This is a genomic window from Delftia sp. WSY_12 (assembly GCF_043104645.1).
GTDB classification, from domain to species: Bacteria; Pseudomonadota; Gammaproteobacteria; order Burkholderiales; family Burkholderiaceae_C; genus Comamonas; species Comamonas tsuruhatensis.
In genome coordinates this window covers 109,857-165,547 of record NZ_JBICKW010000034.1, presented here as the reverse complement: position 1 = coordinate 165,547, position 55,691 = coordinate 109,857, and the positions used below count along the sequence as shown (strand labels likewise).

The 55,691-nt window shown below is 67.8% G+C and carries 49 protein-coding genes (2 of these 49 cut by a window edge); 29 read left to right on the top strand and 20 right to left on the bottom strand.

Features of this window, described 5'->3' with window-relative positions:
- Window positions 1–664: the 5' portion of a LysR family transcriptional regulator gene (locus ACF8LI_RS21015; RefSeq protein ID WP_016449783.1), read on the bottom strand. The gene continues 254 nt to the left of window position 1, outside the view; only the first 664 of its 918 coding nucleotides appear in the window; the start codon lies at window positions 662–664; its stop codon lies off the left edge, out of view.
- A 120-nt stretch (window positions 665–784) separates the two neighbouring features.
- On the opposite strand from ACF8LI_RS21015, the gene gcl reads away from it, so the two are divergent.
- The 3 genes from gcl to glxR all read left to right on the top strand — a co-directional run bounded on the left by gcl (window position 785) and on the right by glxR (window position 4,583).
- Entirely contained in the window at window positions 785–2,575 is a 1,791-nt protein-coding gene (gcl, locus tag ACF8LI_RS21010) for a glyoxylate carboligase (RefSeq protein WP_016449782.1), read from the top strand.
- A gap of 240 nt (window positions 2,576–2,815) precedes the next feature.
- Window positions 2,816–3,616: a hydroxypyruvate isomerase gene (gene hyi, locus ACF8LI_RS21005; RefSeq protein WP_047217819.1), complete on the top strand. Its 801-nt coding sequence runs from the start codon at window positions 2,816–2,818 to the stop codon at window positions 3,614–3,616.
- A 52-nt stretch (window positions 3,617–3,668) separates the two neighbouring features.
- Window positions 3,669–4,583: a 2-hydroxy-3-oxopropionate reductase gene (gene glxR, locus ACF8LI_RS21000; protein WP_016449780.1), complete on the top strand. Its 915-nt coding sequence runs from the start codon at window positions 3,669–3,671 to the stop codon at window positions 4,581–4,583.
- Between the two features lie 96 nt (window positions 4,584–4,679).
- On the opposite strand, the gene ggt is transcribed toward glxR, so the two are convergent.
- A complete protein-coding gene (ggt, locus tag ACF8LI_RS20995; protein ID WP_016449779.1) occupies window positions 4,680–6,500 on the bottom strand; it encodes a gamma-glutamyltransferase in 1,821 nt (606 codons plus the stop codon).
- A 337-nt stretch (window positions 6,501–6,837) separates the two neighbouring features.
- Here ggt and uraH point away from each other — a divergent pair, with 337 nt between their 5' ends.
- On the top strand, window positions 6,838–7,188 hold the full coding sequence (uraH, locus tag ACF8LI_RS20990; RefSeq protein ID WP_016449778.1) for a hydroxyisourate hydrolase: 351 nt from the start codon (window positions 6,838–6,840) through the stop codon (window positions 7,186–7,188).
- Window positions 7,189–7,298: 110 nt separating this feature from the next.
- Here the strand turns inward: uraH and ACF8LI_RS20985 are convergent, their stop codons facing one another.
- A complete protein-coding gene (locus tag ACF8LI_RS20985; protein WP_016449777.1) occupies window positions 7,299–7,688 on the bottom strand; it encodes a DoxX family protein in 390 nt (129 codons plus the stop codon).
- A gap of 318 nt (window positions 7,689–8,006) precedes the next feature.
- Here ACF8LI_RS20985 and ACF8LI_RS20980 point away from each other — a divergent pair, with 318 nt between their 5' ends.
- Window positions 8,007–8,591, top strand: coding sequence for a YSC84-related protein (locus tag ACF8LI_RS20980; protein ID WP_392412812.1), 585 nt, complete (start codon window positions 8,007–8,009; stop codon window positions 8,589–8,591).
- Window positions 8,592–8,656: 65 nt separating this feature from the next.
- Here the strand turns inward: ACF8LI_RS20980 and ACF8LI_RS20975 are convergent, their stop codons facing one another.
- Window positions 8,657–8,986, bottom strand: a complete 330-nt coding sequence (locus ACF8LI_RS20975; RefSeq protein WP_047217817.1) for an Arc family DNA-binding protein — start codon at window positions 8,984–8,986, stop codon at window positions 8,657–8,659.
- A 93-nt stretch (window positions 8,987–9,079) separates the two neighbouring features.
- Between ACF8LI_RS20975 and ACF8LI_RS20970 the strand changes: the two genes are divergently transcribed.
- Window positions 9,080–9,469: a hypothetical protein gene (locus tag ACF8LI_RS20970; RefSeq protein ID WP_017404032.1), complete on the top strand. Its 390-nt coding sequence runs from the start codon at window positions 9,080–9,082 to the stop codon at window positions 9,467–9,469.
- Between the two features lie 3 nt (window positions 9,470–9,472).
- Here ACF8LI_RS20970 and ACF8LI_RS20965 read toward each other — a convergent pair whose 3' ends face one another.
- Entirely contained in the window at window positions 9,473–9,961 is a 489-nt protein-coding gene (locus ACF8LI_RS20965) for a hypothetical protein (RefSeq protein WP_392412810.1), read from the bottom strand.
- Between the two features lie 130 nt (window positions 9,962–10,091).
- Between ACF8LI_RS20965 and xdhC the strand changes: the two genes are divergently transcribed.
- On the top strand, window positions 10,092–10,967 hold the full coding sequence (gene xdhC / locus ACF8LI_RS20960; RefSeq protein ID WP_392412808.1) for a xanthine dehydrogenase accessory protein XdhC: 876 nt from the start codon (window positions 10,092–10,094) through the stop codon (window positions 10,965–10,967).
- Window positions 10,968–11,153: 186 nt separating this feature from the next.
- A complete protein-coding gene (locus ACF8LI_RS20955) occupies window positions 11,154–12,482 on the top strand; it encodes a urate hydroxylase PuuD (protein ID WP_047217816.1) in 1,329 nt (442 codons plus the stop codon).
- 70 nt (window positions 12,483–12,552) lie between these two features.
- Here ACF8LI_RS20955 and ACF8LI_RS20950 read toward each other — a convergent pair whose 3' ends face one another.
- Window positions 12,553–14,436, bottom strand: a complete 1,884-nt coding sequence (locus tag ACF8LI_RS20950) for a phosphodiesterase (protein ID WP_250438794.1) — start codon at window positions 14,434–14,436, stop codon at window positions 12,553–12,555.
- Window positions 14,437–14,576: 140 nt separating this feature from the next.
- On the opposite strand from ACF8LI_RS20950, the gene ACF8LI_RS20945 reads away from it, so the two are divergent.
- Complete coding sequence (locus ACF8LI_RS20945; RefSeq protein WP_016449769.1) at window positions 14,577–15,212, top strand: Crp/Fnr family transcriptional regulator; 636 nt, start codon at window positions 14,577–14,579, stop codon at window positions 15,210–15,212.
- Between the two features lie 120 nt (window positions 15,213–15,332).
- The gene (locus ACF8LI_RS20940) at window positions 15,333–17,594 is read left to right on the top strand and encodes a diguanylate cyclase domain-containing protein (protein ID WP_392412806.1); all 2,262 of its coding nucleotides are present in this window, start codon (window positions 15,333–15,335) and stop codon (window positions 17,592–17,594) included.
- Between the two features lie 16 nt (window positions 17,595–17,610).
- On the opposite strand, the gene ACF8LI_RS20935 is transcribed toward ACF8LI_RS20940, so the two are convergent.
- Window positions 17,611–18,303: a Crp/Fnr family transcriptional regulator gene (locus tag ACF8LI_RS20935; RefSeq protein WP_017404028.1), complete on the bottom strand. Its 693-nt coding sequence runs from the start codon at window positions 18,301–18,303 to the stop codon at window positions 17,611–17,613.
- Between the two features lie 114 nt (window positions 18,304–18,417).
- Window positions 18,418–20,742, bottom strand: coding sequence for a DUF6351 family protein (locus ACF8LI_RS20930; RefSeq protein ID WP_026062032.1), 2,325 nt, complete (start codon window positions 20,740–20,742; stop codon window positions 18,418–18,420).
- A gap of 276 nt (window positions 20,743–21,018) precedes the next feature.
- On the opposite strand from ACF8LI_RS20930, the gene ACF8LI_RS20925 reads away from it, so the two are divergent.
- From ACF8LI_RS20925 to ACF8LI_RS20890, 8 genes are all read left to right on the top strand, one after another.
- Window positions 21,019–21,951, top strand: a complete 933-nt coding sequence (locus ACF8LI_RS20925; protein WP_016449767.1) for a LysR family transcriptional regulator — start codon at window positions 21,019–21,021, stop codon at window positions 21,949–21,951.
- A gap of 120 nt (window positions 21,952–22,071) precedes the next feature.
- The gene (locus ACF8LI_RS20920; RefSeq protein WP_392412803.1) at window positions 22,072–23,661 is read left to right on the top strand and encodes an ABC transporter ATP-binding protein; all 1,590 of its coding nucleotides are present in this window, start codon (window positions 22,072–22,074) and stop codon (window positions 23,659–23,661) included.
- On the top strand, window positions 23,648–24,754 hold the full coding sequence (locus ACF8LI_RS20915; protein WP_016449765.1) for an ABC transporter permease: 1,107 nt from the start codon (window positions 23,648–23,650) through the stop codon (window positions 24,752–24,754). The genes ACF8LI_RS20920 and ACF8LI_RS20915 overlap by 14 nt, the downstream gene beginning before the upstream one ends.
- Window positions 24,754–25,674 carry an ABC transporter permease gene (locus tag ACF8LI_RS20910; protein WP_016449764.1) on the top strand — a complete coding sequence of 307 codons (921 nt, stop codon included), beginning with the start codon at window positions 24,754–24,756 and terminating at the stop codon, window positions 25,672–25,674. The genes ACF8LI_RS20915 and ACF8LI_RS20910 overlap by 1 nt, the downstream gene beginning before the upstream one ends.
- 48 nt (window positions 25,675–25,722) lie before the next feature.
- A complete protein-coding gene (locus ACF8LI_RS20905; RefSeq protein WP_016449763.1) occupies window positions 25,723–26,895 on the top strand; it encodes a BMP family ABC transporter substrate-binding protein in 1,173 nt (390 codons plus the stop codon).
- A 250-nt stretch (window positions 26,896–27,145) separates the two neighbouring features.
- A complete protein-coding gene (locus tag ACF8LI_RS20900; RefSeq protein WP_016449762.1) occupies window positions 27,146–28,303 on the top strand; it encodes a BMP family ABC transporter substrate-binding protein in 1,158 nt (385 codons plus the stop codon).
- A 195-nt stretch (window positions 28,304–28,498) separates the two neighbouring features.
- A complete protein-coding gene (locus tag ACF8LI_RS20895) occupies window positions 28,499–29,497 on the top strand; it encodes a Rieske 2Fe-2S domain-containing protein (protein ID WP_392412800.1) in 999 nt (332 codons plus the stop codon).
- On the top strand, window positions 29,497–30,546 hold the full coding sequence (locus ACF8LI_RS20890) for an adenosine deaminase (RefSeq protein ID WP_392412799.1): 1,050 nt from the start codon (window positions 29,497–29,499) through the stop codon (window positions 30,544–30,546). The genes ACF8LI_RS20895 and ACF8LI_RS20890 overlap by 1 nt, the downstream gene beginning before the upstream one ends.
- 6 nt (window positions 30,547–30,552) lie before the next feature.
- Here ACF8LI_RS20890 and ACF8LI_RS20885 read toward each other — a convergent pair whose 3' ends face one another.
- Entirely contained in the window at window positions 30,553–30,993 is a 441-nt protein-coding gene (locus ACF8LI_RS20885; protein WP_392412797.1) for an HIT family protein, read from the bottom strand.
- 461 nt (window positions 30,994–31,454) lie between these two features.
- Between ACF8LI_RS20885 and ACF8LI_RS20880 the strand changes: the two genes are divergently transcribed.
- From ACF8LI_RS20880 to dcd, 3 genes are all read left to right on the top strand, one after another.
- Complete coding sequence (locus tag ACF8LI_RS20880; protein ID WP_392412795.1) at window positions 31,455–32,561, top strand: BMP family ABC transporter substrate-binding protein; 1,107 nt, start codon at window positions 31,455–31,457, stop codon at window positions 32,559–32,561.
- Between the two features lie 112 nt (window positions 32,562–32,673).
- Window positions 32,674–33,966: a guanine deaminase gene (gene guaD, locus ACF8LI_RS20875; protein ID WP_209670832.1), complete on the top strand. Its 1,293-nt coding sequence runs from the start codon at window positions 32,674–32,676 to the stop codon at window positions 33,964–33,966.
- Window positions 33,967–34,034: 68 nt separating this feature from the next.
- Window positions 34,035–34,607: a dCTP deaminase gene (gene dcd, locus ACF8LI_RS20870; protein ID WP_013803686.1), complete on the top strand. Its 573-nt coding sequence runs from the start codon at window positions 34,035–34,037 to the stop codon at window positions 34,605–34,607.
- 221 nt (window positions 34,608–34,828) lie between these two features.
- Here dcd and nadB read toward each other — a convergent pair whose 3' ends face one another.
- The 4 genes from nadB to ACF8LI_RS20850 all read right to left on the bottom strand — a co-directional run bounded on the left by nadB (window position 34,829) and on the right by ACF8LI_RS20850 (window position 40,334).
- The gene (gene nadB / locus ACF8LI_RS20865) at window positions 34,829–36,331 is read right to left on the bottom strand and encodes an L-aspartate oxidase (RefSeq protein WP_392412794.1); all 1,503 of its coding nucleotides are present in this window, start codon (window positions 36,329–36,331) and stop codon (window positions 34,829–34,831) included.
- A gap of 10 nt (window positions 36,332–36,341) precedes the next feature.
- Window positions 36,342–37,475: a quinolinate synthase NadA gene (nadA, locus tag ACF8LI_RS20860; protein ID WP_392412793.1), complete on the bottom strand. Its 1,134-nt coding sequence runs from the start codon at window positions 37,473–37,475 to the stop codon at window positions 36,342–36,344.
- A 144-nt stretch (window positions 37,476–37,619) separates the two neighbouring features.
- Window positions 37,620–39,371, bottom strand: a complete 1,752-nt coding sequence (locus ACF8LI_RS20855; RefSeq protein ID WP_392412791.1) for a diguanylate cyclase — start codon at window positions 39,369–39,371, stop codon at window positions 37,620–37,622.
- Between the two features lie 15 nt (window positions 39,372–39,386).
- Complete coding sequence (locus ACF8LI_RS20850; protein WP_392412789.1) at window positions 39,387–40,334, bottom strand: delta(1)-pyrroline-2-carboxylate reductase family protein; 948 nt, start codon at window positions 40,332–40,334, stop codon at window positions 39,387–39,389.
- Between the two features lie 101 nt (window positions 40,335–40,435).
- On the opposite strand from ACF8LI_RS20850, the gene ACF8LI_RS20845 reads away from it, so the two are divergent.
- From ACF8LI_RS20845 to ACF8LI_RS20835, 3 genes are all read left to right on the top strand, one after another.
- Window positions 40,436–40,792, top strand: a complete 357-nt coding sequence (locus ACF8LI_RS20845; RefSeq protein WP_227472599.1) for a hypothetical protein — start codon at window positions 40,436–40,438, stop codon at window positions 40,790–40,792.
- Window positions 40,793–40,900: 108 nt separating this feature from the next.
- Window positions 40,901–41,782 (top strand): neutral zinc metallopeptidase, encoded by an 882-nt coding sequence (locus ACF8LI_RS20840; RefSeq protein ID WP_016449008.1) that lies wholly within the window; start codon window positions 40,901–40,903, stop codon window positions 41,780–41,782.
- A gap of 185 nt (window positions 41,783–41,967) precedes the next feature.
- Entirely contained in the window at window positions 41,968–43,464 is a 1,497-nt protein-coding gene (locus tag ACF8LI_RS20835; RefSeq protein WP_016452606.1) for a DEAD/DEAH box helicase, read from the top strand.
- 78 nt (window positions 43,465–43,542) lie between these two features.
- Here ACF8LI_RS20835 and ACF8LI_RS20830 read toward each other — a convergent pair whose 3' ends face one another.
- Window positions 43,543–44,388, bottom strand: a complete 846-nt coding sequence (locus ACF8LI_RS20830; RefSeq protein WP_016449006.1) for a symmetrical bis(5'-nucleosyl)-tetraphosphatase — start codon at window positions 44,386–44,388, stop codon at window positions 43,543–43,545.
- A 24-nt stretch (window positions 44,389–44,412) separates the two neighbouring features.
- Here ACF8LI_RS20830 and ACF8LI_RS20825 point away from each other — a divergent pair, with 24 nt between their 5' ends.
- From ACF8LI_RS20825 to ACF8LI_RS20815, 3 genes are all read left to right on the top strand, one after another.
- Window positions 44,413–45,726 carry a hemolysin family protein gene (locus tag ACF8LI_RS20825; RefSeq protein WP_016449005.1) on the top strand — a complete coding sequence of 438 codons (1,314 nt, stop codon included), beginning with the start codon at window positions 44,413–44,415 and terminating at the stop codon, window positions 45,724–45,726.
- Between the two features lie 100 nt (window positions 45,727–45,826).
- Entirely contained in the window at window positions 45,827–46,120 is a 294-nt protein-coding gene (locus tag ACF8LI_RS20820) for an H-NS histone family protein (protein ID WP_016449004.1), read from the top strand.
- 375 nt (window positions 46,121–46,495) lie between these two features.
- Window positions 46,496–47,704 carry an FAD-dependent monooxygenase gene (locus ACF8LI_RS20815; protein WP_016449003.1) on the top strand — a complete coding sequence of 403 codons (1,209 nt, stop codon included), beginning with the start codon at window positions 46,496–46,498 and terminating at the stop codon, window positions 47,702–47,704.
- 18 nt (window positions 47,705–47,722) lie between these two features.
- On the opposite strand, the gene ACF8LI_RS20810 is transcribed toward ACF8LI_RS20815, so the two are convergent.
- Window positions 47,723–49,021: an MFS transporter gene (locus ACF8LI_RS20810; RefSeq protein WP_312840149.1), complete on the bottom strand. Its 1,299-nt coding sequence runs from the start codon at window positions 49,019–49,021 to the stop codon at window positions 47,723–47,725.
- A 91-nt stretch (window positions 49,022–49,112) separates the two neighbouring features.
- A complete protein-coding gene (kynA, locus tag ACF8LI_RS20805; protein WP_034365327.1) occupies window positions 49,113–49,988 on the bottom strand; it encodes a tryptophan 2,3-dioxygenase in 876 nt (291 codons plus the stop codon).
- 163 nt (window positions 49,989–50,151) lie between these two features.
- Here kynA and ada point away from each other — a divergent pair, with 163 nt between their 5' ends.
- Complete coding sequence (ada, locus tag ACF8LI_RS20800; RefSeq protein WP_016449000.1) at window positions 50,152–51,060, top strand: bifunctional DNA-binding transcriptional regulator/O6-methylguanine-DNA methyltransferase Ada; 909 nt, start codon at window positions 50,152–50,154, stop codon at window positions 51,058–51,060.
- Complete coding sequence (locus ACF8LI_RS20795) at window positions 51,057–52,061, top strand: DNA-3-methyladenine glycosylase 2 family protein (protein ID WP_312840150.1); 1,005 nt, start codon at window positions 51,057–51,059, stop codon at window positions 52,059–52,061. Before ada ends, ACF8LI_RS20795 begins: the two co-directional genes overlap by 4 nt.
- Before the next feature lie 17 nt (window positions 52,062–52,078).
- Here ACF8LI_RS20795 and kynU read toward each other — a convergent pair whose 3' ends face one another.
- The 4 genes from kynU to ACF8LI_RS20775 all read right to left on the bottom strand — a co-directional run.
- On the bottom strand, window positions 52,079–53,383 hold the full coding sequence (gene kynU / locus ACF8LI_RS20790) for a kynureninase (RefSeq protein ID WP_016448998.1): 1,305 nt from the start codon (window positions 53,381–53,383) through the stop codon (window positions 52,079–52,081).
- A 52-nt stretch (window positions 53,384–53,435) separates the two neighbouring features.
- Window positions 53,436–54,065 carry an arylformamidase gene (gene kynB, locus ACF8LI_RS20785; protein WP_203399830.1) on the bottom strand — a complete coding sequence of 210 codons (630 nt, stop codon included), beginning with the start codon at window positions 54,063–54,065 and terminating at the stop codon, window positions 53,436–53,438.
- Between the two features lie 4 nt (window positions 54,066–54,069).
- Window positions 54,070–55,467 (bottom strand): amino acid permease, encoded by a 1,398-nt coding sequence (locus tag ACF8LI_RS20780; RefSeq protein ID WP_016448996.1) that lies wholly within the window; start codon window positions 55,465–55,467, stop codon window positions 54,070–54,072.
- A 99-nt stretch (window positions 55,468–55,566) separates the two neighbouring features.
- Window positions 55,567–55,691, bottom strand: the final stretch of a protein-coding gene (locus ACF8LI_RS20775; protein ID WP_252652454.1) for an AraC family transcriptional regulator. The gene runs 661 nt beyond the window's last position; only the last 125 of its 786 coding nucleotides appear in the window; its start codon lies beyond the right edge, outside the window — the gene reads right to left on this strand; the stop codon is at window positions 55,567–55,569.

The following is a 55,691-nucleotide window of genomic DNA, read 5'->3' as shown; positions in this document are numbered from 1 at the left end:
TGGAGCGCAGGCGGCCGGTGACGGGCACGGACACGGGCTCGCCGCTGGCGTTGCGCAGGCGCCAGAGGTCGTTGCCCTGCACGCTGCTGTAGATCAGCGTGGCGTGCTCCTTGAGGTCCGAGGGGCGGCGCGGCGTGCCGCGCTTGCGCAGGTAGGCGGGCGAGGCCACCAGCACCCAGGGGTTCACGCCCAGCGTGCGTGCGCCCAGGCTGGAGTCGGCCAGCTTGCCCAGGCGCAGGGCCACGTCGATGCCGTTGGCCACCAGGTCGGTGTAGCGGTCCTCGAAGCTCAGGTCGATCTGCACCTGGGGGTTGTGCGTCATGAACTCCAGCGCCAGCGGGATCAGCACGCGCCGGCCGAAGGCCACCGAGCTGCCGATGCGCAGCTGGCCCTGCACCTGGGTCTGTCGCACCTGCACCACCTTGTCCGCCTCGGCCACGTCGTTGACGATGGTCTTGCATTTCTCGTAGTACAGCGCGCCCGCTTCGGTGAGGCTCACGCCACGCGTGTTGCGGTTGAGCAGGCGCACCTTCAGGCGCGTCTCCATGGCCGCGACCTGCTTGGTCACCGTGGGCTGGGTGGTGGCGAACTCGTGCGCGACCTTGGTGAAGCTGCCGGTCTCCACCACGCGCACGAACATGTGCATGGCATCGAGTCTGTCCATGGTGCTGTCTCCTTTTTCATTGATAGTTATTCCTGCACGGAATAAATTTTATGGTCTGTGCAGGCGTTCCGCCAACAGGCCCGTCTGCCTAGAGTTGTCTCCAGTTTGAAGGAGACCTCCATGGCGAAAATGAAAGCAATCGAAGCCGCAGTCCGCGTGCTGGAAAAAGAAGGCGTTACCGTCGCATTCGGCGTTCCCGGTGCCGCCATCAACCCGCTGTACGCAGCGCTCAAGGACCATGGCGGCATAGGCCATATCCTGGCGCGCCACGTCGAAGGCGCAAGCCACATGGCCGAGGGCTACACCCGCGCCGTGGCCGGCAACATCGGCGTGTGCATCGGCACCAGCGGCCCGGCCGGCACGGACATGATCACGGGCCTGTACTCGGCCAGCGCGGATTCGATTCCGATCCTGTGCATCACGGGCCAGGCGCCGCGCTCGCGTCTGCACAAGGAAGATTTCCAGGCCGTGGACATTGCCTCCATCGCCAAGACCGTGACCAAGTGGGCCACCACGGTGCTGGAGCCGGCCCAGGTGCCGCGCGCCTTCCAGCAGGCCTTCCACCTGATGCGCTCGGGCCGCCCCGGCCCCGTGCTGATCGACCTGCCCATCGACGTGCAGCTGGCCGAGATCGAGTTCGACATCGATACCTACGAGCCCCTGCCTGTCTACAAGCCGGCCGCCACGCGCAAGCAGGTGGAAAAGGCCATCGCCATGCTCAACGAGTCCGAGCGTCCGCTGCTGGTGTCGGGCGGCGGCGTGATCAACGCCGATGCGTCCGAGCTGCTGGTGGAGTTCGCCGAGCTGCTGGACGTGCCCGTGATCCCCACGCTGATGGGCTGGGGCACCATCCCTGACGACCACCGCCTGATGGCCGGCATGTGTGGCCTGCAGACCAGCCACCGCTACGGCAATGCCACCATGCTGGCCTCCGACTTCGTGCTGGGCATCGGCAACCGCTGGGCCAACCGCCACACGGGCTCGGTCGAGGTCTACACCAAGGGCCGCAAGTTCGTGCACGTGGACATCGAGCCCACGCAGATCGGCCGCGTGTTCGCGCCCGACTACGGCATCGTCTCGGATGCCGGCGCGGCGCTGCAGCTTTTCGTGGAGGTGGCGCGCGAGTGGAAGGCGGCTGGCCGCCTGAAGGACCGCAGCGGCTGGGTGGCCGAATGCCAGGCCCGCAAGAACAATGTGGAGTACCTGCGCAAGACCAATTTCGACAACGTGCCCATGAAGCCGCAGCGTGTCTACCAGTGCATGAACCGCAGCCTGGACAAGGACACCTGCTACGTCTCCACCATCGGCCTGTCGCAGATTGCCGGCGCGCAGTTCCTGCATGTCTACAAGCCGCGCAACTGGATCAACTGCGGCCAGGCCGGCCCGCTGGGCTGGACCGTGCCGGCCGCCCTGGGCGTGCGCGTGGCCGACCCGGCCCGCAAGATCGTGGCGCTGTCGGGCGACTATGACTTCCAGTTCATGATCGAGGAGCTGGCCGTGGGCGCGCAGTTCAAGCTGCCCTACATCCATGTGCTGGTCAACAACAGCTACCTGGGCCTGATCCGCCAGGCGCAGCGCGCCTTCTCCATCGACTACTGCGTGCAGCTGGCCTTCGACAACATCAATGTCGACGACAAGGAAGAGTCCAAGGGCTACGGCGTGGACCACGTCAAGGTGGTCGAGGGCCTGGGCTGCAAGGCCATCCGCGTGCACCGTCCCGAGGACTTCGCGCCCGCCATGCAGCAGGCCGAGGCCTGGATGGCCGAGCACCGCACGCCGGTCGTCGTCGAGGTCATCCTGGAGCGCGTGACCAACATCTCCATGGGCGCCGAGATCGACAACGTGATCGAGTTCGAGGACCTGGCCGCAGCGCCTGCCGACGTGCCCAGCGCCCTGGCCCTGCTGGATTGAAGCAAGGCACCCCCTGAGCGGCTGCGCCGCTTCCCCCTCTCTTCGGAGGGGGACGATGCCATCGCTGCGGGGCGGCCCTTGCCTGGCATTCCTGGCTGGCGCTGCGCCAATGCCTGCATGGCGGGCGGTGCAGGCAATCGGGGGTTCCGATTTCCATTGCCCCTTGGGCATTTTTACCGGCGGGCGCCTTGCGTGCCCTGCCGCTCCCAACCCACCAAACGACTACCGGAGACTTCTGACATGCCCCGTTTTGCTGCCAACCTCAGCATGCTGTTCACCGAGGTGCCCTTCCTCGACCGCTTCGAGCGCGCGGCGCGCGCCGGCTTCGAGGCCGTGGAATTCCTGTTTCCCTACGCCCACACGGTCCAGGAGATCAAGGAGCGCGTCGACGCCCACGGCCTGCAGATCGTGCTGCACAACCTGCCGGCCGGCGACTGGGATGCGGGCGAGCGCGGCATTGCCTGCCACCCCGACCGCGTGGACGAGTTCCGCGCCGGCGTGGCCAAGGCCGTGACCTATGGCCATGCGCTGGGCGTGCCCCAGCTCAACTGCCTGGCCGGCAAGGCGCCTGCCGGTGCCGATGCCGCGCTGCTGCGCCGCACCTTCGTGGACAACCTGCGCTTTGCCGCATCGGCGCTGAGCGCGGCCAATCTGCGCCTGCTGATCGAGCCCATCAACCCCTTCGACATTCCCGGCTTCTACCTGAACCGCACGGACGAGGCCCTGTCCATCCTCGACGAGGTGGGCGCGCCCAACGCCTTCGTGCAGTACGACATCTACCACGCCCAGCGCACCGAGGGCGAGCTGGCGGCCACGCTGCAAAAGCACCTGGCCCGCATCGGCCACGTGCAGCTGGCCGACAACCCGGGCCGCAACGAGCCGGGCACGGGCGAGATCAACTACCCCTTCCTGTTCGCGCACCTGGATCGCATCGGCTACCAGGGCTGGGTGGGCTGCGAGTACAAGCCTGCGCGCGATACCGAATCGGGCCTGGGCTGGCTGGACGCCCACACCAGCGTGCGCGCGGCAGTCGCCGCCTGAGCGCCGCCGGAGTTTTTTCTCAGCTTTTCAAAAACGACAAGGAGTACACAGCATGAATGCATCCTCTCTCAAGCTTGGTTTCGTGGGCCTGGGCATCATGGGCGCGCCCATGGCAGGCCACCTTCTGGCGGCTGGCCACCAGCTCTTCGTGAACACCCTGGGCAAGATCCCGGCGCAGATCGCCGAGAGCAGCGCCACCCAGTGCACCACGGCGCGCGGCGTGGCCGAGCGGGCCGACATCATCTTCCTGATGCTGCCCGACACGCCCGATGTCGAGAAGGTGCTGTTCGGCGAGGACGGCGTGGCCGCCGGCCTCAAGGGCAGCAGCGGCAAGGTGGTGGTGGACATGAGCTCCATCTCGCCCGTGGCCACCAAGGACTTCGCTCGCCGCATCGAGGCCATCGGCGCCCAGTACCTGGATGCGCCGGTCTCCGGCGGCGAGGTGGGCGCCAAGAACGCCACCCTGTCCATCATGGTCGGCGGCCCCGAGGACGTGTTCGCGCGCGTCAAGCCGCTGTTCGAGCGCATGGGCAAGAACATCACCCTGGTGGGCGGCAATGGCGACGGCCAGACCGCCAAGGTGGCCAACCAGATCATCGTGGCGCTGAACATCGAGGCGGTGGCAGAGGCCCTGCTGTTCGCATCGCGCGCCGGCGCCGACCCGGCCCGCGTGCGCGAGGCGCTGCTGGGCGGCTTTGCCTCGTCCAAGATCCTGGAGGTGCATGCCGAGCGCATGATCAAGCGCACGTTCGATCCGGGCTTCCGCATCTCGCTGCACCAGAAGGACCTGAACCTGGCCCTGAGCAGCGCGCGCCAGCTCGGCGTGTCCCTGCCCAACACGGCCCAGGCCCAGGAGCTGTTCAACAGCTGCGTGGCCCACGGCGGCGCGAACTGGGACCACTCGGGCATGGTGCGTGCGCTGGAGATCCAGGCCAACTTCGAGGTCGGCCAGAAGGTCCCGGCCTGATGCCGCGCAACTGACAACGCGATTGGTGGGAGGGCGGCCTTGCGCCGCCCTGTTGTGAAAAGCCGCGCTCGGCAACGGGCGCGGCTTTTTCTTGCTTCAATAGCCCAGTGTCTGCCCGTCGGGGTTGCGCGGGTCGGAGGCGCCGTAGAGCATGCCGTCGCGCAGCTGGATGGTCTGCGTGCGGCCCATGGATGCCTTCACGGCAACGTTGTGGCCGCGCGACTTGAGCAGGGCCACGGTGTCGGGGCTGATGCCCTTTTCCACGCGCAGCTCATCGGGTGTCCACTGGTGGTGAAAGCGCGGCGTGGCGGCGGCCTCGGCCGGGTTCATGCCGAAGTCGATGGTATTGACCACGGTCTGCAGCACGGTGGTGATGATGCGCGCGCCGCCGGGGCTGCCGGTGACCAGCACGGGCTTGCCGTCCTTGAGCACCATGGTGGGCGTCATGGACGACAGCGGGCGTTTGCCTGCGGCCACCGCATTGGCATCGCCGCCGACCAGGCCGTAGGCGTTGGCCACGCCGGGCTTGGCAGAGAAGTCGTCCATCTCGTTGTTGAGCAGGATGCCCGTGCCCTTGGCCACGATGCCGCTGCCGAAGTTGGTGTTCAGCGTATAGGTCACGGCCACGGCGTTGCCCATCCTGTCCACCACGGAGTAGTGCGTGGTCTGGTCGCTCTCATAGGGCTGGGGCTTGCCGGGCTTGATGTCCTTGCCGGCGCGCGCCTGGTAGGGGTCGATGCCGGCGGCCAGCGCCTCGGCGTAGCGCTTGGACGTCAGGCCCTTGAGCGGCACGGTCACGAAGTCCGGGTCGCCCAGGTATTCGGCCCGGTCGGCATAGGCCAGCTTCATGCCTTCGGCCATGTAGTGGATGCTCTGTGCGCTGTTGGCGCCCCACTGGTTCATGGGCCAGCGTTCCATCATGTTGAGGATCTGGATCAGGTGGGCGCCGCCGGAGGACGGGGGCGGCATGGTCACGATCTCGTAGCCGCGATAGGTGCCGCGCACGGGCTCGCGCTCGACCACCTTGTAGTTCTTGAGATCCTGCAGCGACAGGGCGCCCGCATGCGGCGCCATCTCGGCCGCGAGCTTGCGGGCAATGGCGCCTTCGTAGAACACCTTGGAGCCCTGCTGCCCGATCAGGCGCAGCGACTGCGCCAGGTCCTTTTGCACCAGGCGGTCGCCGCGCTTGAGGGGCTCGCCGTTGCGCCAGAAGATGGCCTGGGTGGCGGGCCACTGGCCCATGTTCTTCTTTTCCTGCTCCAGGATCTTGGCCAGGGTCTCGCTGACCGTAAAGCCCTTGTCGGCCAGCTTCACGGATGGCGCAATCACCGTGGACAGCGGCAGAGAGCCCCATTTCTTCAATGCATGCTCCATGCCGGCCACGGTGCCGGGCACGCCCACGGCGTAGTGGGTGTACAGCGACTTGCCGTCAATGACCTTGCCGTCCGCGCCCACGTACATGTCCCGCGTGGCCTTGGAGGGTGCGACCTCGCGGAAGTCCAGCGCAATGTTCTTGCCGCTCTTGGCGTCGTGCACGATCATGAAACCGCCGCCGCCGATGTTGCCGGCATTGGGCAGGGCCACCGCCAGCGCAAAGCCCATGGCCACGGCGGCATCCACCGCATTGCCGCCCGACTTCAGGATCTGCAGGCCGATGCGCGAGGCCAGCTCCTGCTCGCTGGACACCATGCCGTTCCTGGCCACGACGGGATGGAATACATCCATGTCGAAGTCATAGGCTGCACTGGCCGCCTGGGCTGCATTGCTTTGCGTGATGGGCGCTGCCGCCGGTGCAGGTGCTGCGGCCACCGGCGCTGGCGGCGCCGAGGCCGCGGGCGGCTGTGTGCTGCTGCAGGCGGCCAGGCTGGCAATGGCCAGCGCCAGGCTGGTTGCCAGCAAGGGGGAGCGAAATGGCATCGGTATCTCCTTGGCAGATGAAACAGTGGAACCGTTGAAATGAGCGAAAGTCCTTTGCCGCCCGGTATGCGATGGCCGCAGGGCCTGCAGCCGGGGCGGCGGCGGACCACAGTGTAGAAGCATGGCGTTGCAGGCCTGCCCACGGGCCGCTGCCGACGCCGAAAGTGCGGGTATCTGCCTAGGCTCGAGCTGCATGGCCCACTTCAAGGGCGTACAAGAACTGTATACACTTTGCGAATGCACGAGGGGGCCGCGAGTGCTGTCGCGCGCCGCGCTTCGTGCATCGACCAACCAATGACAACCGGGCGGGCCAGCTCCCGCCGCACAGGAGATTTCCATGGGCCTGAGCACCCACGTCCTCGATACCATGAATGGCTGCCCCGCAGCCGGCATGGCTGTCGCGCTGTATTCCACCGATGGCGACCAGGCCACGCTGATCAAGAGCCTGGTGCTCAACCACGACGGCCGCACCGATGCGCCGCTGTTCGACAACAACAGCCTCAGGCCCGGCACCTACCGGCTGACCTTCGACGTGGCGGCCTACTTCAAGGCCCGTGGCGTGCAACTGCCCGAGCCCAACTTCCTCAACAAGGTGAGCCTGGACTTCGGCGTGGCCCATGCCGACCAGCATTACCATGTGCCCCTGCTGGTCAGCCCCTGGAGCTATTCGACGTACCGGGGCTCCTGAGCCCTGGACTGCAGGCGCAGGCTGTCGGGGGATGGCCTGGAGTGAAACCTGAAATGACGAACGGCCCGCATTGCGGGCCGTTGCTTTTGCATCTCCAGCAAGCGTGCGGCCTACTTGCCCTTGGAATGCCCCATGGCCACGACCAGGGCCGAGATGAAGAAGAAGGCCTGCAGCTCCAGCGCCCAGCCTCCCGAGCTGTGCAGCTGCATCACCTGGCCCGTGTGCACCAGCGCGAAGGCCACGATCATGTTGACCGCAATCACCAGCGCCGCGGGCACCACCCACAGGCCCACCAGCAGCAGCAGCGGCGCCACCACCTCACCCAGATACACCGCATAGGCCAGCCAGCCCGGCGCGCCCGCGGACTCCACCATGCGCTCGATGCTGCCTATGCCGTAGCGGATCTTGGCCCAGCCATGAAAAAGCAGCAGGACCGCAAGCGTGACGCGCAACAGCACCATGGCTGCTTGGGGATGGTGAAAGTGGCTCCAGAACTTCATGAACTCCCTCGATGTGGATGGGCCCGGTGGGCCGGGTATTGCTGTGGGTGCATTCTGGCATCAGCGGGCTTTCGGTGTCGGCTGTGGCGGCCCGGAACGGGATTTTCAGACATTTCCTGCGGGCCTGTAGTCCTATGGCGCAACTTGTGACATGTCTCATCACAAGTACCGCAAAGCGGCCTAGCATCGTCCCCAGCCTGTCTCCGAAGCGGTTTGCGAGCACTGGTAGGGGTGCCCGGGACCGGGAGGCAAGGTGATCAATCCAATGAACCGATGGGGTCTCCCCAAAACGTCCAATCAAGAAAGGCAGGTTTTCCCATGCGTCAGTTTTCTTTGCGTACCGTCGTGATGGCCACTGCACTGGCGGCCGGCAGCGTGGCCATGGTCGGCTGCACCACCACCAAGCCGGAAACCCAGTCCGCGCCGCGTGCTGATTCCACCACCGTCAATGCGCGCGCCAACGCTGCGCTGGAGCGGCTGTACCAGACGGCGCCGGGCTCCAAGGAAATGGTGGCCCGCTCCAAGGGCGTGCTGATCTTCCCCTCGGTGATCGGCGGCAGTTTCGTCATCGGTGTGGAGCATGGCCGCGGCGTGCTGCGCATCGGCGGCCAGAACAAGGGCTTCTACAGCACCACGGGCGCCTCGGTGGGCTGGCAGGCAGGCGGCCAGTCCAAGGCTGTGATCTATGTGTTCAACACCCAGGAAGCGCTGGACAAGTTCCTGGCCAGCGACGGCTGGTCCGTGGGCGCGGATGCCACGGTGGCCGCAGGCAAGGTGGGCGCCAATGGCAGCGTGGACACCACGACCGCCCAGGGCCCCGTCACCAGCTACGTGCTGACCAACGCGGGCCTGGAAGCCGGCGTGTCGCTGCAGGGCTCGAAGATCACCAAGGTGGTCGAATGATCCCGGCCCTGAGGGGCCTTTGAACGAAACCGGCCTGCGGGCCGGTTTTCTTTTGTGCGGGCGGATCAGGCGCTGCCGGTTGCGCCGTCTTCACTGGCGGATTGCGGCGCAGCGGGCGCGAGCACGGCCTGCTCTATGCGTTCCAGGCGCTTTTCGATACGCTCCACGGCTTCGGCGCTCATCTTGATGTCGTAGATGCTCACGGGCTCTTCGCATTCCAGCGAAGGGTCCGTCGAGGCCGACAGGCGGCCCAGCAGGGGGGCCTCGAACGTGGTCTGCAGCCGGGCCACGACTTCGGCGTTCATGGAACGGCCGGTGCGCTTGGCTGCCTCCTCGACGAGGTCCTTGAGTTCCTGCGGCAGGCGCAGCTTGTACTGAGGATCGGTCTGTTTCATCGCCGGCAATCATGGACCGGAAAGGTATTGACTGCAAGGGACCTGATAGGTATTGTTGCTTCGGGACCAGCACGGTCCCGCGCAAGGGATGCCATGAAGACAGTGAAGCAATCGGGCCACAGCCATCAGGAACCCTCACCGCAGCACCAGGAGGTGCTGGCGGTGGATGCGTTGTGCCATATGGGAGCGGCCCTGGGCGTGCTGGAGCTGCATGCCGAACGCGCCGGCTCGGCCATGGTATGTGCCGCGCGTGATTTGCTGCGTGGCTACCACGCCAGCGCTGACCAGGCGGTGGCCGGCCTGCAGGCCGGCGACCGCTCGGCAGGCGTGCTGCCGCAGCTGTCGCAGGACCTGGGCTATGCCATCGAGGTCATCGATCGCGTGAACGATGACGCACCGGACGACCTGGTGCTCTATGCCGTGACCTGCCTGCTCAGAAGCGCCCGAAGCTTTGCCGACGGCCAGCCGTGCGCAGCGGCCTGAGGCTCAGAGCTGGCCCTCGGTCAGCGTGTCGAGCTGGAAGCGGCCGGACTTGTCCCAGAGCCAGGTATCGGTATAGGTGATGCGGGCGGCGCCGGCAGGAGCGGGGAAGGGCGCGGCGGCGCGCACCAGGCGCTCGATCTCGCTCACCACCTCGGGGGCATGGCCGGGCGCGCGCATCCAGTGCAGGCGCTGGACCTGGCCGTTGCGGTCGATCTGGACCTGGAGCACGCCGATCGCGTAGAGCATGGGTGGCAACTGGCCCTTGTAGATGCGATCGGCATTGCGCGCGTACAGATGGTTGGCGGCCACCTTGCGGTACTGCAGCTGTGCGCTGGAGCTGACGTCGTCGGAGCGCGGGCCGGGGCCGGGCGGGGACTTGCAGGCCGTGACCAGGGAGGCAATGGCGGCCATCAGGCCGGCCCACAGCCAGGGGCGGCCGGACCGTGGCTTTTGCACGGAACTGTGCTGCGTGGAATCAGGGGAATCGGGCATGATTGCGAGCGTATCCTGAAACACTGCGGCACCGGCAGTCGGAGCGCAAAACTCAAGTGCCGCAGCGGACAATCCCGCAACAAATTCCAACGAAGCCCGCAGGCGCCACGACGGGCTGTCAGGTGCGCCCATGTGGAGTGACACGTTCAACAAAGTCGAGCAGGGCCTTGCGCAGGGGCCGCTGTGCTGGGTCGAAGTGATGGACTCGCGAGGCTCCGTGCCGCGCGAGCGCGGCGCCTGGATGGCGGTGTTCGCCGACCGCGTGGCCGGCACCATCGGCGGCGGGCACCTGGAGTTCGATGCCATCGACAGGGCCCGCAGCCTGCTGCGCGGCTGGGCAACGCCTGGCGAGCAGGGTAGCCAGGGCGGCCAGGTCGCCACCGAGCACCAGCACCGCTATCCGCTGGGCCCCAGCCTGGGCCAGTGCTGCGGCGGCGTGGTGATGCTGAGGTTCGTGCTGGTGCCCCAGGGCCGCATGGACATGCTGCGCGAGCGGCTGCAGCCGCCGCGCGACTGCGTGGCCCTGTTCGGCGCAGGCCACGTCGGCCATGCGCTGGTGCGCCTGCTGTGCAATCTTCCCTACCGCGTGATGTGGGTGGACAGCCGCGATTCGGTCTTCCCCGAGGAGGAGCACGAGCTCGTGCAGTGCGAGTATTCAGACCCCGTGCAATCGGCCGTGGCCGATCTGCCTGTAGGCTCCCAGGTGCTGATCATGAGCTTCAGCCATGCCGAGGACCTGGAGGTGGTCGCCCAGTGCCTGGGCCGCCAGCGCCAGCACGGCGACCTGCCCTATGTGGGCCTGATCGGCAGCGCCACCAAATGGGCCACCTTCCGGCGCCGCCTGCGCGAGCGCGGCTTCAGCGATGCGGAGCTCGACCATGTGACCTGCCCCATCGGCGTGCCCGGCATCAAGGGCAAGGAGCCCGAGGTGATCGCGGTGGCCGTGGCGGCGCAGCTTCTGCAGCGGCGCAGCGCGGTGTCCGCGCGGAATCAGGGAAATCTCTAGTGAATTGATACTGCGCAAGCCGATGGGCTGGCGAAAAATTGCATACACTTTGTGTCTACGAAATGGTCGCAGCGGTGCACCGGCGGTATATCTACCGGGTGCGCGGCCTTTTTCTTCTGCTCAGAGCGCCCGCAGTGGTGAGCAGGTTGAACACCGGCGGCCCCCACGCTGCCAAGGTTGAGAGCTATGGAAAGCTACATTCTCGACTGGGCCAACCTGCTGTTGCGTTGGCTCCACGTCATTACGGCCATCGCCTGGGTCGGTTCCTCCTTCTATTTCGTCTTCCTCGACAGCAGCCTGACGCCGCCCGTCGATGACGATCTCAAGAAGCAGGGCGTCAGCGGCGAACTCTGGGCCGTGCACGGCGGTGGGTTCTACCACCCCGTCAAGTTCAATGTCTCCCCGCCCAAGCTGCCGGACCACCTGCACTGGTTCTACTGGGAAAGCTACACCACCTGGCTCAGCGGCTTTGCGCTGCTGACGGTGTCGTACCTGTGGAACGCCAAGATCTACCTCGTCAATCCGGCCGATCCCAATGCCATGGGCTCGGCTGCGGCCATTGCCTCGGCCCTGGCCTTCCTGGTCGTGTTCTGGCTGCTGTACGACGGCATCTGCCGCGTCTTCGGCCAGAAGAAGAACGGCGACGCCACGGTGGGCGCCATGGTGCTGGTGCTGGTGTGCATCGCGGCCTTCCTGGCCTGCCACATCTTCCCGGGCCAGGCCGCATTCCTGCTGATGGGCGCCATGCTGGCGACCTCGATGAGCGCCAACGTGTTCTTCTGGATCATCCCCGGCCAGCGCACGGTGGTGAAGGCCCTGAAGGAAGGCCAGCCCGTGGACCCCATCCACGGCAAGCGCGGCAAGCAGCGCAGCGTGCACAACACGTACTTCACGCTGCCGGTGCTGTTCGCCATGCTGTCCAACCACTACGGCTGGCTGTACAGCCATGAGCTGAACTGGCTGGTGCTGATCCTGATGATGTTCGCAGGCGCCGCCATCCGCCAGTTCTTCGTGATGCGCCACGGCTTCAAGCTGGGCCGCAATGCCCATCCCTGGCCCTACGCCCTGGTTGGCGTGCTGGTGCTGATCGGCACTGCCGTCTGGCTCAAGCCCGCGCCGGCGCCTGCCGCAGCGCCTGCGCCGGCTCCCGCCGCCGTGCAGTCGCCTGCCGCAACGACCGAGCCCGCAGCAGCGGCTCCCGGTGGTGACTCGGCAGCGCCGGCTGCGCCTGCAGCCCCTGCGTCCCCGGCTGCCGCCGCTCCTGCCGACGGCGCCGTCGGCTATGCCCAGCTCGCGCCCTTCTTGCAGCAGCATTGCGTGGTCTGCCACGGTGCCGCCCTGCAGCAAAAGAATGTGCGCCTGGACTCGCCCGAGCAGGTCAAGGCCCATGCCCAGCAGATCTACCAGCAGGTGGTGCAGCTGCGCAAGATGCCCTTCGGCAATCCGGGCGCCCTGAGCGATGACGAGCGCGGCATGGTCAAGCGCTGGTACGAATCGGGTGCATCGGTGAACTGATCATCCTGCCGCGCCCATGCGCTGCCAACCACCCGCCCGCAGTCTCGCAAGAGCCTGCGGGCTTCTTGTTTCAGGCAGGCCAGGCCGCTGCGGTACCGTGCAGGGCCGGATGCCGCGCTTCATCGTGCGGCGTGTGCAGCGCGATGGCGCCGCGCCCCGGCAGGCTTTGCGCCTTGGCCTGCTGCTTGGCCAGGGCCGCGAGGTTGGCGATGTCCTCGGGTGCCAGCAGGCTGCCCGGCGCGACGCGCACCACGCCGATGGACAGCGTGGTACAGGCAAAGAATCGCCGGATGCCGTGGCGGTCCTCGGCCCAGATGCCGCCGGCCTCGCGCGCCTGGTCGTCGAACAGCTGGCGCGCCTCGCCTGCGAAGGCGCCGACGATGTCCTCGCAGCGCCGCTGCCAGTCCTCGCTTTGCAGCAGCAGCATGAAGTCGTCCCCGCCCACATGGCCCACGAAGTCGCGCCGCGCGTCGCAGTGCGCCACGGCCAGCCGCGCCACCAGGCGGATCATCTGGTCGCCGCGCCAGTAGCCGTAGTGGTCGTTGAAGGGCTTGAAGTGGTTGAGGTCGGCGTAGCAGGCCACGAAGCCGGCGCCGCTGTCCAGCAGGCGCTGCATGTGCAGGCTGATGGGGATGTTGCCGGGCAGGAAGGTCAGCGGGTTGGCGTGGCGCGCGGCCTCGATGCGGGCCTCGGTCACGCGGCGCACCAGCTGCTCGCCCGTGCCCAGGCCCACATAGCGGCCGTTGTCGGTGACGATGAAGCCGTCGCTCAGGTAGCGCTGGTCCTGCGAGGTCAGGATGCCGACGAGCTGGTCCACATCGCAGTCCAGCTCCACGATGCGCGGCTGCACGTTGGCAAAGGCCAGGCAGGGCTTGCGTCCGTGGACTTCACGGAAGTACAGCGTGGCGTAGTGGTTCATGAACTGCTGGCGGTTGATGAGGGCCAGCGGCCGGCCGGCCTCCACGACGGCAATGGCGTGCAGCTGCTGCCCGGCCTGGAACAGCTCGGCCACCTCGTCGTTGCTGGCCGCCGGTGCCACGCAGGGCGCCTGCATCACCATCAGGTTGCGCAGCACGCCCGGGCGGGCGCTGTGGCCCTGGTGGGGCAGCACGGCCACGCGCGGGTCCTGCGCCACGCTCAGCGCCTGCGGGCTGATCTGCGGCTGGGCGGCTTCGGCGGGCCGGCCCAGCAGCCATCCCTGGCCGTACGCAATGCCCAGGTCGCGCAGGGTGCGCAGCTCGTCCTCGGTCTCTATGCCTTCGGCGATCAGCGTGGTTCCGAAGACCTCGGCAATGCCCTTGATGGCCTGCAGCAGCTGCAGCGTGGCCGGGCGCTGCTCGATCTGGTGGATGAAGTACTTGTCGATCTTGACGAAGTCCGGCTTGGCCTCGGACCACAGGCGCAGGCTGGAGCGGCCGTCGCCAAAGTCATCCAGCGCCAGGCGCGCGCCCGTGGCGTGCACGGCCTTGACGGCGGCGCAGACGGCGGGCATGTCGGTCACATGGTCGTGCTCGGTGATCTCCACCACCAGGGACCGCGCCTGCACGCCGAAGCCGCGCACCGTGTCCCCGACCATGCCGGGGCCGCAGACACCCACGGCCTGCACCAGCGCCTGGGCGCTGAGGTTGACGAACAGCCGGCCCGGCGCGCCCTGGCGGCCCCAGTCCTGCAGCGCCACGCAGACCGCCAGCAGCTCGAATTCCCGAAGAATGCCCTCGGCCGCAGCGCCCTTGAGCAAGGCGTCGGGCGTGTGCAACGGCATGCCCCGGGGGCCGCGGATCAGCGCCTCATGCGCATAGATGCTGCCGCTGCGCAAGTCGGCCAGCGGCTGGAAGACGCAGTACAGGCCGCCCGCGCGCATGAGCTGTGCCACGGGGCCTGCACCGGACCGCACTGCGGCCGACAGCACGGCCGCCGCAGCGGGCAGGCTGGCGAGCATCTGGGGATCGATCATGGGCTCAACTTTTCAGTTGGATACATTACGTTTCATTGGTGACATACTTGTGACAAGTATGCCGCCTGTCGGCGTGCGTGCTGGCGGCCGATTGACGTGGCTCAAAACGCGGCGGCTGCAAAGCCGGCAAAGTTGCGTGCATGTTCGCCCTGTCTTCCTTGCAAGCTTTCGCCTTCGCGCCGGGTTCCGCCCAGGTGTTGGCCGCGGGTACCTGGCTCAGGCTGCGTAGGCAGTCGCCGGATACGGTGATGTATCTGGAACGCGGTCGCGTGCTCCTGGGCATAGGCCAGGGTGGGCAGATGCGCCACCAGCTGGGTGTGGTGGAGGGGCCGGCCTGGCTGGATGCGGCCTTTGTGCTGCAGCGGCGCGGCAGCAGCCTGGACATGCTGGCCGACAGCGATGTCCGCGTGCAGCAGTTGCCCCAGGCCGACTTCCTGCAGGCCGTCTCGCAACTACCGTCTCCCGCCCAGCAACTGCTGCAGGACATGGCCCAGGCCTACTGCGCCCAGACCGAGCTGGCCGTGAGCCGCCTGTCCAAGGATGCCGAGGCACGCTGCGCACAGTGGTTGCTGCGCCATGCCATGCCGCACGAGGCGGGCGGCCTGCGCGTGACGCTGCACCTGCGCAAGCGGCTGATCGCCGCCCAGCTCGGCATTGCGCCCGAAACCTTCTCGCGCGTGCTGCGCCAGTTGCGTGAACATGGACTCATCGCGGGCCGGGGCAATGTCATCGATCTGCCCAAGCCTGCGGCGCTCGAGGTGCTGGCGGTAGGCTGATTCCCACGCCGCTGACGGGTGCCGGCCTGCAAGCGCCGGGACTTGCGGGGCGGGGTATCCACTGGTTCGCGGGTTCCACCCAGTGGGACGGCTTTCGGGTCTGCATATATTGAGGGCGTCATGTCACTGGACGCCCGTCGATCCCCCTTTTTCCAGGCGCTGCTGGCATCCCAGGATGCTCCGCAGGTGCCGGACTCGCCCTCGTGGCCGCGCGCGTCCACAGGCTGGGGCGCCATGCGCTGCACGGTGCTGGCGCTGGCCGCGGCGGCCGTGCTTGTGGTGGGCCTGGGCAGTGCCTGGTGGGTATCGCACAGCATGCGCCAGCAGACGCTGGAGCGCGCCATGGCCCGGCAGGCCGACGAGGTCGATACCGTGGCGCGCATGCTGGCCTCGCGGCTGGAGCAGCAGCAGCGCCTGCTGTGGGTGCTGGCCCAGGGCATGGCCGACCAGGGCGGCGACCCCAGCCGCCTGATGGGCGAGATGCTGCGCGGAGACGCATCCGTGCGGCTGTTCGACACATTGCAGCTGGCCGATGCGCGTGGGCAACTGCAATTGAGCCTGCGCGGCGGCCGCTCTGAGCCCCTGGTCGATCTGGACGAAGGCGTGCGCGACGTGATGCGGCGCAGCCTGGCCGATGGCAAGCCCGTGGTCTCCACCATGGTCCGCAAGGGGGCCGATCCCGCAATGATGGAGTTGCTGTACGCCGTGCCGCTGCGCGCCGGCAACGGCACGGTCAGCGGCGTGCTTTCGGCGGGCGTGCGCATGTCCGGCCAGGCGCTGCTGCCGCCCGGCATCGACCCTTCGCGCTCCGCAGGGCGGCTGCTGGTCATGCAGCGCGACGGGCAGATCCTGGCCCACTCCGATCCGTCGCGCTGGACGGCGCGCGCCGAGGCCGAGCCCGGCCTGGGCGCGGACTGGTTGCAGGACCCTTCCGCCGGCGGCCTGCAGGTGGGCCCCGATACCCAGCGCCGCGCCGGCTACCTGGTGACGACGGCCGGCATGCCGCTGCCGCAGTGGCTGGTGGTCAGGATCACCCCCGAGGAAGCCATTGCGCCCAGCCTGGCGCCGCGCGTGCTCTGGTGGCTGCTGGCAGCCGTCGCGGGGGTCACCGCGCTGCTGGTGCTGCTGCTGATCCTGGTCACCGAACCCATGGCCGCCTTGCATCGCAGTGCACGCCAATGGCTGGCGAGCCAGGGGCAGCTGATGGCCGAAGAGCCCGATCCCGCGCCGGAGCCGGCGCCAGGCCATGCCGAGGAAGGCGGCTGGCGCATGCCCTGGACCCATGCCTGGGGAGAGGCTTCCACGCTGTGGCAGGCCCTGCACCGCCTGGGCCAGATGGGCCAGGACCAGGCCCACGAGGTCGGCCGGCTGCAACTGCAGCTGCAAACGCTGATGGACTACGCGCCCGTGGGCCTGGTGGTCACGCATGCGGCGCATCTGGAGCTGGTGGGCCTGCAGGCCGCGCGCATGCTGGGATATCCGCCGCGCGAACTGCAGGGGCAGGCGATACGCCAGCTGTGCGCCTCCGACGCTGCGCACGCCCAGTTGCTGGAGCGTGTGCGCAAGGACCTGGACATGTACGGCCAGTTCGACAGCGAGCAGTGCTTTGTCCGCAAGGACGGCCGCCCCATCTGGGTGCGCCTGCACGGCCAGAGCCTGCAGCGCCTGCAGCGCGGCCTGGAGCCACGCGCCGTGGTGCCGGCCGATCCCACCCTGGTCTGGGTGGTCGAGGACGTGACCATGCAGCGCCTGGTGCGCGAGCAGCCGGGCTGGAAGGCCATGCACGATCCGCTGACCCTGCTGCCCAACCGCGAGGCCTTTGCCATGCGCCTGCATGAATGGCTGCAGGAATGCAGCGCCGCCCAGCGCCTGCCCGCCGAGGCGCTGCAGGAAGAGGCCTCCTCCTCGCAAGCCGACGCCGAGGTTGCTGCCGTGGCCACGGCCGCGGTCGAAGTCGCCATTTCTCCCATGCCGCACCATGGCGTGATCCTGTTCCTGGACCTGGACCACTTCGCCCACGTCAACCAGCAGGGAGGCCATGCGGCCGGCGACGAGGTGCTGTGCCACATGGCCCGGCTGATCGACAGCGTGGTGCGGCCCTTGGGCTGGGTGGCGCGCCTGGGCGGCGACGAGTTCGCCGTGCTGCTGGCCGGCGTCCCGGCCGAGCAGGGCATGCTGCTGGCGCAGAGCCTGTGCATGGCCGTGCAGGACTGGGAAGGCGCGCACGAGGGCCAGCGCTACCTGATGGGCGCCAGCGTCGGCATGGTGGTGCTCGATGCCCGCCAGCACACGGTCAGCAGCGCGCTGCGCTCGGCCGACATGGCCTGCTATGCGGCCAAGCGCAAGGGCCGCAACCGCGTCGAGGTGCTGGAGGCCGCATGAGCGCCGGGGCCGCGCCTCATTCGAAGGATTCGCTGAAGCGCCGCAGTCCCTCGGGATCGATCAGGGTCAATGCCCCATAGGAGACGCGGACCGCTCCGATGTCCTCCAGCTCTCCCAGGGTGCGATTGACGATCTGGCGCGACACGCCGGCCAGGCTGGCCAACTCCTCCTGCGACATGCCCAGGTGCCGGTTGCCGGTGTCCGGATACAGCCTCGAATCGGTCAGCTCCGAGATGCAGTGCGCCACATGGCGGCTGGAATGGTGCAGCCGCGCATGCTCGCAGCGGCCGATGAACTGGCCCAGGCGCGCATTGAGCTGGTCCAGCAGGAAGCGGTTGAAGCCGAGGCTGCGCTCCAGCAGCCAGTGAAAGGTGCTGGCCGGCATCAGTGCCACCAGCGTATCCTCGATCGCCGTCGCGTCGAACGGCCAGCATTCGTGCTTGAGCAGTGTGCCCTCGCCGAACCAGCAACCCGGGGTAAAGGTGGCCAGCGTGGTGCTGCGCCCGGTAGGCGACAGCGCATGGATCTTGACCGCTCCCTGGACGATGCCGGCCCAGTGGCCGGCCCGGTGCGTCTTGTGGCAAAGCGGGGCGCCGGCCGGTATGTGCCGCAACAGCACCTCCCGCCGCAACCTGAGCAGGTGGGCCCTGCTCAGGTGGGGCGCAAAGGGCGCGGACTTGAGGACGGCGTTGATCGTGGGCGGCTGCATGGTGCTTGATGCAAATCTTCAATGAAAGTCTGCTGCTTCATTGCATGGATTGGCACGCTGCAAACCCTGATCACCGGCCCCCGGACCCCTGCGGGACTTCGCGCAGGGTGCAGCTCAATCGTTGCGCGAGACCGGCGCAGGCCCGGCCTTGGTGCCCGCCGGGCCGGCACTGAAATCGGTCAGGAAGGCCGCCTCCTGGCTCTGGCCCGTTCCGGCCTGGCTCCAGTCGCACACTCCTGCCGCAAATACTGCGGCAAGGCGCTTTTGCTGGGCCGGGCTGAAGGTGATGCCGGCGTACTCCGGGCTGGTGAACGAAAGGGGCTTGAGCTGGCACTGGTAGATGTCCTCCGCGAGCGGACCTCCGGCCACCTGGCGTGGCGACAGGGTCGGCTTGAGGGGACAGGCTGGGTCGTCCAGGGCCAGGACTTTGTCGAGATCCGAAGGGGCGGCTCCCGTTGCGGCGATGCATCCATCCCTGACATCCGAAGGCCTGTTGCGCACCACTTTCTGTGCCAGCGCCGCGCCGGTGGTGTCGCGCTCCACGGCGGTCAGCCAGCGGTCCATCATGACAAAGGCCTCGCGTCGCATGGCAGGGGCGATCAGCAGCGGGACCATGCCCTTGCTGGCGCGGATCACGTGGTTGTCATGGTGGCCGTTGGCGGCATCCAGCCGTGCGCGTTGCTGCAGGCTGCGCCAGGTCATGTGGATGTCGCTGCCGCCCTCGGGCCGCAGGTCGATGATGGCCACCTGGGACAGGTTCCTGCCGTTGCTGGTGAGGCCACTGCTGTAGAGCCTGGGCAGCAGGCTGGCCACGGCCCGCTCGCGGGCTGCCGGCCTGGACGCAGTGCCGCCGGTCCAGTCCATGTCGTTGGTGTAGCTGCCGATGCCTTCGTTGAGCTGCACGAAAGCCTCCGCGTCGATGGCGCCCGACTGCAGTGCCTTGAGTCCGTACTGCAGGCCCGTGTTGTCATACGGCAGCTGCGGCTTGGTGTGGCCGTCGGTGTCCTTGAACGTCCCGAACACCGGGACCAGCATGTCGTGGATCGAGCAGCGCACGCCCTGGCCGCGTGTGCGCGGGTCGTAGACGATGGAGGCGGGAAAGCCCACGCCGCAGTTGTCGGGCAGCCGGGGGTTCTGGGGGGCGATGAAGCTCCCTACCCATTTGTCGCAGTAGCTGGCCGGATGGCCATTGATGGCGGCCTTCGCGGTGTCGCTCAGTGCCTGTCCTGCGGCCGTCCTGTAGTAGTTGGACAGCAGGCCGCAGTCGCGTGTTTCCATCCAGGTGGACACCGCATCGGGATAGCTCAGCCCCGTCTGTATGCCCTGCAGCAGACCCGGCATGGCGGAGGCGATCACTGTCTGCATCATGGAGCCACCCGAGTCGCCGTCGCCCATGGTGTAGCGCACTTCGCCGTAGTTCTCGATCAGGTGCTCCTTGATGCGCATCATGTTCTCGGCGGCCAGCAACTCGTTGTTGTTGTGCAGGTGGTTGGTCAGCATGGCTTTCACGACCATGTGGCCTGCCGCGAGCGCGTTGGGGTCGAACGGCAGGCTGCCGCTGAACTGGTCGAGGAGGTTGACCGCCGGCTCCTGGAAGCGATTGCCGGAAGCGGCTGCGCCGAATCGCCACAGCACCTTGCCGTTCCATCCCTTTTGCGGCTCCCAGGGCGTCCAGGCAAGCGCGGGGTCATGGTAGGCCAGGATCTGGTAGGTGCCGCGGCCCATGACGCCAGTTTCCATGCGCAGCAGGTGCTTGACCGTATCTCCGCGGTCGTTGGTGAAGTCGGCGATCTCGCTGTCGGCCGGGCGCTGCGATGGGTCGTAGGCCACATGACAGGGCGTGGCGCCTGCCGGACCCATCGTGCAGGCGCTGCCTTGCCTGGCCTTGGGCATGTAGTAGTAGGTGTACTGGGTCCTGGTATTGCACTGGACATCCACCGGATCGGTATCGAGACCGCTGACGCGCGTGGTCACGGTCGCCGAAAGTGCCGTGCCGGGCACCGAAACGGTGGCTTGCGCGCCATTGCGCGTGGCGCAGATCCACGGCGCGGTCTGCGGCCCGGCGAAGATGGGATCGCCCCGGCCATGGTTGGTGATGTCCAGCCGTGCCCTCGCGCTGCCGGCCGCCGTGGCGGTGAGGGTGTTGGCGCCCACCCTCAATCCCTCGACCCGGCCCAGAATCCGGCCATTGGCGCGCTGGGCGAACCGGGCGGTGACATCCGTGCCATTGAGCGCCACCTTCAGCGCACCGGGCGGGCTGCCCTTGGGCAGCACAATTTCAATATAGGCATTGCCGTCGCTGATCATGTCGGCCCGGTTGGACAGGCTGCGTATCTCGATGACACCCAGGCCTGAATCACCGCTGCCGCCGCAGGCGGTCAGCACACTGGCGAGCGTGGCTGCGGCCACCATGCCCGAAAAAGGGGTTGGCTGTTTCATCGTCTTGTCTCCTGCAATCCACTTCCTTTTGAAGCGATTTCATTGAATCACGCTAACAGTCTGCAAGTCTGTATAGGTTTGGACAATGGTTTGCCGGCGACTGGCTCGCATATTGCATGTGCTGCGTGCACAAGTGTTTAACCGCCCCTGCCCAGGGCATTCTTGGTGCTTGTATCTAGCTGGCGGGGGTCATGGCTGGGTTACGCTGCGGGCTCCCCATGACCTGCGGCGCGTCCCCGGCGCGACCGCTCTTTTTTTCGCTGATTGCTTCGCTACATGCGCGACCAGGCCCTGTTCGACAAGATTGATCTGCACCTGATACGGGTGCTGCACACGGTGCTGACCGAGCGCAGCGTCTCGCGTGCCGCATTGCGCCTGGGCATGCACCAGCCGGCGGTGTCCGCCGCGCTCAAGCGCCTGCGCGACCTGGCCGGCGATTCGCTGCTGGTGCGCTCGGGCGCGCACATGCAGCCCACCGAGGCCGGGCTGCGCATGGTGCAGCCGGCGGCCGACATCCTGCGTGCAGCCGAGGGTCTGTTCAGCGATGCGCGCCATTTCGATCCCCGCACCTCCACGCGCACCTTCCGCATCGCCGCCAGCGACTACCTGGACCCGCTGTTCCTGCCGCGCCTGGTGGCCCATCTCAAGACCGAGGCGCCCGGCTGCCCCGTGGACATCCTGGCCCTCAACGGCGACGCGCACTACGAGGTGCAACTGGCCCAGGGCGATGTGGACGTGGTGATCGGCAATTGGCCCGAGCCGCCGCAGGGCCTGCACATGGCCAGCCTGTTCGAGGACGAGGTGGTCTGCCTGGTCAGCCCCCAGCATCCGGCCGTGCGACGCGGCTGGGACGTGGCCCAGTGGCTGGAGGCCGAGCACATCGCGCCCACGCCCACCTACCCGGGCGCGCGCGGCGTGATCGACGACCAGCTCTCCCGCATGGGCCTGCAGCGCCAGGTGGCGGCGCGCTGCGCGCATTTCAGCCTGATTCCTGACATCGTGGCCACCAGCTTGCTGGTGCTGACCACGGGGCGGCTGTTCTGCGAGCGCTTCAGCCAGCGCCTGCCCCTGGTGATCCTGCCCTGCCCGGTGGAGTTTGCGCCGCTGGTGTACTACCAGCTGTGGCATGCCCGCACGCACATGGGCGCGTCCACACGCTGGCTGCGCGACGCCGTGCGGCAGGTGGCGCTGATGTCCCGTGCCCGCTAGGCGACGGCGATAGGAACCGCCTTTTGGGTGAACAAAGTGATGGCCGATATGAGGGCCGCCGAGGCGGTTTCAAGGACTTGTGTTCCAGTTTGTTGCAGAAATTGAAAGACAATCCCAGCCATGAATCCCCCCGATACAGTCCCCCTGCCAGCAGCAGCGCCGCCCCGGCTGCAGCTGACAGGCATCACCAAGCGCTATCCGGCGGTGGTGGCCAACAACGGCATCTCGCTGACCGTGGGCGCCGGCGAAGTGCATGCCATCCTGGGCGAGAACGGCGCCGGCAAGTCCACGCTGATGAAGATCATCTACGGCGCCGTCAAGCCCGACGAGGGCCGCATCGAGGTCGATGGCAAGCCGGTCCACATCCGCAACCCGCAGGAGGCGCGCCAGCTGGGCATCGCCATGGTGTTCCAGCATTTCAGCCTGTTCGACACGCTGTCCGTGGCCGAGAACGTCTGGCTGGGCCTGGACAAGAGCCTGCCGCTGGCCGAGGTGGTGCAGCGCATCGAGTCCACGGCGCATGACTACGGGCTGGAGGTCGATCCCCACCGCCCCGTGCACACGCTGAGCGTGGGCGAGATGCAGCGCGTGGAAATCATCCGCGCCCTGCTCACGCACCCGCGCGTGCTCATTCTTGACGAGCCCACCTCGGTGCTCACGCCGCAGGCGGTGGAAAAGCTCTTCGTGGTGCTGCGCCGCCTGGCGTCCGAGGGCTGCTCCATCCTCTACATCAGCCACAAGCTGCACGAGATCCGTTCGCTGTGCACGGCCTGTACCGTGCTGCGCGGCGGGCGGGTGACCGGCGTGTGCAACCCGGCCGTGGAGAGCAATGCCTCGCTGTCGCGGCTGATGATCGGCTCGGAGCCGCCCGAGCTCACGCACCGCGAATCCCAGGTCGGCGCCAGCGTGCTGCGCGTGCAAGGCCTGGCGCTGCCGCGCTCGGAGCCCTTCGGCGTGGACCTGCATGGCATCCAGCTCGATGTGCGCGCGGGCGAAGTCGTGGGCATCGCCGGTGTCTCGGGCAACGGACAGAAGGAATTGCTGTATGCGCTGTCCGGCGAGGACACGCGCGCAGCGCCCGACATGGTGCAGATTGCCGGCCGGGAGGCGGGGCGCCTGGGCCCGGGCCGGCGCCGTGCGCTGGGCCTGCACTTCGTGCCGGAGGAACGCCTTGGCCGCGGCGCCGTGCCCAGCATGGGCCTGGCGCACAACCTGCTGCTCACGCGCAAGACCGCGCTGGGCAAAGGCGGCTGGATCCGCATGGGCCAGTTGCAGGAGCAGGCGCGCGCCATCATTGCGCGCTTCAACGTCAAGGCCGGCGGCCCCAACGCGGCGGCGCAGTCGCTGTCGGGCGGCAACCTGCAGAAATTCATCGTGGGCCGCGAGATCGATGCCAGGCCCGCGCTGCTCATCATCTCCCAGCCCACCTGGGGGGTGGACGTGGGGGCGGCCGCGCAGATACGCGGCGCCATCCTGCAATTGCGCGACGAGGGCTGCGCCGTGCTGGTGCTCAGCGAGGAGTTGGACGAATTGTTCGAGATATGTGACCGCCTGCATGTGGTGGCCAAGGGCCGGCTGTCGCCCTCCGTGGCGCGGGCCGATGCCACCGTGCAGCAGATCGGCGAGTGGATGAGCGGCCTGTGGGACGGTGCTGCCGCCCCGAACGCTGCCCCGAGTGCCACCAAGGGAGGCGCCCATGTTCAAGCTTGAGCAACGCCCCCAAGCCTCGAAACTGTGGACCTACGGTTCGCCCGTGCTGGCGCTGGCCATCACGGTGCTGATCGGCGTGTGCCTGTTCGTGATGCTGGGCAAGGACCCGGTGCGCGGCCTGCAGGCCTTCTTCTGGGACCCCGTCAAGTCCACCTATGCGCTGGGCGAGCTGGCCGTCAAGGCCACGCCGCTGCTGCTGATCGCGCTGGGGCTGGCCGTGTGCTTTCGCTCCAATGTGTGGAACATCGGTGCCGAAGGCCAGTTCGTGATCGGCGCCGTGGCCGCGGGCGGCGTGGCGCTGCTGGCGGACAAGACCACGGGGCCCTGGATCGTGCCCGCCATCCTGGTGGCCGGCATGCTGGGCGGCATGGTCTGGGCCGGCATCGTGGCCCTGCTGCGCGACCGCTTCAATGCCAATGAAATCCTGGTCAGCCTGATGCTGGTCTACGTGGCCACCCTGGTGCTGGGCTTTCTGGTCTACGGGCCGTGGAAGGACCCCATGGGCTACAACTTCCCGCAGACCAAGACCTTCGAGCGCGTCACGCAGATCCCCAAGCTGATGCAGGGCATGCGCACCAATATCGGCCTGCTGCTGGCGCTGGCCGCGGCGGCCATGCTGTGGATCTTCCTGTTCCGCACCCGCGCCGGCTTTGCGCTGCAGGTCGGTGGGCTGGCTCCGGCCGCCGCACGCTACGCGGGCTTTTCCTCGCGCCGTGCGCTGTGGACGGCGCTGCTGATCTCGGGCGCCGCCGCCGGCCTGGCCGGTGCGCTGGAAGTGGCCGGCCCGCTGGGCCAGCTCACGCCCTATGTCCCGGCCGGCTACGGCTTCGCCGCCATCATCGTGGCCTTCGTCGGCCGCCTGCATCCCGTGGGCATGATCTTTTCCGCGATTCTCATGAGCATGTTCTATATCGGGGGCGAACTCGCCCAGTCGCGCCTGGGCCTGCCCAAGGCGCTGACCGGCGTGTTCCAGGGCCTGCTGCTGTTCACGCTGCTGGCCTGCGACACGCTGGTGGCCTACCGCGTGCGCTGGGTGTCCCGCACCCCCGTGGTCCCGCCCGCAGCGGCGCCTGCCGTCAAGGAGGCCCGCTGATGGAATCCTACGCACTGCTGCTGGGCTCCACGCTCAGCGCCGGCACCGTGCTGGCGCTGGCCGCGCTGGGCCTGCTGATCAATGAAAAGGCCGGCATCGTCAACCTGGGTGCCGAGGGCATGATGCTGTGCGCCGCCATCGCGGGCTTTGCCGCCGTGGTCCACACGGGCAGCACCACCGTGGGCTTTCTGGCCGGCATGGGTGCGGGCGCGCTGCTGGCCGCCATCTTCGGCGTGCTGGTGATCTGGCTGAACACCAACCAGTACGCGACGGGGCTGGCCCTGTCGCTGTTCGGCACGGGCTTCTCGGCCTTCCTGGGCCTGGGCTATGTGCAGGCACGCCTGCCCGAGCTGCCCAAGTTCGCCGTGCCCTGGCTGTCCGACCTGCCCGTGGTGGGCACGGCGCTGTTCCGCCTGCATCCGCTGGTCTATGGCGCGGTGGCCATTGCGGCGGCCCTGGTCTGGTTCCTCTACCGCACGCGGGCCGGCCTGGTGCTGCGCGCCGTGGGCGAGTCGCCCCAGTCGGCCCATGCGCTGGGCTATCCGGTGCGCCGCATCCGCCTGGCGGCCGTGGTCTTCGGCGGCGCCATGTGCGGTCTGGCCGGTGCCTACATCTCCACCGTCTACACGCCGCTGTGGGTGGAGGGCATGGTGTCGGGCCGGGGCTGGATCGCGCTGGCGCTGACCACCTTCGCCACCTGGCGCCCTGCGCGCGTGCTGCTGGGCGCCTACCTGTTCGGCGGCGTGACCATGCTGCAGTTCCATTTGCAGGCCACGGGCGTGCAGGTGGCCAGCCAGCTGCTGTCCATGCTGCCGTACCTGGCGACCATCGTCGTGCTGGTGCTGATCTCGCGCAATCCGACCTGGATCCGCGCCAACATGCCGGCCTCGCTGGGCAAGCCCTTCTACCCGGGCTCCTGACGCTTTCATTTTTTCTCTCTCCCTCCAGAACCACAAAAGGACAAACGCATGCCCGCTTTGCGCGAACGCACCCTGAAACCTGGCCTCAAAAGCACGCTTGTGAAGATGATCGGCCTGTCGGCCATCTCGGTGGCGGCCCTGACCGCCTGCGGCAAGAAGGAAGAGGCCGCAGCGCCGGCTCCCGCTGCCGCGCCCGCAGCGCAGGCGCCGGCCGAGAAGCTCAAGATCGGCTTCATGTACGTCAGCCCCATCGGCGACGGCGGCTGGACCTTCCAGCACGAGCTGGGCCGCAAGGCCATCCAGGAGAAGTTCGGCGACAAGGTGGAAACCTCCTTTGTCGAAAGCGTGCCCGAGAGCGCCGATGCCGAGCGCGTGATGCGCGACATGGCCGGCCAGGGCAACAAGCTGATCTTCGCGACCAGCTTCGGCTACCAGGAGTTCGTGCAGAAGGTCGCGGCCGACCTCAAGGACGTGAAGTTCGAGCACGCCACCGGCTACAAGAACGCCGACAACGTGGCCACCTACGACACCAAGACCTTCGAGGGCGCCTACCTGGCCGGCATCGTGGCCGGCGGCATGACCAAGACCAAGACCATCGGCGTCGTGGCCTCGGTGCCTATCCCGGAAGTGGTGCGCAACATCAACAGCTTCGTGCTGGGTGCGCAAAGCGTCGATCCCTCGATCAAGGCCAAGGTGGTCTGGGTGAACGAGTGGTTCGCCCCGCCCAAGGAGTCCGAGGCCGCCACCTCGCTCATCAACGGCGGCGTGGACGTGCTCTACCAGAACACCAACTCCCCGGCCGTGCTCAAGACGGCCGAGGAACGCGGCGCGCGCGCCTTCGGCAAGGACGGCGACATGAGCGCCTTCGCGCCCAAGGCCCACCTGGGCTCGGCCGTGATCGACTGGACGCCTTACTACAGCAAGGTCACCCAGGACACGCTGGACGGCAAGTGGCAGGGCGGCTCGTTCTGGTGGGGCGTGAAGGAAGGCGCCATCGACCTCGTGAAGATCGCCGACGACGTGCCCCAGGACATCAAGGACAAGGTCGCCAAGGCACGCGACGGCTTGAAGGACGGCAGCTTCGCCGTCTGGACCGGCCCCATCAAGGACAACGCGGGCAAGGAAGTGCTGACGGCAGGCCAGGTCGGCGACCTGGGCTTCATGACCAGCATCAACTTCTTCGTCAACGGCGTCGAAGGCAAGGTGCCGGGCGCCAAGTGATCCGGCGGCAGTCCATGCAACAAGGGCCCTTCGGGGCCCTTTTTTCTGCCGCGATCCGCCAGACGGGTCCGCCCTATGCACCACGATTGTGCAAAGCCCCCAAAATGTGGTTTTCCCGCATGCCTGGTGGCTCTGGCGCAGCCGGCTGGCGCCATTCTTGCTTTATTCTCGGGACCCATCGCGGCGGGTCTGCGCCCCTGCGGACACCGCCTTCTTCCTGCCTGCCGCAGGACCACTTGAGGAAACTTCGATGACTGATCTCCACAAACGCTCCCTGATCAAGGTGGCAGCGCTGTCGGCCGTGGCCGCCGCCGCGCTGGCCGGCTGTGGCAAGAAGGAGGAGGCCGCGCCTGCGCCCGCTCCCGTTGCCGAGGCCCCTGCTGCCGCTGCAACCGAGCCTTTGAAGATCGCCTTTGCCTACGTGGGCCCCGTCGGTGACGGCGGCTACACCTTTGCCCACGACCAGGGCCGCCTGGCGCTGGAGAAGGAATTCGGCGACAAGATCAAGACCTCCTACGTCGAGAGCGTGCCCGAGGGTGCCGACGCCGAGCGCGTGCTGCGCGACATGGCCGCCAACGGCAACAAGCTGGTCTTCGGCACCACCTTCGGCTACATGGAGCCCATCCAGAAGATCGCTCCCGACTTCCCCGATGTGAAGTTCGAGCACGCCACCGGCTACAAGACCGCCGCCAACGTCAGCACCTACGACAGCCGCACCTACGAAGGCGCTTATCTGGCCGGCATCATCGCGGGCTCCATGACCAAGTCCAACGTGCTGGGCGTGGTCGGCTCCGTGCCGATTCCCGAAGTGCTGCGCAACATCAACAGCTTCACGCTGGGCGCGCAGTCCATGAACCCCAAGATCAAGACCAAGGTGGTCTGGGTCAACGAGTGGTTCGCCCCCCCGAAGGAAACCGAGGCTGCGACTTCGCTGATCAACGGCGGCGCCGACATCCTGTTCCAGAACACCGACTCCGCCGCCGTGCTCAAGACGGCCGAGGAAAAGGGCAAGCGCGCCTTCGGCTGGGACTCCGACATGACGGCCTACGGCCCCAAGGCCCACCTGGGCTCGGCCATCATCAACTGGACTCCCTACTACACCAAGACCGTGCGCGAGATGCTGGACGGCAAGTGGAGCAGCCAGCAGACCTGGTGGGGCGTGAAGGAAGGCGCGATCGACATCGTCTCGCTGGCCGACGACGTGCCCGCCGAGGCCAAGGCCCGGATCGAAGAGGTCAAGAAGGGTCTGAAGGACGGCACCTTCCACATCTGGAAGGGCCCGATCACAGGCCAGGACGGCAAGGAACTGCTGGCCGCCGACGCCGTGGCCGAAGACAAGTTCCTCACGGGCATCAACTTCTACGTCAAGGGTGTGGAAGGCAAGGTGCCGGGCCAGGACAGCAAGTAAGACAGACGCCAGGCCACCCGGCGCAGGCCGGGTTGCCTGTTGCCGCCAGGGCCGCCTTCGGGCGGCCTTGGCGTTCATGCGCAGCACAGGTGTACCTGTACCGTACCTGTGCTGCGCATCGAGCGGGTTTATGCTCGCTCCCAGCCGCGGCCTGCCCGCCGCCGCGGCACAGACAGACAGCAAGAGATTCCCCCCATGATCGAAAACTCCCTCTGGCATCCCGTGGCCCAGGCCCACGAAGTTGTCGATGCGCCGCTGGGCGTGCAACTGCTGGACCAGCCCCTGGTGCTGTGGCGCGATCCGCAAGGCCAGGTCCGCGTCTTCGTGGACCGCTGCCCGCACCGTGGCGCACGCCTGTCCATGGGCCGTGTCGAGAACGGCCACCTTGAATGCCCCTACCACGGCTGGCAGTTCGCCGACAGCGGCCAGTGCGTCAAGGTGCCGGCCCTGCCCAGCTTCACGCCCCCGCCCTCGCAGTGCGTGAAGGCCTTCGAGGCACAGGAAGCCTACGGCCTGGTCTGGGTGCGGCTGGCCACGGGCGAGGAGCTCTCGGCTGTTCCGGCCCTGGCGGCACTGCCAGCGTTTGAAGCCGAGGCGGACGCGCACCTGCGCAAGCTCAACTGCGGCCCCTACGACGTGGCCGCCAGCGCGCCACGCATCATCGAGAACTTCCTGGACATGTCGCACTTCGGCTTTGTCCACGAAGGCTGGCTGGGCAGCCGCGACGCCACGGCCATCGAAGCCTATGCCGTGGAGACCACGGCCACGGGCGTGCTGGCCACGGGCTGCAAGGCCGTGCAGCCGCAGTCCAACCTGCACTCCACCAGCGCGGCCGAGGTCGAGTACACCTACGAAGTCACGGCGCCCTATGCCGCCGTGCTGACCAAGATCCCCGAATCCGGCACCACCCGGGCCGGATGGCGCGAGTCCATCGCCCTGTTCATCTGCCCCGTCACGCCCGAGACCAGCCGCGTCTGGTTCCGGCTGGCCGTGGCAGACTTCGATTCGCCCGACGCCCAGCTGCAGGAATTCCAGCACACCATCTTCTGCCAGGACCAGCCCGTGCTGGAGTCGCAGCAGCCCAAGTGCCTGCCGCTGGACCCGCGCGCCGAAATGCACTCTGCGGCCGACCGCATGTCGTCCGCCTACCGCCGCTACCTCCGGGCCAGCGGCATCACCTTCGGAGTCTGCTGATGCACACCGTACCCGCCGTGGATGCCGCGCATCTGCCCCAATTGCTCCAGGCCATGCCCAAGGCCGAGCTGCACATGCACATCGAAGGCTCGCTGGAGCCCGAGCTGATCTTCGCGCTGGCCCAGCGCAACGGCGTGAAGCTGCCCTATGCCAGCGTGGAAGACCTGCGCCGCGCCTATGCCTTCACCGACCTGCAAAGCTTTCTGGACATCTACTACGCCGGCGCCAGCGTGCTGCTGTACGAGCAGGATTTCTACGACATGGCGCGCGCCTACCTGGCGCGTGCCGCGCAGGACAACGTGGTCCATGCAGAGATCTTCTTCGACCCCCAGACCCACACCCAGCGCGGCGTGGGCATGGAGACCGTGATCAACGGCCTGTACCGCGCCTGCCGCGATGCGGAGATAGAGCAGGGCATCTCGTCGGCGCTGATCCTGAGCTTTCTGCGCCACCTCAGCGAAGAGGACGCCTTCGCCACGCTGGAGGCCGCGCTGCCGCTGCGCGACCGCTTCATCGGCGTGGGGCTGGACAGCAGCGAGGTCGGCAACCCGCCCGAGAAGTTCGCCCGAGTGTTCGCCCGCTGCCGCGAGCTGGGCCTGCACCTGGTCGCGCATGCGGGCGAGGAGGGACCTCCCGCCTATATCTGGGGCGCGCTGGACGTGCTGCATTCAGAGCGCATAGACCACGGCGTGCAGGCCGCGCGCGACGAGGCCCTGATGCAGCGCCTGGTCCGCGACGGCGTGCCGCTGACCGTGTGCCCGCTGTCCAATCTCAAGCTGTGCGTGGTGTCCGACCTGGCCCAGCACAACCTGCCGCAACTGCTGGAGGCAGGGCTCAAGGTCACGGTCAACTCCGATGATCCGGCCTATTTCGGCGGCTATGTGAACGAGAACTACCTGCAGCTGTTCGCCGCCACGGGCATGAACTCGCAGCAGGCCTGGCAGCTGGCGGTCAACAGTTTTGACGCCAGCTTCGTCACGCCCCAGCAGCGCGCCCACTGGATGCGCCAGTTGGAGGCCGTGTTCGCCCGCTACGCCGCCCTGGCCTGAGTCCGTTCAGGCCAGCGCCTGCCTGAGGCGCTCGGCATAGTCCTGCAGCGCCTGCATGCCGGGCTCCTTGCGCGGCCAGCCCAGGCCCACGCCGTCGCCCTCGTGGCGCGGCAGCACATGCAGGTGGAAGTGGAAGACGGTCTGCCCGCCCGCCGCGCCATTGGCCTGGAACAGGCTGATGCCTTCGGGGTCGAACGCTGCCTGCACGGCCCGCGCCACGCGCTGGGCCGTGCGCATCACGGCGCCGGCCTCGTCGGGCGTGAGGTCCAGCAGGGTCACGGCATGGCGCTTGCTGGCCACCAGCACATGGCCGGGATTGACCTGGCCGATGTCCATGAAGGCGATGGTCTGCTCGTCCTCGAACACCTTGGCGGACGGGATCTCGCCCGCCACGAGGCGGCAGAAGATGCACTGGCCCGGGGGCGAGGTATCGACGAACATCGGCATGGTCTTGTACTCCTTGGTGGTTGCTTGGGGGTGGAATTTGCCGACGATCTTAGAGCGTGTTAAGCACTTTTAAGTACCCGCGTTGGTTATGCGCGCTGGTGATCGCAAGGCGCAGTGCGCCGCCAAGGCTGGAGCCTTGGCAAGCGCTGCAACGCCGCGAGCGCCTGCGCGCAGAGCCAACCCTTCGGGAAAGCCGGGAAATGGGCCCGGCCCTTCGTTGCAGCACACTTGCGGTATGGCAACCGCGGCGCGCGCTGCGCCTCGTTCCGGGCCCATTTCCCGACTTTCGCGGGCACTTAAAAGTGCATAACACGCTCTAGTAGACGGTATCTGCCGCCCCTTATGGCGGCCATAAGCGCAGGCCCAGGCAGCCCCCGGGGCCGCTGCCTATAATCGCGCCCCGCACCGGCCGCTGCCCACGGCAGGTGCGTTTTCATTTCCGGGCCATGTAGAGGAACACCATGTACAAAAACCTCGCAGCCGCAGTCGCGGCCGCAAGTCTTGTATCCACGGCCTTGTCCCAAGGCCATCCCGCCCCTTCATCCCCCGCAGGTTCCACGCCCCTCAAGGCGGCCTTCGTCTATCTGACGCCCGTGCTCGACGCCGGCTGGACGCGCCAGCACGACGAGGGCCGGCGCGCATTGCAGGCGGCCCTGGGCCCGCGCGTGCAGACCCGCGCCGTGGACAGCGTGCCCGAGGGCCCCGACGCCGAGCGCGTGCTGCGCGACCTGGCCGCCAGCGGCAACCAGCTGATCTTCACCACCAGCTTCGGCTACACCGAGTCCGTGATGCGCGTGGCGCGCGACTTCCCGCAGGTGAAGTTCGAGTCGGTCACGGGCTTCAAGCGCGCCGACAACGTGGCCACCTCGAACGCGCGCTACTACGAGGGCCGCTATCTGTCGGGCATTGCCGCAGGCCGTGCCAGCAAGACGGGCGTGGCCGGCTTCGTGGTCGGCTTTCCGATTCCCGAGGCGCTGCAGGGCATCAACGCCTTCACGCTGGGCATGCGTTCGGTCAATCCCAAGGCCACGGTCAAGGTGGTCTGGCTGGATACCTGGTTCGACCCGTCGCGCGAGCGCGATGCGGCCATGGCGCTGTTCAACGGCGGCGTGGACGTGGTGTCCTTCCAGGTCGCATCCACCGCCGTGATGCAGGCCGCCCAGGAGCGCGGCCGCATGGCGATTGCCTACCACTCCGACATGCGCAAGGACGGGCCCGACGCCCAGTTGCTGGCCGTCACCCACCAGTGGGGCGACTACTACACGGCGCGCGCCAAAGCGGTGCTGGACGGCAGCTGGAAGAGCCAGGACACCTGGGGCGGCGTGCGCGAGGGCATGATCCGCGTGGAGGGCTTCGGCCCCAGGCTGCCGCCCGCCGTGCGCGAGGAAGTGCTGCAGCGCCAAAAGGACATGGCCCAGGGCCGCCTGCAGCCCTTCAAGGCCGGCGACCAGCCGGTGCGCGACAACCAGGGCCAGGTACGCATTCCTGCCGGCAAGCAGCTGGATGATGCGCAGATCCTGCAGATGAACTGGCTGGTGGAAGGCGTGCAGGCCACCCTGCCCAAGTGATGCGGCCTGCGGGGCGTCCGATCCTGGCGTAAACCCTAGGATGGTGCCTGCCGATGGCGCCTATAGCGCTGCGGATATGGCATCTGCCTGTCCGCCCGCTAAGCTTGGCGGCATGCAAATCTACCGTTCCTCATTGCTGCGTTTTGCCGACGATGGCCAGGCGCTCTACGACGAAGACGGCCTGCTGGCCGTCGCCCCGGACGACAAGGGGCAGCAGCGCGTGGTCGCCGCCGGCAGCTGGCAGGCGCTGCAGGCGCAGTTCACCGGCCAGCCGGGCGCCGAAGTCACCCATCTGCCGGGCCGCATGCTGGCACCGGGCTTCATCGACCTGCACATCCACTATCCGCAGACCGATGTGATCGGCGCGCCCGCCGCTGGCCTGCTGCCCTGGCTGGAGAAATACACCTTTCCGCACGAGTCGGCCTTTTGCGAACGCGCCCATGCCGACAGCGTGGCCGAGTTCTTCCTGGACGAGCTGCAGCGCAACGGCGTGACCACGGCGCTGGCCTTTGCCACCTCGCACCCCGGGTCGGTCGATGCGCTCATGGGCGCGTCGCAGGCGCGCGGCATGCGCATGATCACGGGCAAGGTGCTGCAGGACCGCCACAGCCCCGACGGCGTGCGCGACCAGACCGAGCAAAGCCTGATCGACACCGAAACCCTGATCCAGCGCTGGCATGGCGTGGACCGCCTGGGCTACGCGATCACGCCGCGCTTTGCGCCCACCAGCACGCACGAGCAGCTGCGCGGCGCGGGCGAGCTGGCCGCCCGCTACGCCGATGTCTGGATCCAGTCCCATGTGGCCGAGAACCTGGACGAGGTGCGCTGGGTGGCCGAACTCTTTCCGAAGGCCCGCAGCTATCTGTCGGTCTACGACGACTTCGGCCTGATGCGCGAGCGCGCCGTCTACGCGCACTGCATCCACCTGGACGATGAAGACCGCGCCCTGATGCGTGAACGCAGCACCGCCGCCGCCGTGAGCCCCACCAGCAACCTGTTCCTGGGCAGCGGCTTCTTCGACTTTGCGCGGGCCGACGCCGCGCAGTTCCTCTACGGCCTGGCCAGCGACGTGGGCGGCGGCATGAGCTTCAGCCCCTTCCGCACCATGCAGGCCGCCTACGTGGCGGGCCGCGAGGGCCAGACCAAGCAGGGCCTGAGCCTGTCGCCCGGCAACCTGTGGTGGCAGCACACGGCGGGCGCGGCGCGCGCATTGGGGCTGGCCGGCCAGGTGGGTAATCTGCAGCCGGGCTGCGAGGCCGACTTCGTGGTCATCAACCCGGCCTGCACGCCGCTGCTCGAGCGCAAGACCCGCCAGGCCGAGAGCCTGGACGAGCTGCTGTTCGCCATGATCATCCTGGGCGATGACCGCCTGATCGAGCGCACCGTCGTTTCTCAAGCAAAATAGCGCCTTTGCGCCAGTGCCCGGCCGGGTGCTGGCGCCTGACAAGTGCAGCTAGGGAACGAGGAATTGCCATGAGCATCAAGAGCGACAAGTGGATCCGTCGCATGGCCGAGGATCACGGCATGATCGAGCCTTTCGAGCCGGCCCAGGTTCGCAACGTCGATGGCCGCAAGATCATCAGCTACGGCACCAGCAGCTATGGCTACGACATCCGCTGCGCCCCCGAATTCAAGGTGTTCACCAACATCCACAGCACCGTGGTGGACCCCAAGAACTTCGATGAGAAAAGCTTCGTCGACTTCGAGGGCGACAGCTGCATCATCCCGCCCAACAGCTTCGCGCTGGCGCGCACGGTCGAGTACTTCCGCATCCCGCGCAACGTGCTGACCATCTGCCTGGGCAAGAGCACCTACGCGCGCTGCGGCATCATCGTCAACGTCACGCCGTTCGAGCCCGAATGGGAAGGCTATGTGACGCTGGAGTTCTCCAACACCACGCCGCTGCCCGCCCGCATCTACGCCGGCGAGGGCTGCGCCCAGGTGCTGTTCTTCGAGAGCGATCCCGACGATGTCTGCGAGGTCAGCTACCGCGACCGTGGCGGCAAGTACCAGGGCCAGGTGGGCGTGACGCTTCCCAAGGCCTGACGGCTTTGGCCCGGCAGACAAGGCCCGCAGCGAAAGCTGCGGGCCTTTTTCATCGCCGGGCCGCCCCAAGATGAAAAGCAACCCCCTCGGGGGGCAGCGGACCTTGCGCAGCAAGGGGAGCGTGGGGGCCATTTCTCATCGCCGGGCCGCCCCAAGATGAAAAGCGGCCCCCTTGGGGGGCAGCGGACCGTGCGCAGCAAGGGGAGCGTGGGGGTCATTCTTCATTCCACCAGCGCCCGGGCGGCGTCGATGCGCGAATGCGCGCCGCAGCTCTCGCGCCGTGCGGCGGCAGCCGTGGCCATGAGCCAGCAGACATCGAGCTGGTTGCGCAGCGCATGGCCTGCGGCAGGTGCCAGCCTTTCCCGCCATGCCGCAATGCGCTGCACGGCCTGCGCCAGGCCCTGGTCGCTGCGCTGTATGCCCACGCAGTCCTGCATGAGCTGGCGCAATTCCTGCGCGACGGCTGCCGTGTCCTGCTCCTGTGCGCCGGCCTGCAGGGTTTCGGTCGGCCGGGCCGGCGCCGGGGCGGCTGCTGGCTGCTGCGCGATGGCCCGGGCGGCCGCGCGGCCCATCACCACGCATTCGAGCAGCGAATTGCTGGCCAGCCGGTTGGCGCCGTGCAGTCCGGTGCGCGCCACCTCGCCGATGGCGCGCAGGCCATCGACATCCGTGCGCCCGTCGATATCGGCCAGCACGCCGCCGCAGGCGTAGTGGGCGCAGGGGGCCACGGGAATCGGCTGCGTCGCAATGTCGATGCCATGGCTGGCGCACAGGGCCATCACGCCCGGGAAATGCGACTGCAGCCAGGCGCGGGGCCTGTGGCTGATGTCCAGGTGCACGAAGGCCAGGCCATGGCGGTCCATCTCGTGCCGGATGGCCCGGGCCACGATGTCGCGCGGCGCCAGTTCGGCCCGCTCGTCATGGGCAGGCATGAAGCGCGTGCCGTCCGGCAGGCGCAGCAGGGCGCCTTCGCCACGCAATGCCTCGGAGACCAGGCCGGCCGCGCGGCCGCCCACCTGCAGGGCCGTGGGATGGAACTGCATGAACTCCAGGTCGCCCACGCGGCAGCCCGCGCGCCAGGCCATGGCCACGCCATCGCCCGTGGCGGTGGCCGGGTTGGTGGTGGCTGGATAGACCTGCCCCAGCCCGCCCGTGGCCAGCACGGTATGCGCGGCATGCCAGCGCTGCTGGCGGCCATCGGGCAGGCGCACCAGCGCGCCTGTGCAGTGCGCAGGCTGTCCTTCGGTCAGCAGGTCCAGCGCGCTGGTGTGTTCATGCAGATCGATGTTCGCGCGCTCCCGGCAGGCGCGCAGCAGGGCGGCGTGCACGGCCTGGCCGGTGCAGTCGGCGGCATGCACGATGCGGCGGCGGCCGTGGCCGCCCTCGCGCGTGAGGTGCAGGCCACCGCTGTCGTCACGCGTGAAAGGCACGCCGTGGGCCACCAGCCAATCGATGGCGTCGGGCGCCTGCTCGAGGATGGCGCGCACGGCCTGCGCATCGCACTGGCCTGCGCCCGCAACCAGGGTGTCCGCCACGTGTTCGTCGATGCTGTCCTGTGCATCCAGCACGGCGGCAATGCCGCCCTGGGCCCAGGCGCTGGCGCATTCCTCGGCCGCGCCCTTGCTGAGCAGGGCCACGCGCAGATGCGGCGGCAGCGACAGGGCGGCGGCCATGCCGGCCAGGCCGGCGCCGATGATGAGTACCTCCATGGAGGGCTGGGTCATGGCGTGCTCCTCAGGCGGGACCGAAGTGCTGGAAGAGCGCCGCATCGCGCGCAAGGTCGCCGCTGGCGCGCACGGGCTGGCGGTGGCCGGCCGCGAAAGCCAGCATGCGTTCGATGGGCCGGCGCGCGGCCTGGGCGATGGCGGGATCCACCTCGATGGCGCACAGGCCCTGCTCCAGGGCCAGCTCCACGCCCTGCAGGCTGTTCATCGCCATCCACGGGCACATGGCGCAGCTCTTGCAGGTGGCGCCCTGGCCGGCCGTGGGCGCGGGCAGGAAGGTCTTGCCCGGGTAGCGCATGCGCATGTCGTGCAGGATGCCCTGGTCGGTGGCCACGATGAAGGTGTCGGTGGGCAGCCGGCCAGCCGCGTTGATGAGCTGGGTGGTGGAGCCCACCACGTCCGCCTGGGCGGCCACGGCGGCCGGCGACTCGGGGTGCACGAGGATGGCGGCCTGCGGATACTCCAGCGCCATGGCGGCCAGTTCGTCGGCCTTGAACTCGTCATGGACCAGGCAGGAGCCATGCCACAGCAGCATGTCGGCGCCGGTCTGGCGCTGGATGTGGGCGCCCAGGTGGCGGTCGGGCGCCCAGAGGATCTTCTCGCCGCAGGCGTGCAGGTGGGCCACGATGTCCTGTCCCACCGACGATGTGACCACCCAGTCGGCGCGCGCCTTCACCGCCGCGCTGGTATTGGCGTAGACCACGACCGTGCGGTCGGGATGGGCGTCGCAAAAGGCGCTGAACTCGTCTGCCGGGCAGCCCAGGTCCAGCGAGCAGCTGGCGTCGTCGTCGGGCATGAGCACGCGCTTTTCCGGGCTGAGGATCTTGGCGGTCTCTCCCATGAAGCGCACGCCGGCCACGACCAGGGTGCTGGCCTGGTGCTGGGCGCCGAAGCGCGCCATCTCCAGCGAATCGCCCACGCAGCCGCCGGTCTCGCGCGCCAGGTCCTGCAGTTCGCCATCCACGTAGTAGTGGGCCACGAGCACGGCATCGCGCTCGTGCAGCAGGGCGCGTATGCGGCCGGTGGTCCGAAGACGCTGGGCGCGGTCCAGTTCAGGGGGAATGCGGGCCCAGGCCTCGCCGATGCCGCACTGGCCGGCGTGGGAGAAATGGGGCTTGTCGTACTGCACGGATTTGAGCTGCATGGTGGCCGTCCGGGACTGTGGAAAAGGTCTGGTGATGGCTGCGAATAATATGCTCAATTTGAGTATTAGTGTGATGTTTTTTCCCGCACTGGTGTTTTGCGGCAGGCGGCAAGCCGAGGGGGCAGAAAGCGGCGCGGGGCCGTCTCAGCGCTGAAGCTGCACGTTGTTGCGGCCTGCGCCCTTGGCCTCGTACAGCGCTTCGTCGCCACGGCGCAGCATGGCGGCGGCCGTGTCCGTGGTGCCGCGCAGTGTGGCCACGCCCACGCTGGCGGTGACGGGCTCGCCGTGGGCCATGGGCGTGGAGGCCAGCAGTTCGCGCAGTTGCTCTGCAATGGCCACGGCCGCGTCGGCCGTGGTGTCGGGCAGCAGGGCCAGGAATTCCTCGCCCCCCATGCGGGCCAGCACGTCGGACTCGCGCAGCCGCATGCGGAAGGCGCGCGCCAGGGTGCGCAGCACGGCGTCGCCCATGTCATGGCCATGCTGGTCGTTGATGCGCTTGAAGTGGTCCACGTCGATGACGAGCACGCTCAAGGGGCGGCCGCTGCGGCGCGCCAGCGCCATGGCGAAGTCCAGCTGGAAATCGAAGCCCCGGCGGTTGAGCAGGCCCGTGAGCGGATCGCTGCGCGCCTGGTGCTCCAGCTCGGCATTGGCCTGCTGCAGCTGCAGGGTGCGCTCGCGCACCTGGCGCTCCATGGCCTCGTTGGCCGAGCGCAGCTGGGCAATGCTGCCGCGCAGCGCCTGCGAAAGTCGATGCACTTCGCGGCTGCTGTGCAACTGCGGGATGTCGGAGGCCGCACCGCTTCCGTCGATGCCATTGGCGGCACGGGCCAGGCGCTTGAGATCCTGGCTCAGCCTGCGCGCCACCAGCCAGGCGATGACGGCGGCCACCAGCGCCGCCGCCAGGCCGCCGGCCAGCACCTGGTGCATGGCCTGGCGCGCGGGCGCATAGGCGCTGTCGTGCGGCTGGCGGGCCACGATGTGCCAGCCCATGGCCGTCACCCGGTTGTGGGCCTGCAGCGGCACGGTGGCCGTCAGAAAGCTCTGCGGGCTGTCCTGCCAGCGCGCCACCTGCACGGGCAGCAGCGTGGCATCGGACGTATCGGCAGACACGGTATGGGCCACCGGCAGGCGCTGGTCCAGCGCCTGCAGCGGCTCCAGGCTGTCGCCCGGGGCGTGGATGATCTTGCCGTGGCGGTCAAAGATGAAGAGGCCGATCTGGCGATCCCCGCTGTCGGCCTGCTGCAAGGTCTGCATGGTCTCTCGCACCCATTCCCAGCTGCTGTGCATGCACAGCACGCCCTGCGTGAGTCCGCCCACGCGGATGGGCGCTGCAAAGTCCATGAACCGGCGCGGCGCGCCGTCGGCCGGGGGCGCAAGCAGCGCGGCCATGCGCGACGAGGACGCACGCACGTCGCCCACATGCACGCGCTGCAGCCCCGGCTCGAACCAGGGCCGGTCGCTGACATCGTGGCCCACCAGCAACTGGTCGGTGGCGCTGCGCACCGTGCCCTCGGCGTCGGCCACGCCTATCCAGAGGTTGGACGGCGTCAGCGAACGGGCGCGGTTGAGCAGCGCTCCCACGCCCGAGGAATCCAGCCCTTGCACCCACAGCTCCGGCGAAGCGGCCAGCACCTCCACGGTATGGGCACGGCTGAACAGCCCTTCAGACAACTGCCGCGCCGCGTTGGAGGCCATGGCATGCAGCGAGGCGCTGACCTCGCGCTCCATGCGCCAGCGCAGCAGTTCGCCGAAGGCCAGCGACATCAGCACCGTCACGCCCACCAGCAGCGAGCCGAAGACCAGGGCCAGTTGCGTGCGCAGGCCCAGGCGCTGCCAGCGGCCGGGCTCGGTGCTTGGGGGCGGGGCGGGGGAATCCGGGGGGGAAAGCTCGTTCAACGCAGAAATCCGTCGTCAACTGTTCTGAAGCGCAGCCCGGCGCATTGCCAGGCGGGTGGCGGCAAGGTCCCAGCCCCCCCATCCGCAGGATTTGAACAGCACCGGCACCTGCGGGCGCAGCCATTGCTCGCGCACCACCTGCTCCAGCGTGGGCAGGGCGGCCACGTCCATGCCCGCCTGCAGCAGATCACCCGCTTCGTGCAGCGCATCTGCGGTATCGACGACGACGCGGCCCGCCTGCGCAAGGTCCAGGCACAGGCTGGGCGCCAGCTCCACCATCTGCGGCGTGAAGGCGCCCACGGCCGAGACAAAGGCATCGGCGCGCGGGGCTGCATGCAGCACCACGGCGCGGGCCGGCGTGCAGGTCACGATCAGCGGGCAATGGCACGCGGCGGCCTCCAGATCCTGCACGGCACTGGCCTGCAGGCCCATGGCATGCGCCTGGCTGACCAGTGACTGGGCGCTCTCGGCGCTGCGCGATGCCACCTGGACCTCGCGCACGCCCAGGCCTGCTGCAAAGGCTTGCATATGGGCCAGGCCCTGCACGCCGGCACCCACGATCAGCAGCGGGCCCTGCGGATTGGGAGCCAGCCTTTGCGCGGCCAGCAGCGATACGGCGGCCGTGCGCCGCGCCGTGACCGTGGGGCCGTCCAGGATCAGGCGGCGCTCGCCCGTGGCCACATCGAAGACCACCACATCGCCCTGGATGGTGGCGCGCGGCGTGCCGGCATTGCCGGGCGTGAGGCTGATCAGCTTGGTCATGGCCACCTGCCCATCGGTGGCGGGCATGCAAAACAGGCTGCCTCCTGCGGGCAGCGGCATCACGATGCGCGGCGGCACCTGCACTGCCCGGGGCTGCAGCAGTACAGCCGCGATCTCTTCGGCCAGCTCCTTCCAGGGCAGCAGGGCGGCCGTGGCCTGCGCGTCTAGGGCGGCGGAGGAGTGCGTGCTGGAATGGCTCATGGCCGCGACTGTACACAGTAGGCGCGCGCAGGCCAATGCGCGATGTGTCCGGTGGTGCACCCAGGCCCGCGCAGGCCTGCGCAGGCACTACGATGTCGCCTATGTCACAAAAGCCTTCTTATCCGCGCGAGGAGCCCAGCTGGGACGGTTCGGCGCGGCCCGAAGCTCCCCGCAAGGAATCGGCCCCGCGCTACGAGCAGCAGCGGCGCGGGCCCGCGCCCGAACCGTGGCAGCGCGAGGAGCCTCCCAGCGAACAGGCACCTGCGCCCCGCAGGCCCGGCGAGCCTGCACGCGAGCGGCGCAGGCGCGGCGGATGGGGGCTGGGCCTGGCGGTCGTCGTCGGCCTGTGCATCGTCGCCGCGCTGCTGGCCGGCATGGTGCTGGTGGCGCGCGAGCAGGTACTGCGCAGCCAGGCGCCGCCCGTCACAGCCCCCATGGCGGTGCAGCCCGTGCGCTGATACACGCCGTATCATTGCCGGGACTGCGGACGCTGCGGCCCCGCAGGTTCCGACGTAATATCGCCGCCCGATGCTGCAGGCCGCAGCACAGATCCAGGAGCGAACACCATGAGATGGGAAGGCAACCGCGAGTCGGACAATGTGGAGGACCGCCGTGATGACGGTGGTGGTGGCGGTGGGGGCCCCGTCTTTGGCGGGCGCAGCATCGGCATCGGCACCATCGTCATCGCCCTGGTCGGTGGCTGGGTGCTGGGCATCAATCCGCTGACCATCCTGGGGGCGCTCAGCGGCGGCGCGCCGGTGCAGGTGCAGCAGCCCCAGGGGCCGGCCCACAAGCCGCCGGCCGACGACCAGCTCGCCCGCTTCGTCTCCACCGTGCTGGCCGATACCGAGGATGTGTGGCGCGAGGTGTTCCGCCAGGGCGGCGCCCAATATGCCGATCCCAAGCTCGTGCTTTTCCGCGGCGCCACGCCCACGGCCTGCGGCACGGGGCAGTCCGCCATGGGGCCGTTCTACTGCCCTGCCGACCAGAAGGTCTATATCGACCTGGGCTTCTACGAGACGCTCAAGAACCAGCTCGGCGCCCCCGGCGACTTTGCCCAGGCCTATGTGATTGCCCACGAGGTGGGCCACCACGTGCAGAACCTGCTGGGCATCAGCGCCCAGGTGGACCGTGCGCGGGGCCGCGTCAGCAAGGTCGAATACAACCATCTGTCGGTCAAGCTGGAGCTGCAGGCCGATTGCCTGGCCGGCGTCTGGGCGAACCGTGCGCAAAGCGCACGCCAGATCCTGGAGCAGGGCGATGTGGAGTCGGCCATGAATGCCGCTTCCAAGATCGGCGACGACGCCCTGCAGCGCGCCGGTGGCGGCGCCGTCGTGCCCGACAGCTTCACGCATGGCACCAGTGCCCAGCGCCAGCGCTGGTTCAGCACCGGTCTGCGCACCGGCAGCGTCAAGTCCTGCGACACTTTCTCGGCCGCTTCGCTTTGAAAAATGCCCCCCGAGGGGCGCTTTCCCGTCTCGAGGCGGCGGCCCGGCGATGAAAAAATGCCCGCATAGCGGGACCTCGTACCGGGTTTTTGCGGGTTGCGCTCACGCAACGCCATGCTTGTCCAGGTGCCAATTGGCGTTATTGCAACGCACAAATCGCGCTAGGTGCGACAATAGCGTCCTCAATGACAAGCTCTTTCTCCAATCTCCAACTGGCCGAGTCCCTGGCGCGCGCCGTGGCCGACATGGGCTACGAGTCCATGACGCCCATCCAGGCGCAGGCCATTCCGGTTGTTCTGACCGGCAAGGATGTCATGGGCGCAGCCCAGACCGGCACGGGCAAGACGGCAGCGTTCTCGCTGCCGTTGCTGCAGCGGCTGATGCGCCACGAAAATGCCTCCGCTTCGCCTGCACGGCACCCCGTGCGGGCGTTGGTGCTTTTGCCCACGCGCGAACTGGCGGACCAAGTGGCTCAGCAGATCGCCCAGTACGCCAAGTACACCAAGCTGCGCAGCACCGTGGTGTTCGGCGGCATGGACATGAAACCGCAGACGCTGGAACTGAAAAAGGGCGTCGAGGTGCTGGTGGCCACGCCGGGCCGGCTGCTTGACCATATCGAAGCCAAGAACGTGGTGCTCAACCAGGTCGAGTACGTGGTGCTCGACGAGGCGGACCGCATGCTGGACATCGGCTTCCTGCCCGACCTGCAGCGCATCCTGTCCCATCTGCCCAAGACACGTACCACCTTGCTGTTCAGCGCCACCTTCTCGCCCGAGATCAAGCGCCTGGCCGGCAGCTACCTGCAAGACCCCGTCACCATCGAAGTGGCCCGTCCCAACGAGACGGCGTCCACGGTGGAGCAGCGCTTCTACAGCGTCAGCGACGACGACAAGCGCTATGCGCTGCGTTCGCTGCTCAAGCAGCGCGAGATCCGCCAGGCCTTCGTCTTTTCCAACAGCAAGCTGGGCTGCGCCCGCCTGACGCGGGCGCTGGAGCGCGACGGTTTGCGCGCAACGGCGCTGCACGGCGACAAGAGCCAGGACGAGCGCCTGAAGGCGCTTGAAGCCTTCAAGCGCGGCGAGGTCGATCTGCTGGTGTGTACCGATGTCGCGGCCCGCGGCCTGGACATCAAGGACGTGCCGGCCGTCTTCAACTACGACGTGCCCTTCAACGCCGAAGACTATGTGCATCGCATCGGCCGCACGGGCCGCGCAGGCGCCTCCGGCATTGCCGTGACCCTGGTGACCAACCACGATGCGCGCCTGGTGGGCGAGATCGAGAAGCTCATCAAGAAGAAGATCAACGTCGAAACCTGCCCCATGGAAGATTTCCGCGGCAGCGCACCGCGTGGTCACCGTTTCGACGAGCTGCCGCGCCAAGGCGCTGGCGGCGGGTACGGTCGTGAACGGGATCGCGGCGGCGAGCGTGGCGATCGCGGTGCCGATGCCGCACGGGGCAGCACGGGCTTCGGCCATCGCGGCTCGCGCATGGCCCAGCGCCCGGCGCATTCCGACCCCTTCTTCGACAAGCCCTATGAGCCTTCGGCCAGCGCCGACGCCAACTGGGAAAGCCAGCGCGCTGCGCCCAAGGCCGGCGGCAACATCAAGCCCAAGCGCAAGCTGGCGGCGCTGTTCAAGGCACCGGTCGCGCCCGCCGCGCCCGTCGCCACCTCCGAGGTCTGAGCGCCGCACACGCGGCCTGCTTCCCGAATAACGCCTGCCTTGCAGGCGTTTTTTCATGGGTGCACGGGCTGCTCCCGATCAGCCTGGGGCCTGGGCCTGCGGGCAATCCACCTGGATCAGCTCCCTGTCCGCCAGATGGTCGCCGAAGCGCATCATGCTCAGGCAGCCACCCCAGACGCAGCCCGTGTCCAGCGCCACCAGATCGGGCCGGTTGATATGGCCCAGCGTGGACCAGTGGCCAAAGGCAATGGGCACGCCCGCCGTGGCGCGGCCCGGCACATCGAACCAGGGCATGAGTCCTGGCGCCGCCTGCTCTGCCGACTCCGTGCTGTCGAAATCCATGACCCCCTGAGCGCTGCAAAAACGCAGCCGGGTCAGCGCGTTGACGATGACACGCAGCCGTTCCCAGCCCTGCAGATCCGGCGACCAGCGATCGGGCTGGTTGCCGTACATGGCTTGCAGGAAATCCGGCAATTGCGCGCTGCGAAGTACCGTGTGCACCTCGCCTGCAAGGTCCATCACTTCCTGGGCGGTCCACTGCGGCAGCACGCCTGCGTGGACCATCAGCAGCTCATCGCCATGCACCGTGCGGTGGCTGCGCGCCAGCGGCTGCTGTCGCAGCCAGTCCAGCAGCTGGTCACGATCGGGCGCTTGCAGCACCTGGGCCAAGGTGTCGCGGCGGCTGTTGCGGCGCACGCCGTGGGCGGCGGCCAGCAGGTGCAGGTCATGGTTGCCCAGCAGGGCGCGCATGGAGTCGCCGGCGGCCATGCAGGTGCGCAGTACCTTGTCCGATGCCGGGCCGCGATTCACCAGGTCGCCGAGGATGTACAAGGTATCGCGGCTGGCGGAGAAATCCACGCGTTGCAGCAGGCGCTCAAAGGCGTCGTGGCATCCCTGGATATCACCGATACAGTAAAGTGCCATGGTCTTCTTTCTGATATACGAACCATGGATTTTCTGCTGATCGCGTTGCTTACGCTGCTCAATGGGGTGTTTGCAATGTCCGAATTGGCACTGGCCTCCAGCCGCAAGGCTCGGTTGGTGGCACTGGCTGAAACAGGCGACAAGGGGGCGGTGGCGGCACTGGCCTTGCTCGACAACCCCACGCAATTTCTTTCTTCGGTGCAGGTGGGCATCACCTCCATCGGCCTGCTCAACGGTATCCTGGGTGAGGCGGCCTTCAGCGACGGACTGGCCGCATGGCTGTTGGGCCTGGGCGTTCCAGAGCGCGCAGCCAGCATTTCGGCAACGGCAGTCGTCGTGACCGTGATCACCTTCGTCACCATCGTTTTCGGCGAGCTGGTGCCCAAGCGCATCGGCCAGCTCTATCCCGAAACCGTGGCCATCGTGGTCTCGCGGCCCATGACGTGGGTGGCGTCGGCAGCCAAGCCTTTTGTGCGGCTGCTGGCCTTCTCCACCCGCGCCATGCTGACCTTGCTGCGCATCAATGAATCGGCGGCACGCTCCGTGACCGAGGAGGAGATCGCGGCCAGCCTTGCCGAGGGCCGCGATGCCGGCGTCATCGAGGCCAGCGAACACCAGATGGTGCAGAACGTCTTCCATCTCGATGACCGCTCGCTGACGTCGATCATGGTGCCGCGCGGCGATGTGCAATGGCTGGATGCCGACATGACCGTCACCGAGGCATTGCAGGCCTCGGCCGATGACCACGCAAAGGGCGGCCATTCCTGGTATCCGGTGTGCCGCAATTCCCTTGATGACGTGGTCGGCATCATCAGCGTGGCGCGCCTGCTGGCATTGGGTCCCGATGCGGCGGGCTCCACGCTCTACGAGCATGTACTGCCGGCCTCGTTCCTGCCCGAGACGCTCAGCGCCATGGAACTGCTGGAGCAATTGCGTGCCCGATCCGGGCGCATGGTGTTCGTGGTGGATGAATATGGCGTGGTGCAGGGCATCATGACGCCGCGCGATTTGCTGGAGGCGATTACCGGCGAGTTACAGCCTGTGACCGAAACGGAAGCATGGGCCATGCAGCGTGGGGATGGCTCCTGGTTATTGGACGGGCTGATGCCCATATCGGAGCTGAAGGCGCGCCTCGATATTCGTGACCTGCCCGATGAGCACCGTGGCCGATACAACACCGTTGCCGGCCTTCTCATGGCGGAAAGCGGTCATTTGCCGGTTCTGGGAGAGCGGATCAGCTGCGCGGGCTGGATCTTCGAGGTGATTGATCTCGATGGCAAACGCATTGACAAGGTGCTTGCCATTTCGGAATTATCCGAAGGCTCCTCGCTGCAATAGGCAACTGCGATATTGTGGATTTTGCTTACATGCGTCTTGCCCTGTAGGGCGATTATGTTTTTATAATGAAAGCTCTTAAACAACTTTCAAGGCGCACACCATGAGCTCTTACAAGGAATTGCTGAAGCAGCGACAGGAACTGGAGCAACAGATCCAGGAAGCGCGCAAGCGTGAACTGTCTGACGCCGTGGGCAAGGTTCGCAATTTGATTGCCGAATATGGCCTGACTGCGGATGACGTCTTTCCTTCGGCTCGTGGTCGCGGCAATGCGGGTGCAACGGGCACCAAGGTGGCGCCCAAGTACCGTGATCCCGCCACTGGCCAGACCTGGACCGGACGCGGCAAGCCGCCGAAGTGGATTCAGAATCAGGACCGCGAAAAGTTCGTCATCTGATTTTTCCATCGCGCATGTTGAAAGAGCCCGCCTTGTGCGGGCTTTTTTCATTGGCACGGTCATTTGTCAAAAATTGACTCGGTTGAGAATGACTATCATGCGCTGTGCAAAGCGTGGGCCTGTGCACGGACATTGCGCGGCGGCGATGCCGGGGTCGATTCCTGACGGTAACGCAAAATGCACAGTGCCAGTGATGCACCTTGCGGCAGTTTGGAGCATGCGAGGTGTGTGTTTCCGGGTCTTGGCGTCTCAACGCATGGCGGATGCATGCGTGTTTCAGACAAATCCGATGATTTTTTGATTTTCTTCAGTGGTGGCCGACTTGAATATCCAGGCACCAGCCACCACGGGCGAAGGCAGGGGCACAATACGCGCATGAACAAGCAGGTGTTGATTGCCGGCGGCGGCATTGGTGGCCTGGCTGCCGCGATTGGTGCATCGCGGGCGGGCTGGGAAGTGCGTCTTTTCGAACAGGCACGCGTGCTCAGCGAAGTGGGGGCTGGAATCCAGCTGGGGCCGAATGTGGTGCGCCGCCTGCAGGCCTGGGGCCTGCAAAAGCCGCTGCAGCAGGTGGTGGCGCTGCCGGACAGCCTGCGGGTGCGCAGCGCCGCCACAGGGCAGGAACTGGGGCACATGCCTCTGGGCAGCGAGGCCGTGCATCGCTACGGCGCTGCCTACGCCACCATCCACCGGGCCGATCTGCAGCAGCTGCTGAAGGAAGCCGCTCAGACTTATCCGGGCATGCACCTGAACCTGGGCCAGCCCATTGAAGGCTTTTCCGAAACGGACGGCGTGGTCACCGTGCGAACCCAGGCCGGCAAGCTGATCGAAGGCGATGCCCTGGTCGCCGCCGACGGCGTGCGCAGCGTCCTGCGCCAGCAGCTTCTGGGCGACGGCCCGCCGCGTGTCACCGGGCACCTGGCCTACCGCGCCCTGGTGCACCAGGCCCAGTTGCCCAAGCGGCTGCGGGCCACTGATGTCACGGCCTGGCTGGGCTCGCGCATGCATGCCATCCAGTACCCTGTGCGCCGGGGCGAGCTGCAGAACCTGGTGGTCATCGTCCAGGGCCCGGCGCCCGAGGACCTGGCGAACTGGGACCACGCGGGCAATCTCGATGATCTGGTGCGGGTGCTGCAGGGCAGCTGCCCGCACCTGCTGGACCTGGTCCAGCATGTGCCTGCCGCTGGCGGTGACTGGCGGCTGTGGCCGGTGGGCGATCGCCCGCCCGTGCAATCGGCCGCGCAGATGGCGCGCGGCGTGGTGGCGCTGCTGGGCGATGCCGCCCACCCCATGCGCCCCTATCTGGCCCAGGGCGCCGGCATGGCGATTGAAGATGCAGCGGAGCTGCAGCGCGCCCTGTCCATGCATGACCTGGATGTGAACATGCGCCTGCGCCGCTACGCGCTCAATCGCTGGCAGCGCAATGCGCGCGTGCAGGCGCGCTCGCAGCGCAATGGCCGCATCTTCCATGCCACGGGTCCCGTGCGCTGGGGGCGTGACCTGTCGCTGCGCCTGCTGGGCTCCCGGCTGATGGATCTGCCCTGGCTGTACCGTGGCGATGGCTCGGCCGCCAACGCCTTGTAGAGGCACAGACTCCGGCCGCTAGGCGGATGCCTGGCGCAGCAGCGGCGAGGAGGGCAGGAAACGGAACGCGGTTGACGCACCGACGAGGGTGGCCGCAATCGAGATCATCACGGCCTTGTAGGGCTCCACGCCCCAGGCCTCGGCCCAGGCCGCCACCCAGCCCGTGAACCATTGCACCAGGGCCACGCCCAGGAACATGGCCATGGTGAACAGCGACAGCGCGCGGCCGGTCATCTCGGGCGGGTAGGAAGCGCGCACATCGGCGTACTGCAGCACCGAATAGCCCGACAGCAGGCCCATGGCGAAGATCAGCGCCACATTGGTCCAGCCATGGTGCAAAAAGGCCATGAGCATGAACAGGCTGCCCATGAGCAGCGAGTAATTGGTGAGCCAGCGCCGGCGCCGCCCTGGGCCGGGATCCATGCGCCCGAAAATCGCGGGGCTGAACAGCGAGATCATCGATACGACCAGCGCCACATTGCCGCTTTCCACCAGCGAAAAGCCATAGCGATGGATGAGCAGCGGCCCCAGCCACAGGCCGCGCAGCGCCAGAAACGATGCATAGCAGGCCATGGCCAGGAGGACGATACCCAGGGTGTGCGGCAGCGTGAACAGCTCGGCCATGCGGCGTGCCGCCACGCCCCAGCTTTCCCGTGCGGCGGTCTGTGCTCCGCGGCGGGCGGGCTCGTGCACGCGCCACCAGATCAGCAGCCACGACAGGGCCGACATCACGGCCAGCAGCGCAAAGCCCGAGCGCCAGCCGAAATGCTGGACCAGCCAGGCCAGCGGCGTGCCTGTGAACAGCAGCCCCAAGCCGCCCAAGCCCATGCCCACGCCCGACAGAAAGGCGAAGCGGTCCATGGGAAAGTGGCGCGAGATGAACATGGTGCAGGCCAGGAAGGCCGGCGAGCAGCCCACGCCGATCAGCAACTGGCCCACCATCAGCCAGCCGTAATTGGGTGCGGCGGCAGACAGGGCCGATCCCGCGATCGCCAGCGGAAACGACAGCAGCACCGTGCGGCGCAGGCCGTAGAGATCCATGCCGATGCCCATGAGCAGCTGGGCCACGCCGAAGGACAGTCCGAACAGGCCCGCAAAGGCCCCCAGCGACTGGGCCGTAAGCCCGAAATCCTGCTGCAGGCCGGTCGCCATGACCGAGGTCGTGGTGCGAAAGGCCTGGCTCAGCGCAAAGGCCGAGAGCAGGGCCAGCAGCATGGCCCACAGCAGCTGGCTGCGTGGCGGCGGTGCTGCGGTGGAGGTCTGCGAAGCCTCTGTGTGTGTGTTGTTGTGTGGGGGCTGTTGCGGCGCTGCGGACACGGTATTTCTCCTGGCGCCGCAGCTTACCCGTTTGCGCGCCTGCGCGCTGTCGCCACCGCAGCGGTCTGCCGTCGGTGGCGCCCGCCAGTTCTTACAGCTCGGTGCGCAGCGCCCAGATTTCGGGGAACAGCACCACGTCCAGCATCTTGCGCAAATAGCTGACGCCGCCGGTGCCGCCCGTGCCGCGCTTGAAGCCGATGACGCGCTCCACCGTGGTCAGATGGCGGAAGCGCCACAGGCGGAAGGCGTCCTCGATGTCGGCCAGCTTTTCGCCGAGCTGGTACAGGTCCCAGTGCTGGTGGGGATCGCGGTAGACCGTGATCCAGGCCTGCTTGACGCCTTCGCTGGCCTCGTAGGGCTGGGTCCAGTCGCGCTCCAGCCGGTCGGCGGGCACCTCGATGCCCTCGCGCGCCAGCAGTTGCAGGGACACGTCGTAGAGCGAGGGCGAGCGCCATGCCGCCTCCACCTGGGCCAGCAGGTCGGGCCGGTGGGCATGGGGCTGGAGCATGGCGGCGTTCTTGTTGCCCAGCGAAAACTCGATGCAGCGGTACTGGTAGCTCTGGAAGCCGCTGGAGTTGGCCAGGTAGGGACGCATGGCCGTGTACTCGGGCGGCGTCATGGTGGACAGCACGGTCCAGGCGCTGACCAGCTGCTCCATGATGCGGCTGACGCGGGCCAGCATCTTGAAGGCGTCGGCGCGCGTGCCGCCGGCGATGGCGGCCGTGGCGGCGCGGACCTCGTGCAGCATCAGCTTCATCCACAGCTCGCTGGTCTGGTGCTGGATGATGAACAGCATCTCGTCATGCGCGGGCGACAGCGGGTGCTGGGCCGTGAGGATCTGGTCCAGGTGCAGGTAATCGCCATAGCTCATGGACTGGCTGAAGTCCAGCTGGGCGCGCTCCTCTTTGACGATGGATTCGGTGCGGCCGGGGCTGTTCATGGGACAGCCGGAGTGTTCGGTGGTCATGTGGGAGTCTCGCAAGTCTCGATGCGGAAAATGCAGGGCGCAGCGTAACCGAATCCCGCGCAGCAATCCTGCGGCTTGCAAGAAGCGGGATGCGCGTCCGCGCCGGGCTGCGTAGAGTAGGGCATCCGATGACCCTGAAAGACATGCCGTGTCCCACCAAGCCATGAATCAAGCCAGCGATGCCCCTGCCAACCCCGCTGCCCTGGTGGCCCGATGCTGCCGCTGGCTGGAGACCGAGGAGCCGCCCCCCGCCCTGGGCGCGCTGGCAGAACGCTCGGGGCTGAGCCCCTGGCAGCTGCACCGATTGTTCAAGCAGGCCACGGGCCTCACGCCCAAGGCCTATGCCAAGGCGCACCGCGCGCGTGCGCTGCGCCAGGCGCTGCAGCCAGGCCAGAGCGACTCGGTCACCGATGCCGCCTACCTCAGCGGCTATGCGGCCAGCAGCAGTTTCTACCGCGACGCAGGCGCCATGCTGGGCATGGCGCCCGGTGACTACCGGCGCGGCGGCATGCGCCAGACCATCCGCTTTGCGGTGGCCGAATGCACGCTGGGCAGCATCCTGGTGGCCAGCACCGATCGCGGCGTGTGCTGCGTGCTGCTGGGCGACGATGCCGAGGCCCTGGTCCAGGACCTGCAGCAGCGCTTTCCGCTGGCCGAACTGGTGGGCGGCGATGCCGGATTCGAGCACACCGTGGCCCAGGTCGTGGCCCTGGTCGAGCAGCCGCGCCGGGGCCTGGCACTGCCGCTGGATGTGCAGGGCACGGCCTTCCAGCAGCGCGTATGGCAGGCGCTGTGCGCCATTCCCGCCGGGCAGACGCTGAGCTATTCGGAACTGGCCCTGCGCCTGGGCATGCCCACGGGTGCCCGGGCCGTGGCCAGCGCCGTCGCGGCCAACCCCATTGCCGTGGCCGTGCCCTGCCACCGCGTGGTGCGCAACGACGGCAGCATCTCCGGCTACCGCTGGGGCGTGGAGCGCAAGCGCGCCTTGCTGCTGCGCGAGGCGCGCCAGGCGCAGGAGGCGTCTGGCAAGGACGCTGGGCACGCACCGCTGCGCCAGGCAGGAAGCGCATGAGCGGGCAGGGGCAGGGGCGAGGGCGTGGCACCGGCCAGACCTATCGGGCGCAGCAGCAACTGACGCTGCCGGCCGGCTACCGCATGACCGAGTTCTGGGGCTTTCACCGGCGCGATGCCCAGCGCCTGTCCGAATGCGATCTGCAGGATGGCGGCACCATCCGCATGCACAAGGGCCTGATGTGGAAAGGCCTTCCCACGCTGCTCACCCTGGAGCTGACGCCGCAGTGCGAAGAGGCGGCCGTGGTGCAGGCCCGATGGCGCCTGCCCGCCGGTGCAGGCGCAATCACCGGCATGGACGATGTGCTGGCCGCCATGCTGCGGCGCATGTTCGGACTGTCCCAGGATGTGGGCGAATTCGAGCGCCGCTTTGGCCGCCATGAGCGGCTGGGACCGCTGCTGGCGCGCCAGCGGGGCCTGCATGTGCCCGCGGCCTGCACGCCCTGGGAGGCGCTGAGCTGGGCCGTCACCGGGCAGCAGATCAGCGTGGCGGCAGCCGTGTCGCTGCGCCGCCGCCTGATCGCTGCAGCCGGCCAGCCGGTGGCGCTGCACGATGGCCATGCCGACGCGCCGCAGCAGCTGTGGTGCATGCCGGAGGCCGCGCAGGTGGCGCAGCTGAGCGAGGACGACCTGCGCGCGGCCGGCTTTTCCCGGAGCAAGACCCATACGCTGCGCCTGCTGGCGCATGCCGTGCAGGCGGGCGAACTGCCGCTGGACGATTGGGCCGCCATGCCCGAGCTGCCCGCCAGCGAGATCAGCCGGCGGCTGCTGGCCCTCAAGGGCGTCGGCCCGTGGACCGTGAACTACATGCTGCTGCGCGGCTATGGCCACCTGGACGGCCCGTTGCACGGCGATGTGGCCGTGCGCCGCGCCCTGGCGCGGCTGCTGGAGACGGAATCCGTGGACGCCGCGCAGACCGAGTTGTGGCTGCGGGACTTCGCGCCCTGGCGCGCCCTGGTCGCGGCCCATCTCTGGGCCTCGCTGTCGTCCACGGCGTTCTGAAGGGCTGGCTCCAGGCTTCAGGTCACCGCATTGACGCGGTTGAACTCCGGCTTGCGCCATTCGCCCGATTCCAGCACCTGGCGCAGGTGCTCCACGGCATGCCAGACATCTTCGAATCCCACGTACAGCGGCGTGAAGCCGAAGCGCAGGATGTCCTTGTGCAGGCCCGTGCCGTCTCCCTTGCGGAAGTCGCCGATCACGCCGCGTGCGATCAGCGCCTGCACGATGGCATAGGCGCCGCTGTCCTTGCCGTCCACGCCCAGCCCTTCCTCGCGCGTGAGGCAGACCTGGGAGCCGCGCCGGCCGTGCTCGCGCGGCGTGGCCAGGCCCAGGCCGTGGCCCTGGCAACGTTCCTCGACCAGGGCGATGAACAGGTCGGTCAGTGCCAGCGACTTGTTGCGCAGCGCGTCCATGCCGCCCAGCGGCTCCACGGCCGTGAACACGTCCAGGCCGCACTGCAGCACGCTCAGGCTGACCATGGGCTGGGTGCCGCACAGGTAGCGCTGTATGCCCTGGGCCGGGTGGTAGTCCGGCACGAACTTGAAAGGCTCGGCATGGCCGAACCAGCCCGACAGCGGCTGCCAGAAGCGGTTGATCAGGCGCGGATGGGCCCAGACAAAGGCCGGCGCACCGGGGCCGCCGTTGAGGTACTTGTAGCTGCAGCCGATGGCGAAGTCGGCATTCGCGCCCTTGAGATCGACAGGCACGGCGCCCGCGCTGTGGCACAGGTCCCAGACGCAGAGAATGCCCTTGCCCTGCGCGGCAGCCGTCACGGCAGCCATGTCGTGCATGGCGCCCGTGCGGTAGTTCACATGGGTGAGCATGCAGATGGCCACCTCGTCGGTCAGCGCACCGGCAATCTCCTCGGGTTCGAGCAGCACCAGCTCCAGGCCGTATTCCTGGCAGACCGACTGGGCGATGTAGAGGTCGGTGGGGAAGTTGCTGCGCTCGCTGATCAGGCGCTTGCGCTGCGGAGCGTCCTCGCGCGCGATGCGGGCCGCCGCCGTCAGCACCTTGTAGAGGTTGATGGAGGCCGTGTCGGTGAACACCAGCTCGCCCGCGCCCACGCCCAGCCAGGGGGCGAACTGGTCGCCCAGGCGCTGGGGCAGGCTGATCCAGCCGGCGTCGTTCCACGAGCGGATCAGGCCCTGCGCCCATTCCTGCTGCACCACCTCGGCCACGCGCGCGGCGGCGGCGCGGGGGCTGGCGCCCAGCGAATTGCCGTCAAGGTAGATCACGCCTTCGGGCAGCGTGAATTGGTCGCGCAGGGCGCGCAGCGGGTCTTGCGCATCGAGGGTGAGGCAGTCTTGCAGGCTCGTCACGGGGTCTCCTTGGGTATGGAAAAGGCGAAAGGCGAAAGGTGCGGCCCGGGAATCAGGCCAGGGCACGCAGCACGGCGCGCACGGGCGAGGCATCGGCCTCGACCAGCTTGAGCGGCAGGGCGATGAGCTCGTAGTCGCCCTCGGCCACCTCGTCCAGCACCAGGTTCTCCAGCACGCGCAGGCCGCGCCGGCGGATCACCTGGTGGCTGTCCAGGCTCTTGCTGCTGGCCGGGTCGATGCTGGCCGTGTCTATGCCGATGAGCTTCACGCCCAGGTCGGCCAGACGCTCGACCGTGGCCGGTGCATAGGCTGCCAGTTCCTGGTCCCAGGTGGCGGGGGCGCGCTCGTAGGTGCGCACCAGCACGCGTGCCGGAAGATGCTCCACGGCGTGGGCGATGTGCTCCCATTCGACCAGCGGTCCCTTGCCGATGGCGTGGATCACGCGGCAGGGGCCGAGGAAGGCGTCGAGATCCACGTTGCCGATGGATGCCCCGTCGGCGTCATAGTGCAGCGGTGCATCGGCATGCGCTCCCACATGGGGCGACAGCGTGATGGCGCTGACATTGACCGGGCAGCCCGGCCCGATGGTGGCGCACCATTGCTGGCTGTAGGCCGTGTCGCCGGGAAAGACGGGGCTGGCGGCCTGCACGGCCGGGGAGATGTCCCAGAGTCTGCGGGTCATGGTTTCACTCCTTCGGGGCGGTTCGGGCGGCCTGTGCGCGCGGCCGGTACCACAGCGCATACACCAGGGCCAGCAGGCCCAGGAAGGGCAGGCCCGTGAGCAGCGTCATGTGGAAGACCTCGGTGAAATAGGTGGTGACGATCACGCCCAGCATCAGCGCGGCGCCGGCCAGCGTGAACAGCGGATAGCCCCACATGCGGAACTGCAGGCGCTGGCCCGGATGCTCGCGCGACCAGCGCGCGCGGAAAAACAGATGGGTCACGAAGATCATGAACCAGGTGAACATGGCGCCGAACATGGACACGGACATCATCCACAGCAGCGAGCCTTCGGGCTTCCACAGGTTCACGGCCACGGCCACGGCAATGCCCAGGCAGGAGATGGCAATCGCCGCCACGGGCACGCCGCGGCTGTTCAGCCGCCCGAACACCGAGGGCGCATAGCCGCCGCGCGACAGGCTGAACATCATGCGCGAGGTCACATACAGCTGGCTGTTCATGGCCGACAGCGCGGCCACCAGCACCACGAAGTTGATGATGCTGGCAGCGCCCGGGATGCCGATGATCTCCATCACCTTCACGAAGGGGCTCTTGTCCGTGCCGGCCTGCTGCCAGGGCACGATGGCCAGCATCAGCGCCAGCGTCAGCAGGTAGAAGATCACCAGGCGCGCCATGGTGGTGCGAAAGGCCCGGGTGATGGCGCGCTTGGGGTCCTCGGCCTCGCCGGCCGCCACGGCCACGGCCTCCAGGCTCAGGTAGCTGAAGATGGCGATGATCACGGCCACCCAGGTGCCCCACAGGCCCTTGGGGAAGAAGCCGCCATCGGCCGTGTAGTTGAAAAAGCCGATGCCCTGGGGCTGCGAGCCGAACACCACCCAGGCGCCGATCAGGATGAAGGCCACGATGGCGATGATCTTGACCATGGAAAAGCCGTACTCCACCTGGCCGAAGGCCTTGACGCTGCTGGCGTTGACGGCCACCAGCGCGCCCGAGAACACCACCACCCAGATCCAGCGCGGCACGTCGGGGAACCAGTAGCCCATGTAGATGCCTATGGCCGTCACCTCCATGCCCACGGCCAGCACCACGGCGGCCCAGTAGGCATAGCGGACCATGAAGCCGGCCATCGGGCTGATGTAGTGCTCGGCATAGGCGCCGAACGAGCCCGAGGTCGGATGGGCCACCGTCATCTCGGCCAGGCAGCCCATGAGCAGCAGCGAGATCAGCGCGCCGATGGCGTAGCTGACCAGCACGCTGGGGCCGGCGAATCCGATGGCGAAGGCGCTGCCCATGAAAAGGCCGGTGCCGATGGCGCCTCCGATGGCGATCATCACCATCTGGGCGGCGGACAGCTGCTGGCGCAGGCCGGTTTCTCGTTGCTGAATGTCTTGGAAGGCGGCCATGGTGCGCGGCGGTTGGGGGCTGAAAGCGGAAGGCGTAAGTATCTGCGCTTTCACCGCCGGCCCCGGGCTGGCCGCTGCAAAACCATGGGAGGGTCCGGCTCAGGCTCCGCGTGCGTAGCAGCCCGGCGTCAGCGCATGGTGGGCCTTGAAGGCGCGCTGCAGGTGGGCCTGGTCGGCAAAGCCCATGGCATAGGCCGCATCGGACAGCGCCGCCCCCGTGGCCA

Bases quoted from the DNA above. Each gene is read 5' to 3' on its own strand.
- gcl (WP_016449782.1), top strand. From the start codon at position 785: ATGGCGAAAATGAAAGCAATCGAAGCCGCAGTCCGCGTGCTGGAAAAA.
- hyi (WP_047217819.1), top strand. From the start codon at position 2,816: ATGCCCCGTTTTGCTGCCAACCTCAGCATGCTGTTCACCGAGGTGCCC.
- glxR (WP_016449780.1), top strand. From the start codon at position 3,669: ATGAATGCATCCTCTCTCAAGCTTGGTTTCGTGGGCCTGGGCATCATG.
- ggt (WP_016449779.1), bottom strand. From the start codon at position 6,500: ATGCCATTTCGCTCCCCCTTGCTGGCAACCAGCCTGGCGCTGGCCATT.
- uraH (WP_016449778.1), top strand. From the start codon at position 6,838: ATGGGCCTGAGCACCCACGTCCTCGATACCATGAATGGCTGCCCCGCA.
- ACF8LI_RS20985 (WP_016449777.1), bottom strand. From the start codon at position 7,688: ATGAAGTTCTGGAGCCACTTTCACCATCCCCAAGCAGCCATGGTGCTG.
- ACF8LI_RS20980 (WP_392412812.1), top strand. From the start codon at position 8,007: ATGCGTCAGTTTTCTTTGCGTACCGTCGTGATGGCCACTGCACTGGCG.
- ACF8LI_RS20975 (WP_047217817.1), bottom strand. From the start codon at position 8,986: ATGAAACAGACCGATCCTCAGTACAAGCTGCGCCTGCCGCAGGAACTC.
- ACF8LI_RS20970 (WP_017404032.1), top strand. From the start codon at position 9,080: ATGAAGACAGTGAAGCAATCGGGCCACAGCCATCAGGAACCCTCACCG.
- ACF8LI_RS20965 (WP_392412810.1), bottom strand. From the start codon at position 9,961: ATGCCCGATTCCCCTGATTCCACGCAGCACAGTTCCGTGCAAAAGCCA.
- xdhC (WP_392412808.1), top strand. From the start codon at position 10,092: ATGTGGAGTGACACGTTCAACAAAGTCGAGCAGGGCCTTGCGCAGGGG.
- ACF8LI_RS20955 (WP_047217816.1), top strand. From the start codon at position 11,154: ATGGAAAGCTACATTCTCGACTGGGCCAACCTGCTGTTGCGTTGGCTC.
- ACF8LI_RS20950 (WP_250438794.1), bottom strand. From the start codon at position 14,436: ATGATCGATCCCCAGATGCTCGCCAGCCTGCCCGCTGCGGCGGCCGTG.
- ACF8LI_RS20945 (WP_016449769.1), top strand. From the start codon at position 14,577: ATGTTCGCCCTGTCTTCCTTGCAAGCTTTCGCCTTCGCGCCGGGTTCC.
- ACF8LI_RS20940 (WP_392412806.1), top strand. From the start codon at position 15,333: ATGTCACTGGACGCCCGTCGATCCCCCTTTTTCCAGGCGCTGCTGGCA.
- ACF8LI_RS20935 (WP_017404028.1), bottom strand. From the start codon at position 18,303: ATGCAGCCGCCCACGATCAACGCCGTCCTCAAGTCCGCGCCCTTTGCG.
- ACF8LI_RS20930 (WP_026062032.1), bottom strand. From the start codon at position 20,742: ATGAAACAGCCAACCCCTTTTTCGGGCATGGTGGCCGCAGCCACGCTC.
- ACF8LI_RS20925 (WP_016449767.1), top strand. From the start codon at position 21,019: ATGCGCGACCAGGCCCTGTTCGACAAGATTGATCTGCACCTGATACGG.
- ACF8LI_RS20920 (WP_392412803.1), top strand. From the start codon at position 22,072: ATGAATCCCCCCGATACAGTCCCCCTGCCAGCAGCAGCGCCGCCCCGG.
- ACF8LI_RS20915 (WP_016449765.1), top strand. From the start codon at position 23,648: ATGTTCAAGCTTGAGCAACGCCCCCAAGCCTCGAAACTGTGGACCTAC.
- ACF8LI_RS20910 (WP_016449764.1), top strand. From the start codon at position 24,754: ATGGAATCCTACGCACTGCTGCTGGGCTCCACGCTCAGCGCCGGCACC.
- ACF8LI_RS20905 (WP_016449763.1), top strand. From the start codon at position 25,723: ATGCCCGCTTTGCGCGAACGCACCCTGAAACCTGGCCTCAAAAGCACG.
- ACF8LI_RS20900 (WP_016449762.1), top strand. From the start codon at position 27,146: ATGACTGATCTCCACAAACGCTCCCTGATCAAGGTGGCAGCGCTGTCG.
- ACF8LI_RS20895 (WP_392412800.1), top strand. From the start codon at position 28,499: ATGATCGAAAACTCCCTCTGGCATCCCGTGGCCCAGGCCCACGAAGTT.
- ACF8LI_RS20890 (WP_392412799.1), top strand. From the start codon at position 29,497: ATGCACACCGTACCCGCCGTGGATGCCGCGCATCTGCCCCAATTGCTC.
- ACF8LI_RS20885 (WP_392412797.1), bottom strand. From the start codon at position 30,993: ATGCCGATGTTCGTCGATACCTCGCCCCCGGGCCAGTGCATCTTCTGC.
- ACF8LI_RS20880 (WP_392412795.1), top strand. From the start codon at position 31,455: ATGTACAAAAACCTCGCAGCCGCAGTCGCGGCCGCAAGTCTTGTATCC.
- guaD (WP_209670832.1), top strand. From the start codon at position 32,674: ATGCAAATCTACCGTTCCTCATTGCTGCGTTTTGCCGACGATGGCCAG.
- dcd (WP_013803686.1), top strand. From the start codon at position 34,035: ATGAGCATCAAGAGCGACAAGTGGATCCGTCGCATGGCCGAGGATCAC.
- nadB (WP_392412794.1), bottom strand. From the start codon at position 36,331: ATGACCCAGCCCTCCATGGAGGTACTCATCATCGGCGCCGGCCTGGCC.
- nadA (WP_392412793.1), bottom strand. From the start codon at position 37,475: ATGCAGCTCAAATCCGTGCAGTACGACAAGCCCCATTTCTCCCACGCC.
- ACF8LI_RS20850 (WP_392412789.1), bottom strand. From the start codon at position 40,334: ATGAGCCATTCCAGCACGCACTCCTCCGCCGCCCTAGACGCGCAGGCC.
- ACF8LI_RS20845 (WP_227472599.1), top strand. From the start codon at position 40,436: ATGTCACAAAAGCCTTCTTATCCGCGCGAGGAGCCCAGCTGGGACGGT.
- ACF8LI_RS20840 (WP_016449008.1), top strand. From the start codon at position 40,901: ATGAGATGGGAAGGCAACCGCGAGTCGGACAATGTGGAGGACCGCCGT.
- ACF8LI_RS20835 (WP_016452606.1), top strand. From the start codon at position 41,968: ATGACAAGCTCTTTCTCCAATCTCCAACTGGCCGAGTCCCTGGCGCGC.
- ACF8LI_RS20830 (WP_016449006.1), bottom strand. From the start codon at position 44,388: ATGGCACTTTACTGTATCGGTGATATCCAGGGATGCCACGACGCCTTT.
- ACF8LI_RS20825 (WP_016449005.1), top strand. From the start codon at position 44,413: ATGGATTTTCTGCTGATCGCGTTGCTTACGCTGCTCAATGGGGTGTTT.
- ACF8LI_RS20820 (WP_016449004.1), top strand. From the start codon at position 45,827: ATGAGCTCTTACAAGGAATTGCTGAAGCAGCGACAGGAACTGGAGCAA.
- ACF8LI_RS20815 (WP_016449003.1), top strand. From the start codon at position 46,496: ATGAACAAGCAGGTGTTGATTGCCGGCGGCGGCATTGGTGGCCTGGCT.
- kynA (WP_034365327.1), bottom strand. From the start codon at position 49,988: ATGACCACCGAACACTCCGGCTGTCCCATGAACAGCCCCGGCCGCACC.
- ada (WP_016449000.1), top strand. From the start codon at position 50,152: ATGAATCAAGCCAGCGATGCCCCTGCCAACCCCGCTGCCCTGGTGGCC.
- ACF8LI_RS20795 (WP_312840150.1), top strand. From the start codon at position 51,057: ATGAGCGGGCAGGGGCAGGGGCGAGGGCGTGGCACCGGCCAGACCTAT.
- kynB (WP_203399830.1), bottom strand. From the start codon at position 54,065: ATGACCCGCAGACTCTGGGACATCTCCCCGGCCGTGCAGGCCGCCAGC.
- ACF8LI_RS20780 (WP_016448996.1), bottom strand. From the start codon at position 55,467: ATGGCCGCCTTCCAAGACATTCAGCAACGAGAAACCGGCCTGCGCCAG.